This window comes from Prosthecobacter sp., assembly GCF_044378005.1.
In the GTDB taxonomy this organism is placed as follows: Bacteria; Verrucomicrobiota; Verrucomicrobiia; order Verrucomicrobiales; family Verrucomicrobiaceae; genus Prosthecobacter.
Genome location: NZ_JBILYB010000030.1, coordinates 1 through 50,730, shown reverse-complemented (window position 1 = coordinate 50,730; position 50,730 = coordinate 1). Strand labels below are relative to the sequence as shown.

The following is a 50,730-nucleotide window of genomic DNA, read 5'->3' as shown; positions in this document are numbered from 1 at the left end:
CTTCGGCGGCGAGCCGATCGATGTTCGGCGTGGCGATGTCCGTGCCTCCCATGCAGCCAAGATCGCCATAGCCAAAGTCATCAGCGAGGATGAAGACGATGTTCGGCGGTGCCGAAAATGACGAATTTAGAATGCCGAATGACGAAAGGAGGAGGACGAGGATATGCTTCATGGGAAGTGGAACGCGGGCGGCAGGCACGTCTATTCGCGGATTACTTCAAGAACCGTCCCGTCGGACTTTCGCTGATGCGCATGATGTCCTCTGGCGTGCCTGTGGCGACGATGTGACCGCCTTCGCTGCCGCCGCCGGGGCCGAGGTCGATGACCCAGTCGGCACAGCGGATGACGTCGAGATGATGCTCGATGACGATGAGCGTATTTCCTGCATCGCGTAGGCGGAACAGCACGCCGAGCAAGGTCTGGATGTCGGCGAAGTGCAGGCCGGTCGTCGGCTCATCCAGGACGTAAAGCGTGCGGCCCGTGGCACGACGCGCGAGTTCAGCAGAGAGCTTGATGCGCTGGGCTTCACCACCGCTGAGCGTGTTCCCCGCCTGCCCTAGTCGGATGTAGCCGAGCCCGCATTCCTCCAGTGTGATGATCTTCGTAGCGATGGCGCTGGCTTTGCCAAAGAAGCGCGCAGCCTCGCTGACGGTCATCTCCAGCACTTCGGCGATGTTGCGGCCTTTAAAGGTGATCTCCAGCGTCTCGGCGTTGTAGCGTTTGCCGTGGCATTGATCGCAAGTCACATAGACATCAGCCAGGAAGTGCATGTCGATTTTGATCTGCCCATCGCCTTGGCATTTTTCGCAGCGTCCGCCGGGTGTGTTGAAGCTGAAACGGCCTGAGTCGTAGCCGCGCACACGCGCCAGTGGAAGCTGGGCAAACAACTCGCGGATGGCCGTAAAAGCTCCGGTGTAAGTTGCCGGATTGCTGCGCGGACTGCGGCCGATGGGCGACTGATCAATGACGACGACCTTGTCAAAGAGGTCGAGCCCCGTGATGCGCTCGTGTTTACCTGGCTCGTCCTTCGCATTGTAAAAATGCCGCTGCAAAGCCCGCATGAGCACTTTGTTCACCAAGGTGGACTTTCCACTGCCTGAAGGCCCAGTGACGCAGGTGAAGCAGCCGACTGGGAAGCTGGCAGTGACGGAGCGGAGATTGTGCTCGGTGGCTTTGTGGATGGTCAGAGAGTTCTCCGCCGAACCAAAGAGGCTGCTTTGAGGAGAAACACGCCCCGACGGCGACTTGATCTTCATCGCATCGCTCAAGTAGGCTCCAGTGACGCTTTCCTTCTGCGCCATGACTTCGGCAGGTGTGCCTTGAGCCGTGATCTTGCCGCCGTGCACGCCGGCGGCAGGGCCGAGTTCGATCACATGATCAGCAGCTCGCATCATGGCTTCGTCATGCTCGACGACGAGGACGGTATTCCCGAGATCGCGCAGCCGAAGCAGTGTGCGGATGAGTCGCTCGGTGTCGGAGGGATGCAGACCGATGCTCGGCTCATCCAGCACATAAAGCACGCCGGACAAACCAGCCCCGATCTGCGTGGCCAGGCGGATGCGCTGCATCTCTCCGCCGGAAAGCGTGCCGCTCTCACGATTCAGCCCGAGATAGCCGAGCCCGACTTGCTCTAGGAACTCCAGCCGCTTCACGATCTCCTTTTGCAGCTCATCGACATAGGCTCGCTGATGCTCGGTGACTTCGAGGGCCTGCATCCAGGATAAAGCATCACGGATGGGCAGGGAGCAGTAGTCGTGAATGGAGAGGCTATTCCCCTCACCCCAACCCTCTCCCCGGAAGACAATCTGGGAAGTCTCGATTTGCACTGCCGGGGAGAGGTGGACAGAAGCGCCCGGCTCCCTCTCCCCGACGGTGACTCTCGAATGCTGAGAAGAATCAGTTTCGGGGAGAGGGCTGGGGTGAGGGGAACTCCCTGCGCTCCCGCCTTTCGCCAACCGAGAACCCAACTTCACCGCCAACGACTCCTTCCGCAGCCTTTTCCCTTCACACGCCGGGCACGGGAGCGGATTCATGAAACGGGTGAGCTGAGTGCGCAGGGAGTCACTCTCGGCGTTTTCGTGCAGACGACGCGCCTCGTTGAGAAGACCTTCATAAGGTTTGGCGAGGCTGCGTTTGTTCCCACTCGTGGCCCAGCCGGTGGCGATGGCTTCTTTGCCACTGCCGTGAAAGAGCGCGTCTTTGAAAGGCTGCGGCAGAGATTTGAACGGTGCCTCCATGGAGACACCAAAGTGCTTCGCCAGCGCTTCGATGCTGCGTTGTTGGATTAGCTTCAGCTTCGGATTCCGTGCCCACCAGCTCTTTACGGCACCGTCTTTGAGAGAAAGCTCGGCATCTGGCACGATCAATCCGGGATCAGGTGCCATGAGCGAGCCGACGCCCTCGCAGGTCGGGCAGGCACCGACGTGCGTGTTGAAGGAGAAATGCTGCGGGGTGAGCTTCTCCATGAGATAACCGGTGCGTGGGTTCGCATACGACGTGGTGAAGGTCATCACCTCTTCTGAACCATCACTACCGACGAGAAACTGCACCTCGCGCTCATTCCACTTCAGCGCGGCTTCGATGCTCTCCATCAGACGCTGGCGGACGCCATCGCGGATGACGAGCCGGTCCACCACGACCTCGATGCGATGCTCCATGCCGCGTTCCGCTTTTAAAGTCTCATCGAGTTCCACGATCTCGCCATCCAGTCGAATGCGGACGTAGCCCTGGCGGCGCAGTTTTTCAAAGGTGGCCTTCAGCGTGTCCGCCTCCTGAGGCTGAAGCGGCGCGAGCACCATGCAGCGCGTGCCTTCCGTTAGTTCCAGCACACGCGCACCGATCTCGGCGGGCGTGTTTTTGATCAGGACCTCTCCCGTCTCGGGATCGTGCGGCTGACCGGCCACGGCATAGAGCACGCGGAGGTAATCGTAGATCTCCGTGACGGTCGCGATGGTGCTTCGCGGGTTCGGCGTGCTGTGGACCTGCTCGATGGCGACAGCAGGTGAGAGCCCCTCGATGAAGTCCACATCCGGCTTCTCAAGCTGATCGAGAAACTGCCGCGCATAGGCCGAAAGGCTCTGCACATAGCGGCGCTGGCCTTCGGCGTAAAGGGTATCAAAAGCGAGCGATGACTTGCCACTGCCGCTGACTCCCGTGAGCACGATGAGACGATGACGAGGGATGTCCACGTCCACGTTTTTGAGATTGTGCTGCCGCGCGCCACGCACGCGGATGAAGTCTTGAGGCATGATGCGATGAAGGAGTCTCCACGCAATGTCTGCAATGAGATTCGCCTTGTCAGCGTTCGCCTAGCTCTCACACTCACACCATGCCTCCCACACGTCGCCACTTCATCGCCGGGCTCAGCACCGCGCTCGCCGCCACTTGGACTGAAACCCTGCGCGCTGCGCCTGATCCGAAGAAGGATGTGGTCATCGGCCACGGCACACATCGCTACAAGGTGAACAAGGAGTGGGTGCCTGCCGGGCAGGGCCGTTTTCATCCGATCCTGAACTGCCACGAGATGGTGCAGGTGAAAGATGGCCGCCTTTTCATGGTCGGCGATCATTGGGACAATCAGATGCTCGTCTTCAAGCCCGACGGCACGATCCTCGACTCCTGGGGTAGTGCTTGGCCCGGCGGGCATGGCCTGACTTTGAGTCAGGAAAATGGTGAGGAGTTCCTCTTCCTCACGGACAGCGGACTTTGGAAAAGCGGTGGCGGTGGCTATCGCCAAACAGGCCGCGTGACGAAGATGGACCTCACGGGCAAAGAGATCTTCAGCCTGAGTCATCCGATGATGGTCGGGGCTTACGAGCCCGACATGTTTTACAATCCCACCGAAGTCGCCATCGCGCCGAATGGTGACATCTATGTGGTCGATGGTTACGGATCACAATTCGTGCTGCGCTACGACTCACGCGGCAAATTCATCAGCCGCTTCGGCGGCAAGGACGGTGTGCCACTGGAAGAGCGACTGAACAACGCCCACGGTATCGCCATCGACACACGTCAGGGCGCTGACAAGGCGACGGTGATTGTGACCTCGCGCGCCGATAATTGCTTCCGCCGCTTCACGCTGGATGGCAAGTATCTCGAAACCATCGAAGTGCCTGGAGCAATGGTTTGCCGCCCGGTCATCTCGGGTCAGGAACTCTATGCCGGCGTGTGCTGGAGCAAGACGCCGGAAATCAACAAGCTGCCGCAGAACCCAAGCGGCTTCACCGTGGTGCTGAGCGCTGAAAACAAAGTCATCAGCGCCCCCGGTGGCACGGAGCCGGTCTATGAAGAGGGTAAACTGAAGCCGCTGATGCAGGCCGAACGCGTCTTCGATCACGGTCACGATGTCTGCGTGCTGGAGAATGGCGACCTCATCGTGTGCCAGTGGAACGCATTTCAGACCTACCCGATCAAGCTGGAGCGCGTATGATGGTGCAATCTCATGTCTGAAACATCTCCCCAAGTCGTCATCGTCGGAGCAGGTCCTGCAGGCTGCACGCTTGCAGGCTTGCTGGCAAAGCGCGGCATCTCCTGCCTCGTTTTCGACGATGATAAAAGGCCCGGCCTGCTTGTGGGCGAGTCGCTCATCCCCGGCGTGGTGCCCGTGTTTCGCCAGCTCGGTATCGAGGATCGTGTGGCCGCGATGGCGACTCGCAAACCCGGGGCGTCCTTCTTTGTCACCGATGGCGGCCCGCGCCTCCACTTCAGCTTCAAGAATGTCGAAGGCCATCTTCCGACTTACGCCTTCAACACGCCACGACCAGAGTTTGATAACCTGCTGCGCACTCGCGCCGAGGAGCTGGGGGCCAAGTTTGTCCATGCGCGTGCTGAGCTGGAGCCGGGCACGGAGAATGGCGAGCCAACGATTCGGCTGAGCGCACGCAGTCGTGAGGTCGCCGGGCTAAATGAGAGCACTAAACCGCTGCTCGTCGATTGCAGCGGACGTTCCCGTGCCTTTGCCCGAGCGATGAATTTGCCCTCCGAAAAAGGTGAGCGAGATGACATCGCCTACTTCGCACACTTTGAGGACTTCGATCATGATGAAGTCGAGCCCGGCCAGGTCATCATCTCCGTACTGCGCGCGGGTTGGAGTTGGCGCATTCCACTGCCGGGTAGGCTTTCCGTCGGCATCGTCGTTTCCAAAGAGCACGCCAAGACACTCGGCAGCACCGCCGAGGAACGACTCGAAAATGCCATCCGTCAGGAGCCGCTGCTCGCAGAGAAGGCCAGCCGTGCCCGGCGCATCACGCCCGTGATGACTTACTCGAACTACCAACTCCTCGCCGATCGCGGTCACGGCCCCGGCTGGGTGTTGTGTGGAGATGCGTTCGGCTTCGTCGATCCCATGCTCTCGCCTGGTTTGTTCATGTCGCTTGTCGGCGCGCAGCAGCTCGACTCGTGCGTGTTTGCTTACGGCGCGGACATTTTAAACCAGCCCGAGAAGCTCGCGAAGGCGCTGAACAAATACTCCGCGCGCATCATCGACTGGCACCGTTCCTGGCAGGAGCTCGTGAGCTACTTCTACGATGGTCGCATCTTCCGCATCCATCTCGCCGGCAAGAACCTCGCCATGAAGCCTTCGCCCTTCAATCTCGCCAGCCGCATGGAGCGCCACTCCACGCGCCACATCGCCAGCATGGCCTCCGGCGGCTGGACGCGCTCCGCTTACAGCCGGGGACTCATGCGGATGCTCTCGCGCTACCTCGTTTGGGATGTACCTCCGGCGGCGAACTTCGCCGTGCGGACGACCAGGCAGGATGAGCCGCGAGCCGAGGCCGCGTGACTTTTCGCTGCCCTGGTTACAAAATAGCTCCCAAATTCGCGTTCACCCTGTCAGCTTGATCTAGCAACACTCCACCCGCCTTATGAACTCCGAAACCACTCCATCCCCCTCCGCTGAAACCTCGCTCTGGAAAGGCCACACCTCCCAGTGGGTCCACTTCTGGTATTACTTCTTCTGCATCGTGATCGCCCTCGGGATTGGCTTTGGTTCCACCGTTGCGGCTCTGCCGACAGCCGGCTTATCCTACATCGCCCTCATTGTGCCCGTGCTGATGTGGCTCATCCGCTGGTGGGTCACCAAATGCACCTCGTATGAGCTGACCACTCAGCGTCTGAAGATCGGCACCGGCATCCTGAACCGGAAGCTCGATGAGCTGGAGCTTTTCCGCGTGAAGGACTATGCGATGGATCAGCCGCTCTTCCTTCGTCTCGTGGGCCTCGGAAATTTGACCCTCGTCACCAGCGATGCCAGCACGCCCACCGTGGCCCTCCGCGCCATCGCCAATGTCGAAGACGTGCGCGAAAAACTCCGCACCGCCGTCCAAGCCGAGCGCGACCGCAAACGCGTCCGCGAGATGGATGTGGACAGCCATGATGAAGGCGTCACGCTGGCCTGAGGTTCAAAACAAAACTCCCTGAGTCCAAGCGGACTCAGGGAGTCTGAATTCATTCAATGGGTAGTGGGGGAGCTTCACTCTGGATTGCCGCCACCACCAGTCACCGGGCCAGGAAGGACGATGATGCTTCCGCGATTTACAGGCACGGGATTCTGATTTCCGCCGATGCCGGTCTGACCTTCGCTGTCGATGGGGCGTACATGGTTTGCACTGGTGCGGCGCGAGGTCATGTTGTTGGCACCACCACTGCTGCTTTCACCTTCTGCCGTCTGACGCAGGAGATCGAGGGGCACGAGGCCTGTGGCCTGGCCGACGCTCGGGCCGCTGCCATTCACGGGGCCGCCCATGGAGATGTCGCCTGGACTGCGGTCGCAACTGCGGGAACCATGAGAGCCCTCGGATTCATACTGGGTGACGTGGCCCTGGCCATCGTTCTCGGTCACAACCACCGTGCCGTCAGCAGCAACACTCTTGGACTGGCTGCTGCCATCGTCGTTGGTTGTGATTGTTTCCGATCCGGTGAACTGGCCATTCTCGTCATAGGTGTCCGTGGTGCGGCTTGTACCATTGCTGTCGGAGTGTGTCCATTGGTCGGTGCGACCCGTGACATTGCCACGAGAGTCCAGATACTCCGTGGTTGTGTGTATTCCGTCCTCCGTATCGGACGAGGCATAAGTCGTGCCGCCATTACTCCAGATATGAGTGCTGCTCGTATGTGGCCCACTGGTCGCGAGACGCAGGCCAAAGGAAGACAAGGTGCCCGGCTCCGTGCGGGTGCCACGGCGCCCCTTGCTGAACGAACCACGAATGTCCGTCAAGCTACTCCCGCGCCCGGAAACATGGTCGGGCGCTTTGGGTTCTCTCATGCCAGTGCCATTGTCAGCAAAGGGATCGGAAGGCCCTGCCGGTCTTCCGCTTCCCTGGCCGGAGAGACCTTCGGGCATCAGGTTCTGGAAACCGGAGCTGCGGAGCGAGTCGAGAGCTTTGAGGCCCTCGACGATCTCGCGGCCTTGGCGCAGGGATTCAAGGTTGGGCAAGTGCAGGCCAGGGACGACTTTGCGGATCTCGATCTGCGGTTTGGCTGGCAGGTTCCTGTTGGCGGGGATTTTGCCAGGGATCGCGGCAGGGCTGACCTGACGCGAGTCGCTCATGCCTCCACTACGCGTCTGGATGAATGAAGGCAGGGCAGGGCGGATGACTGGTATCTTCGGTAAATAGCTCGATGGAGCCGCACGGGCACTGGGCTTGATCATCGGCATCTTGGTCGACTGGCGGAAGGCCTGACTAGGCAAGACGGAGGCTTTGTTGGCGGGCAGCTTTGGACTGGCAGCGATGACAGACTGTGCGCCAAGTGCCAGTGCGAGGAGGAGGGTAAGTTTCGTTTTCATGGGGATGACATGCGTTGAGTTTTGTTGGGTGCGGAAAGCTCCGCGTCATCCCCTGTCTGGCGGGCTTTTGTCAGGCGTTACAGATGCGGCGAATTATTTTCGCCAGACGATCCAGCGCTTGATTTGCCGACGGTGAGCATCCGTTCATCTCTTTGCGGCAGAGGTTCTGCACACCGCCATCATGGCCTATTCCAAAGCCAAAATCCCCACTGACCTTTTCGGCCAATGGGGATTTGCTCGACTCACTGAGGAATGGCTGGAGTTCTTTTAGTCACGAGGGGTGCCACCGACCAGGGGGCCTTCGCCTCCATGCGGACCGGGATTGCTGATGGTGTCGAAGAGATCCTTTTTGAGGCGTCTGGCGCTGCCGCCGCTGCTGCCGGGGTTGCCCTCAGGGTTGCCGTTGGGGTTGCCGGGGTTGACTTCAACGCCTCCAATGCCCCTGGTCATGTAGTTGCTGCCACCACCACCGGTGTTTTGCCCCTCGGCAAACTGGCGCAGGAGATCGATCGGGACGAGGCCGCTGGCCGCCTTGGCGCTGGGAGCGGGTGGGCCACCAATCACGTGGTCATCAGGATGAGGACCACGGCTTCTAGGGCGGGGGGTATAATATTCGGTGGAGTGGGAGGTGACCCGACCGCTGCCATCACGAGTCTCGACAATTGCCTTTCCGCCAGGATAAACGGTTTCCGACCTTGACCAGATGACAGCCCCCGACCTGTCGCGGCGAGTCACGGTGAGGTTATCGACCCGTCCGTCGTCTCCGTGCGTGGTCGTCGTGGTGCCTGAGCCGTCGGCGTGTTCGGTGACCTCCACGCTGGTGGTGCTGCTGCCATCGCGAGTGGTGGCTGTCGTGGTGGCAGTGACGTCGCCATTTTCTTCGGTGGTGGATTGGACTGGCGTGTGGGTTCCGTCGCGACCAGAGGCCGTCGATGTTTCACTCTCGAGGACGGAGTCGCCCGTGGGGCTCAGGCCGGTCGAACCATCGGCGGGGCGGGTTTTTGCCATGTCACCACGAATGTCACGCGGCCTGCGGTTGGTGGAACGATCCAGCGGATTATGTACCTCCGTATTGCCGTCAGGGCCGGGGTCACCGCCAAATGGGGCGAAGATGTTGCCACCGTCATTGGGTCCGCTGTTGCCGGGCTGATGAAACACATCACCAAACTCCCGCAGGCTGCTGATGGAGCCGCGCAGGGATTCGATGGATTGCAGGCCATTGGCGATTTCGCGGCCTTGGCGAATGCCTTCAGCATTGGGCAAGCTCAGGCCAGGGGTCACCTTGCGGATCTCGATCTGCGGCTTGGCAGGCAGGTTTCTGGAGACAGGGCTTTTGCCTGGTATCGCAGCGGGTGCGGAAGGCGCATGAGGTGCGGCAGAGCCGCCACGCCTGGAGGTGCTCCCGCCATTGCTGCGAGGCTGGACGTATTGAGGCACCACTGGGCGAATGGCTGGCATCTTCGGCAGATAGCTCGATGGAGCCAGACGGGCGCTGGGCTTGATCATCGGCACCGCCGAGCGGTTGGCCGGGACAAAAACATTCGACCGCTGCATGGGGATGTTCGGCACCTTGGCCGCAGGACGGATAGCCTGGCTGGGCAGGGCGCTGGGTTTGATGACCGGCAGATTTGGGCTGGCGGCGGTGGCGGATTCAGCGCTGAGAGCCAGCGCGAGGAGCAGGGTGAGTTTCGTTTTCATAGGGATGACTTGGTTTGTGTTTGTTGGGTGCGGAAAGCTCCGCGTCATCCCCTGTCTGGCAGTGCGCCAGACGACGTTACACGACTCGTGAAAAAAGTTTTCCTCACGCGGAAAAGGCCGCCCGCAGCGCATCCAGCTCGCCCTGGATCGCCTCCTCCGTCGGATTCACCAGCGTGTCAGCCACCGTCTCCCGCAGCACTTCGGCGAAGCGTTTGCGCAGGCGATGAAGCGTTACGCGCAGCGCCTCGGGCGTTTGCCGGAGCTGTTGAGCGGCTTCCTCGTGACTGATCGTCGGTTCACCAGAGATCGGAGCCAGCAGCGGCCGCAACACTGTGAAGGCAGCCTCTTTTCCCGCCGCTGACTGCTCCTTTGCCAGTCGCTGCATGGCGGACTCCAGCAGGACCAGGGCACAGCTCTTTTCAAAGTAGCGCTCGGGGGTGTCATCGTCACTGCCCGCCGCCTCGAAGCCATCCTCCTCAGCCATGAGCTCCAGCGAGAAAAGCTCCTGACCACCACCGCGCTTCTCGGCCTGACCTTTGCGCCACTCGCCACGTTGCCAGCGCTGAAGAGCGCCGAGCAGAAAGCTGCGCATCCGGCCACTGTCCTCTGCGGCCTTCGTGAAAAGATCCTCCTCCAGCAATGAAACAAAGAAGCCCTGCGTGGCATCCTGCGCCTCGGCGACAGCCAGCCCACGCCGCCTCAGAAAGCCATAGATCGGACGCCAGTAGAGCGAGCACAGCTCCTCCAGCGCCGCACGCCTGCGGCTGGGATCTGCCGCACTGCGGGCACCGGCGACGAGACTCCAGCGCGTGACGGGGAAGGGGGCACCGCTTTGAGAGGTCATGACAGGAAAGAATAATCGCGAGCTGATGATGAACAATCTCCGTCTTATCCGCCAGACTTCCTTTCTTGTCAGGCAAGGGGCAAATGGCTAGGCTTTTCAGCGAACTCCATTTTCATTCTTATGACGGAACTCCTCCTCGGCCTCCTCGTCCCCGTGATCGTCTTTGGTGGCATGATCTTTATGGCGGTCCGTCGAGGGCTGCAAATGCGTGAACTCTGTGATCACGGTATCGAAACAACAGGCCGGATTTTCAGCAAGCGCAGCGTGAGCGGCGGACACCGTCACGGCCGCACGGAAAAGCTGGCCTACGAATACACGGACAACACCGGAAAAACACACAGCCACACCTCTGTCGTGCCGCTGGCGATTTACCAAGCCCATGAGCAGGGAGGAACGATCCCCGTGGTTTATTCCGCCAGAAAACCCTCCATCAGCGCCCCCAAATACCTTGTGGACCAGTGCTTGCAGGCGCTGGGCAAAAAGTGAGACGCAACAGCTCGTGAAAAGTTTTTTGTAACGTCCTTTCCGCCACTGCCAGACAGAGGATGCGCCCGATGCGCTCGCCATTCATCTTAACCCATCGACATCCATGAAACTGCACCACCTCATTACCCTAGTCGGCATCTTAGCCACCACTGCCACCGCTCAAAAAGTCAGTCCGACTCAGGACGCCCCAAACACCAAGGACTACCCCGGCATGCCACGCTATGAAGGCAGCTCCATCGTGCTGCAATCCTCCCAAAAGTATGGCGAGCTAGGACTGCAAATCGGCGGACTCAGCTCGCCAGGTTCCACGGACCCGAAGGAAGTGCGCAAGGTCGAAGGGCGCACACACCGCACCTCCTACCTCTATTTGAACCTGGGTGCCGGCAAACGCAGCACGCTGGAGATCGCCCGTAATTATGAGCAGGCTTTCAAGGAAGTCGGCTTTACTTCCATCTGGTCCGGCGGCCAGTCCGAGATCCGCAACGGCCCGCCCAAGCAATATTACGGCATCCCTGAACTCGATCACCAGATGCTCACCACCGGCGTGAAGGATCGCCGCTATTTCTGCATGGAAAAGGGCGGCCTCTACGCCGCAATCTTCATCGCCGCTCGCTCCTGGGAGCATGTCATGATCGCGAAATCGGAGGTCAACCCATGGAAGCAGGATGTCACCATCCCGCAGGAGTCCGTGCTCATCCAGGTGGACTACGTGGACACCCGCCCCATGGAGGAAAAGATGGTCCATCTCTCCGCCGCCGAGATGCAGAAATCCATCTCCAGCAGCGGCAAGGTCGCCATCTACGGAATCCTCTTCGATTTCAATAAGGCCGACATCAAACCCGAGTCCGCATCGACTCTCACCGAGATGGCGTCTTTGCTCAAAGTCGAGCCCAACCTGAAGGTGCTCGTCGTCGGTCACACCGACAATGTCGGCACCTTCGAATTCAACGAAGACCTCTCCAAACGCCGCGCCAAGGCCGTTGTCACCGAGCTCGCCAGCAAGTATGGCATTGATGCCGCACGCCTGACTCCGCTCGGTGCCGCCTTCATGGCACCCGTGACGACCAACAACACCGAAGAAGGCCGCGCACTGAACCGTCGCGTCGAACTGGTCGCCAGATAATGACGAATGGCGAATTCCCGAATGACGAAGGAAGGCCGAAATCTGAAGCCCGAATTTCCAAGCCAACTTTCGTCATTCCCGCCTTCGTTATTCTTTCGTCATTCGGATTTACTCATTCGTCATTCCTGCCATGCCCGCGCCCCTCATCTCCGGTCTCGACCCCGCCGCCCTGCTCGGACTGGGCACGGACGAGACTTCTTCAGCGGCATGGGAACCGCCAACGCCAGAGGAAGTCGCCCGACTCTTCCCGCAGTGGCAGATGAAAGGCATGCTCGGACGTGGTGGCATGGGCGCGGTGTATCATCTGCATCAGCCCGACCTCGACCGCGAGGTGGCGATCAAGCTCCTGCCCATCGAGGCCAGCCGCGATGAACGCCAGGTCGAGCGCTTCCGTCGCGAGGCACGCACGCTGGCGAAGCTACGGCATCCCGGCATCGTGGCCCTGAATGAGTCCGGCATCACCCCGGCTGGTCATTTTTACTTCGTCATGGAGCATGTCGATGGCTGCCCGCTGAGCGATCTCATCGCCGCAGGCAAACTCGATGTGCCGCGCGCCATCGAAGTCGTGCGCCAGGTCTGCGATGCACTCGCCTACGCGCATGAGCAGGGCGTCATCCATCGCGACATCAAGCCCTCGAATATCCTCATCGACTCCGCAGGACAGGTGAAGGTGGCCGACTTCGGACTCGCGCGTCTGGACCGCCCTTCCGACAGCGATGCGATGACGCTCTCCCACACCGGAGCCTTCATGGGCACACCCGCCTACACCGCGCCCGAGCAGGCCCGTGATGCCGCACATGTCGATCATCGCGCCGACCTCTACAGCCTCGGTGTCCTGCTTTATGAAATGCTCACCGGCGAGCTACCACGCGGTGTCTTCCAGCCTCCGTCTCGCAAAGCAGGAAGCGATGCCCGGCTCGACGACGTCGTGCAGCGCGCGCTTCAAGAACGCCCCGAAGACCGTTACCAAGCCGCCGCAGACATCAAGCGCGATGTCACCAGCGTGCGCAGTCCGGCGGCGAATACTTCGTCACCATCACGGAGACGCTTCCCATGGGCTGCCGTATTGACCATCGTTCTGATCATCGGTGCGGTCCTCGTCTTCGGATCATGGCTGACCATCCGATCCATTTTTGAATCGCTCGACTCAGGAAAGCAAAAGACACCCGTCCGCGTGGTCGAAGATCCTCCAGCCACCAAAGATTCGCGCCCACCTGCGCCTCCCGACAAAGTCATCACCTCATCGCCAGTGCAGACTCGGCCAGCCGCCAAGCCTGACAAACCCATCATCACTCCGAGCGTCCCATCGCCACCCGCTCCAAGCCCGTCGAAAGTTCGCGTCTGGTCCATCGGTCCTCTTTCCCCCGCCCTGCATCCGCCGCCAACACTCGCCTCTGCCGAGTGGCAGGACACCGTGCTCCTCACTCACGGCGGCGCAGCTTTGCTCAAAGATGGCAATGTGGTCATGTGGCATGAGTCGAGTCCTGGCAAGGAGCATCGTCTGAGCTTCCCCGAGCCAATCATCCGTCTGGCAGCCACCTCCAATCAAGCAGTCGCAGCATCCCAAACAGGCACGACCTATCTTCTGCCGAACGAGGCATCTGGTTCGCCGCGCCAGCTCACCACCGATGAAGCGCAGCGATTCCCCTCCGGCAGCCAAGCCAAGCCCATCCCGCTTACTGAACTCCCCAGTTCATCAAGCCTAACTGAGCCAGCTCAGGTGATCGCCATCGAAGGCATGTCACTTGCCCACGATCCGAATGGCAAAGCCGTGCTCTGGGGACCCCAAGTCACCGACTCCCCCCAGCGCTTCCGCCTGCCCGAAGGCACCACACAAGTGCGACTCGGGCCGACGGGTTTGATGGCGGCGTGGTGAAGTCTCAGATCCCCCAGCCCTCGCGATACGCGGCGCGTTTCCAGAGCTTTTCGCCTTCGGGGTTGTCGATGAGCTTGCCGGTCTTCGGGGCGCAGCGGACCACCGTGTTGGTGCGGTAGGCGATGTTGCCGAGGTGGCACATCATGGTGCTCTTCTGGCCTTCGTCGATGGGGCTGTTGAGCGTGCCGTTACCACGGATGGCTTCGAGGAAGTTGCCGATGTGGGCGGGGTCGCCGCCGCCAGCACCTTTGGCTTTGCTGATCTCGGCACCCTTCGGATCATAGATGGTCCAGGAGTCGCGGGCGATGGCCATAGTGCCGTTGTCGCCGTAGAACATGACCTCGCCGAGCGGCTTCTCAGCAGCTCGGGGGTGGCAGGAGCTTTGTAGCCATTCGCAGCCGGCGTGACCGAAATCATACACGGCGGTGCCGGTGTCGGGCGTCTCCTGCTCGTCTTTGTAAAAGTAGCGTCCGCCGTTGTAGGTGACCTTGAGCGGATACTCTCCTTTCAGACCCCAGCGCATGATGTCGAGCGTGTGGATGCCGTTGTTGCCGAGTTCGCCGTTGCCCCAATGCCAGAGCCAATGCCAGTCGTAGTGAGCAAACTTCTTCATGTCGTGTTTCGGATCATCGGTCACAGGGCCCTGCCACATGTTCCAGTCGAGATCGGCGGAAGGCGGCAGAGCAAGTTGGCCGACGGCTTTGCGCGTGTTGTAATAGGTGCCGCGGGCAAAGCGCGCCTCGCCGATGACTCCGCCATGGAGCGCGGCAATGGCTTCCTTCATCCAGGTGCGGCGTTGATTGCCCATCTGCACGAGCTTGCCGGATTTCTTCATGGCGGCGACGAGCGCCTCGGCCTCGCCAGGGTTTTGGCTGCCGGGCTTTTCGACATAGACGTTCTTGCCGGCTTGCAGCGCCAGGATGGCCATGGGCGTGTGCCAGAAATTCGGCGTGGCGATGAAGACGGCATCGACGGTTTTGTCTTCGAGGATCTTGCGGAAGTCCTTCACGCCCTGGCAGGACGTGGCCTGTTTGTCGGCCACCACCTTCAGCCCTTTGTCGAGACGACCGGAGTCCGTCTCCGCGAGGTAGGCGATCTCCACATCCGGCAAAGCGAGCAGCGCCTGCACATGCCCCATGCCACGACCGAGCGCGACGACGGCGACTTTGAGCTTATTCCCCGCCTTGTCCGCAGCGCGGAGTTTTGGTAGGGCGGAAAGCGCGGCCCCGAGGCCGATGGCGGAAGTGTTGGAGAGAAGGGTGCGACGATTCATGGCAGGCTGAAGAATCGAGGCTGTGGGGCGGCATCTATCGCTGCGAATGTCGCCAGCTTCGGTGCTTTCAGGCTTTGCATGGGCGGTGGTTGGATCATGATGGCGGTCTTATCCAAGTGAACGAAGAAGAGCGTCAGGCCCATTACCATCTCATCCGTCAGTCCATGCGGATGCTGTTTTGCCGTCATGTGCTGGTGAATCTGGGTAGTCAGCATGAGTGGCATCGCGTGCGGCTGAAGGTGACGGTGATGCAGCGGCTGGTTCCGCATCTGTTCTTCGCCGTCTTTATCCTATTCTTCACGGCGAACAAGGCTCTGGAGCACAGGGTGGCGATTGTGATCGGAGTGGCGTTGCTCATGGAGCTGGTGCTGAGATTCTATTTTCGGGGCACCGAACGTGATGTCGTGATGGAGCTAGATGGCTCTGCTGGAGTTCTGCGTGCGCCTCTGGCCGGTTTGGAGATCGAAACGGCTCATGTCACAAGATTTGCCCTGCGGGTGGTGCGGCACTTTCTTCGAGGTCAAAACGAGCTGACCCAGCACCCTGCGGATTACCTTTTTGTATATGTCAGCATGGCAGACGGGAGTTTCATACCGCTGGCGGCGGAGTCGCTCCAGCAGTCCCCCATTTCCGGTTTCCAGACTGCGGCTCGCCGTTTTGCGGAGGCCGTGGAATTGCCATTGATGGAGCCGGAGGAACACCACCAGCCGACACCCATCCATCCTTCCACTTGAATCAACCCCTGGCACCGAGCCGAATGATCACCGCAGCCACGGTGGCTCCGACCAGGTTCGCCACGAGATCCCAGCCGGTGTTTTCATAGCCGCCGACATTCGTGTTCGGGATGGTGAGCACGGCGATGAACTCGATGACTTCATTCAGCGCTCCAAAGCCAATGCCTGCGGCGGCACACAACACCATGAGGCCGAAGGTGGGCTTCAGCTCGACGGCGAAATCACGCATGACAGAGCGCAGCGAATGCCAGCAGAGCCAGGTGGTGACTCCGAAACCGTAGGCGTGGACGATCTGATCGTATTTGAGCTTCTGCGGAATGATCCACCAACTGTAGAGCACGGCTTGATCGCCATTGTAGGGCCAGCCTTCCGGCAAACGCACGAGACCGCCGGCCATGTGGGCGAGTCCCCAGATCGTCAGGAGCCAAAGCAGTCCCGTCGTCAGCCCCACACGTCGGTGCACCACGGTCATGACCGCGATGAGGATGAGCATCACGGTGATGTAGAAGATGAACTCCTTGTTTCCCTGCACCGCCGATCCCACCACGGCGGCGAGCATGTAGGCGGCGGTAAATAGAAAGATCGGCAGCAGCCGGGGCTTGGGTTCGTGTGACATGGCGGAGACTTCACCACGCCGCGACTGACATGTCCAGCCTGCAAGCTCACACCGCCGGACGTTGAGCCAGCAGGCGCGCGATCTTCTTCAATTCACGCTCCTCCACCCCACGACGCCGCATCTGACGTGGATTCCAGTGCAGCACCAGGGCACGGCCGTAATCTTTGAGCGGTGCGAAGGGGATGATGAGGATGCGCTTCTCATCCAAACCGCGCACGCCAAGTGTCGGCAGCACGCCTGCACAGGCACCGAGTTCCACAAGTTGCCGAACCTGGAGCATCGAGCCGCACTCGAAACGCGGGTGGAAGTCCACCCCGGCGTCGCGCATGGCCTCACGCACCGCCGTGTCTGTCTGCCCGCCATCACGCCCGGCGGCGAAGGGAAGTGTCTGCCACAAAGCGGGCTTCGCTGCCTCACGGTCAGTCGTGCTGCGCTTCAGCAGCGCACGCGGGATGCACAGGTGGAAGCCCATCTTCATGATCAGCGCCGAGTGGCTGCCCGTCGGCACGGCATTCTGGCGGATGATGGCCAGATCCACACGCCCATCGCGCACGGCATCTCCCAGACTGCGGCTGCGATGCGCCTCGGTTTGCAGCGTGGCACCACCGAGATGCTCGCTGATGGCTGGCAACGCGGGAGTCACCAGCCACTCCAGCACGCTCGCACCCGCGCCGATGACGAAGGACTTTGCCTGCCCGACCTGCTCTTTGCGGAAGTCTTCGAGATCCTGAAGCTGCTCGCGGATCAGTACCGCCAGTCGCTCGCCTGCGGCGGAAAGGGACAACGTCTTGCCCTTCCGCCGCGTCAGCTCAGTGCCGAAGAACTCCTCCAGTTCGCGGATCTGGCGGCTGATCTGGCTTTGCCGGTTCGTGTCCCCCGGTGCTGCCTTCGCGATGCTTTTGGCATCCGCCATCTGCATGAAGCCACGCAGCCGGTCGAGTGAGAGGCCGCCTTTGGAGAAGAGATGATCAAACATGACTGTGGAGTCAGTGATCCTGCAATCTGCGAGATTTTGCAAAGCCGGACTTCGCCGAAGATGGTTGCGTCATGAAACCCCAACCCTACGACCTGATCGGCGACATCCACGGCCACCACGCCAAGATCCTTCACCTCCTCCAACACCTCGGTTACACGCCGCAAGGCAGTACGTTCCGCCACCCTGCCGGGAGAAAGGTCATCTTCCTCGGAGACTACATCGACCGCGGCCCCGCCATCCGCGAGACATTGCACACCGTGCGCGGCATGGTAGATGCCGGTGACGCCCTCGCCATCATGGGGAACCATGAGTACAATGCCGTCAGTTTCGCCGCCCCAGATGGCAATGGCGGCTGGCTGCGCCCCAGACACGGAAAGAACATCAAGCAGCACCAAGCTACCCTGGGGCAATTCGAGAACCATCTGGAGGAATGGAGCGAGTGGCTGGCCTGGATGAAACGTCTGCCCATGTTTCTCGATCTCGGTGGTCTGCGCGCCGTCCATGCCTCGTGGGATGCCGCTGCGGTTCGTCTCATCGGCGGGCGAAGCATCATGGATGACGGCTTCCTCCATTCCAGCGCCACGCACGAAACGCCCGAATTCCATGCAGTCGAAGCCGTGCTGAAAGGCCCCGAGATCGACATGCCTCCCGACCACCTTTTCCACGACAAAGAAGGCATCGCCCGCCACAAAGTGCGCGTGAGATGGTGGGACATCCCCGAGACCGCACAGGTCAGCCACCTCGCCATGCCGGAGCCCTTTGACATGCCTGGAGATGCAGCACCGGAAGACCTCCGCCGCGTGCCGAACTACGCCCCCGATGAGTCGCCTGTCTTCATCGGCCACTACTGGCTGCCACCCGAGCGCGAGCGTGCGCCCCTGGCTCCCAACATCGCCTGCCTCGACTACAGTGGTGCCTTTGGTAACAACCCACTCACCGCCTACCGCTGGGACGGTGAACGAATACTTAGCGCGGAGAAATTTGTCAGTGCCTGAGTTCATCATCCTCTGCCCCAAACAGGCCTCGTCAGTCTGTTCACTTCCCAAATCGGAGACGATCGGCGAATTTAATGGGCAGCCCGGCGTCTTCGATGGCGCGCTGGGCGGCCCCGATGTCATAGGGTATGCGGCGCCACCAGACATCTGCATGATCGGGGCGGTAAAGCAGGTAGCAGGCGCACTCGTCGCCATCACGCGGTTGGCCCACGGAGCCGACGTTGATGAGCTGCTTCCGGTTCATGTCGATGGACTCCAGACTCGTGATGCCACGGCCCACATCCTCGCCCGCTACCCAAAAGGCCGGGCGATGGGTGTGACCGATGAAGCACAGGGGCCTGGTCTGATAAGCAAAATGCAGATCGGCATGTGCAGCGGTGAGCACATAGCCCCATTCCTCAGGATGGGGAAGCATGGCATGGACGGCTTGGAAATCCGGCCCTTCCAGAGTCATTGGCAGTTCGGCGAGCCAGCTTCGTTGCTCGAAGCTCAGCGCGCGTTCAGTCCAATCCCACATGAGGCTCATGAGGCCGCTGCCACGCTCCTCTGCGGTGCCTCCATCTGCCACCATCGCATCATGATTGCCCTTCAGAGTGGGGATGCCGCGCTCTCGCAAAAGCTCCACGCACTCGGCGGGCTGTCCGCCATAGCCCACGACATCTCCGAGGCAGATAATCTCTGAAACGCCCTGCTCTGCGATGTCTGCCAGCACGGATTGAAGCGCGGGCAGGTTCCCGTGAATGTCACTGAGAAAAGCAATGGGCGGCGGCATGAAGATACCGTCGCCCATTTTGGCTTTGATGGCGAGTCGAACCTACTTCGCTGGCACGACCTGCACGGCATCGAGATGAACGTTCCCCTTCGCGCCTTCAGTGCGGAAGATGACGGCGGCCTCTTCACCGGCGTTGAACTTGAAGGTGCCAAGCGACTGCGCACCGTTCTTGCCACTAGCGGGCTTGGATTGATCGACCGTGACGATTTTCTCACCGTCAGCGCTAAGGATGGTGATGGGGGCGGCTTTAGCACGATTTTCATGCGGCTGCCAGTAGGCGCGGACTTCGTAGCTGCCGCTTTCTTTGACGGCGAAGCTGAAGCGTGCGCTGGCACCTTTGGCGCTGGCGTAGCTGTAGTGGCTGCCGACGTAAGGTTTGAGCCCTTCGCCCTTGCTCCAGGTACCGGTGAGTTCAGCGTCTTCGTCGTCGATGACGATGCCGTCCATTTTCTTTGGGTCGATGCTGTCAGAACTGAGGGCGGTGTCGGGGAGCTTCTTGGCGTTCGCTGGCATGTAGAGCGCGGCTTCGAGGCTGTCGCGACGCATCGCTCCGGGCTGGTTCATGAGATCCTTGAGGATGTCGAGGTACTGCTCATACACGCCGCGTGGGCTGGTGTGGTGGCGCACGCAGATCCAGGCGGCTTTGCCCACGACCTCGCCCATCATGCCGCAGGTGCGCATGACGCGTGTGGAGCCGAGAGAATTGCGATCCACGCTGATGGTTCGGCCTGCCATGAAAAGGTTGCCGATGTCTTTGGAATAGAAGCAGCGATAGGGCACGGGATAGCCGTTCTTGCGGTCCGTGTGCTTGCCGAACTCGGCACGGCTGATGAAAGGATTGTCGGGGAACTTCACGGCATACTGCTCCTTCGGGTAATGCAGGTCCTGGTCCCAGGTCGTCGGCACGCAGCCATCGGGATGGATGATGCCTTTGACCATGTCTTCGCCATTGAGAATCATGTCGCCCACGATGCGGCGGCTTTCGCGCGGGCCGCCGATGTAGGCGAGCCACTGCATGTAATAGGGTGCGTATTTGTCACCGCCCTTGGTTTTCAAAGTGGAGACGGCACCATAGACGGCGCGGAAGTTATGGTCGCGGATGAGTTCGAGATCGTTCAACGGGTGCTTGTCGAAGCCGCTCTCCCAGAACCACTCGCCGTGGAGATACTCCCCCATGTTCGGCACTGGCGTGTAGCCAAGGTCGAAGCCGGTGAGGTTGGCTTTGTTTTTCACGCCCACTGGCTCCAGCGCACGCGGCTCGGGGAAGTCACCCATCTCCATCTGGAGCGCCCAGGGCGTGGTGGGCCAACTTACGGCTTTGTCCTGCTTTTTGAGCACCCACATGTTGCTCATGCCCATGCGGCCTTTTTCTTCCATCATGAACTGTGCACCAGCGAGTGCGCCGACACTGCCATGACCGGTGCAATCCACGAAGAGCTTGCCGACGAAGCGCGTCTCTTTACCCGTCTTGGCATCGAGTCCGATCACGCTGCGGATGTTCTTGTCATCCTTCGTCATCTCCACGCCATAGACGTGCGTGTTCAGGAAGAGGTCGATGCTCTTCTCTGCTTTGACGGTGTCTTCCTTGAGCTTGTCATTGTACTCCGCCGGATCAGCGGCCGGGCTGTTACTCGCACGATCCGCGAACTCCTCCACGATCTCACCGAGGTGCGGATACAGGCCGCGACGCGTGCCGCCCATGGCCCACACTTGGATCTCGCTGCTGCCGTTGCCGCCGAGCACGGGGCGGTTCTGAATGAACGCCACTTTCAAAGCCTGACGAGCACCCGAGAGCGCTGCGCCCATGCCAGAGTAGCCGCCACCGACGACCACAAGATCATACTCCTGCGACTCAGGAGCTTTCTCCGGCAGGCCCAGCAGCTTGCGGCGAAGTTGATTCGTGGCGGCGAGATCAGCAGGAGGCGTGAAGCCCTCATCACTGCTGAACAAAATCGCATCCACTCGGCCATCGAAACCCGTCAAGTCATGCAGAGCGATCTTGGCTTTGCCATCCACCTTCGCGGAGCCCGCCTTCTCCCAAACCCAGTCTTTTCCCTCGGTGCCGAGCACCTTCTCCAGCTTCGTTCCATTCACGCTGACCTGGAATTTCCCCGGAGCCTCAGCCGTGACGCCAAAGGGAGCTACCCAGTTTTTCGTGCGAACCCAGACGCTGTAGCTGCCTGCGGGTGCACTGACTTCGGTCTCCGCATCTTTGACGACTTTCCCCATGCCGTGCGCCATGAGGTAGGGGGAGCCCATGATGTCGATGAACTGAGTATCCATCACCCAGCCACCGGGCGTGGTGAAGGATTCGGCTTCGATCCATACCTGCTCAGCTTGAGCGGCGGTGGACAGGGCGATTGCAGCGAAACAAAGGCGGAGTTTTTTCATGGCAGGTCGGGTTGGTTTTTAGAGGCGATCCTAAACGCAGATCAGGCGGGATAACAATCACAAGCAGACGGTTACAGTAACTTCGCTTTCATCCAAAGAACGGCGCAAGGACATTGCGGGCAACCTTCAGCGCCTTCATGCGGCCTTCGAGGGTTTTACCGAAGGTGTCGTCCTCGACCTCGATGCAGAGAGGACCGTCGTAGCCGATGCGCATGAGTTCGCCCATGAACTTCGCCCAGTCGATGTCGCCATAGCCGGGGATGCGGGGCTGGTGCCACTTCAGCGGGAAGTCGAATCGGCCGACTTCGTTCAGTGCGGCGTGGTCGATCTTTACGTCCTTGGCGTGGACGTGGAAGAGCTTGGATTTGAACTCCGCCAGCGGGCTCAACGGGTCCATGCCTTGCAGGATGAAGTGACTCGGGTCGTAGTTCAGACCGAAGTTCGCTGAGCTGATATCACTAAAGGCACGCCGCCAGATGGCGGGTGTGGTCATGAGATTTTTGCCGCCCGGCCATTCATCGCGGGTGAAGGACATAGGGCAGTTCTCGATGCCAATCTTCACGCCATGATCCTCGGCGAAGGCGATGATGGGCTTCCAAATTTTCAGAAAGCGCGGCCAGTTGTCATCGACGGTCTTTGTCCAGTCACGCCCAACGAAGCCATTCACGTTTTTCAAACCAAGCTTCGGGGCTGCGGCGATGACCTTTTTGAAATGCGCTACGGCGACACGCGAGGTCTCCGCATCTGGATCGAGCATGTTCGGGTAGTAGCCGAGGGCACTGATTTCCACGCCCTGATCCTGACAGCGCGCGAGGATGTCCTGCGCCATCGTCTTCGTCATCGAGGAGACATCGATATGCGTGACACCTGCATACTTGCGTTCTGCTTTGCCGACCGGCCAGCACATGACCTCAATCGTAGTGAAGTTTTCGTGGCGGGCGAAAGAGAGTACATTCTCAAACGAGAGCTCCGGGAGGATGGCAGTGACGAATCCGAGTTTCATGGTGGGAGAATGAGAGCGCAGTTCTCATGATGACGCACGCTCATTCTCGCTCACCGAAAAGGGCGTCACATATCAGGCGGCAGGAGGTAAGCCGTGCCTGCTCGCTGAAGTGTCTTGGCAACGCTCGTTGCAGGTGTGGTGGGCAGCTCACTGAGCAGGAAGAATCCGGTGCCAGTGCCAAGGGCCGAGTCGAGCACACCTTCAAAGCTCACACTGCGGGAGACCACGGGCACACGATCCTTCAAAGTGAAGCTGCCTTTGAAAAAGCCAGTCTTGGCATTCAAGGTGGTTATCTTCATCGCGGTTGGATTCACTATGGTGCTCGTCGAGAAGGTGACTGTATGAGTATTCGTGACACGGCAGAATTGGGTGAGCTTCAAGAACTGCGCCGCCGACTCGACATCACCTCCTGCGAATTGCACCTTGGCGTTGGTCTCCCCGCCGTTGACGTTGTCCAATCCCAGCACGGGGAATCCTTTGTCAGGGGGTGTGTAGGCATTGCCTGCGACGGCGAGATCAGTCTCGATGCCATTTGGATATTGCAGGACCAACTGAGGCTTCTTGAGCCAGTGCACAGCCCCGACGAGACTCTTCGACGGGAAGTTGATCATCGGCTCACCCAAGACGGAGCCTTTGCCTGCATAGAGACTCTGGAAGATTGGGAAGCGGGCGCTGGGCCATAGGTATGAACTGCCCGTGATGATCGTGGTGCCATCAGCCACCTTGCCTGACCAAGTGACAACACCTGCATTCGTGCTGCTGACGATCAAATAACCTGGACCTGCGGGTGCGATGTCACCTGTGCCAGGAGCCAACGGTGCGCCCAAAGTAGCCGTGTAACTGCCCTCATAAGGCGCAGGTGAGCCGCCAGTGGGCCAGGCGTGGCGATAGCCTGAGAGATCGACCGTTTCGCCGCCCATCACCAGCTCGCTGATAGTGCCTTGGATTCCAGCGTCCAGCCTGATGCGATCATTGAGATAGAGCACCAGATTGATTGACAAAGGCGTATCACCGTTACGCGGAATTTGGATCTGGGCCGTCGCATCCCCTGTGAGCGGGATCTCCCAGGCTCCTTTGAAGGTCTGGCTTGAATTGCCAAGCTTCAGCGTGCCACTCAGAGCACCGAGCGTTGTGGAGGTGAAGGACAGATGACCACCAAGGTTTTGATTGATGGACTCACCCGGATCAATCAGCGCAGTGAATGTGCCGCCTGCGGCGATGGGGAAGGGATTGATCTTAATGTCGAACTCAATGCTGACAGCCGTGGTAACGGCCGCGTTGATGGCTTTGATGACCACACGCTTGGTACCAGCCTCCGTGGGGCGTCCGGTGATGGTGCCGGTGGCCTGAACAATGCTCAGACCCTTCGGCAGATTCGTGGCGGTGTATGTCACCGGTGCATTCAGCGTCGGGATAACGAGACTGTAAGTGCCACCGACGATGCCTTCAGGAATCGGATTGGGTACCATCAACTGCGGTGCGATAACACCTGCCTGAGTGATGCTGTGAGCGATGCCAGCGATGACGACCGTTCCCGAGCGCTGTGTTTTAGATGCATTCGGCAGCACGTTGATAGTGACGCTGCCGTCGCCATAACCGCTCAGAGGCGAGACGGCAACCCAGGTCAGACTTTCCACCGCGCTCCAGCCGCCATCGGTGGTGATGGTGACGGGATAGCTGGTGCTGGCGGAAGCGATGATCTTGGTGGTTGGATCAATGATGGCTCCGGTGGAGTTGATGGTCACGGTGGCTGTGTCCGTGCCGCCAAAGCCATCCTTCATGGTGTAGATGAAGCTCGTGCCCGTGACCGGGAAGGTGGTCGCGGCAGTGAAGACGAGGTTGTTACCTGCCTTGGTCACTTTGCCGGCTGAGGCAGGTGGTGCGGTGAAGCTGACGAGGCTGCGCGGGTCTCCATCGGGATCGGTGTCATTGTCGAGCACATCCAAGGTCAGCACACCACCGGGGCGGGCATCATAACTGTCGGGCTCGGCGGTTGGGCCGTTGTTGAGTGTGGTGAAGGTAAGATTGCCACCGTTGGCATCGCCATTGTCGCTGTGGGCATGGACACGGAAGTTGTACTTCGTGTGGGCTTGCAGGCCGGTGATCACGGCCCAAACCTGAGTCTCGGTGTTGCCATCTACAAAGTGCTGCTCCGCAGGGAATCCATTGCCGTAGGCTGTCGTAAGTCCGTAGTCGAAACCGACAAAGGCTTCGACACCTTTGGGGTTCACTTTGCCCTTCAGCCTGGCACCGGAACTGGTGATGTCTGTCGCAGCCAAAGTAGTCACGAGCGGAGCGACTGCCACCGGAGTCTTGAAGCTCATCACGGCTCCCAAAGTGGTGCCGACGCTGTTTTGAGCGCTGATGCGGTAGAAGTAGGTTTTGTTTGGCTGGAGGCCAAAGATGGCTCCGGAGACGGGTGTGGCTGCGGAGTTGCTCAGCAGGTTCGGATTGCCGTCGATGGTGTTGTTCAGCGTGGTGGAGGTCAGACCCCAGAGGAACTGGACGGTCGTTTGCAGTCCGAAGGCATTCACTTGACCCGCGACGTCTGCTCGAGTCGCAGCGATGAAGGTGGCCGCCTGTGTAACGGCTGTCGGTGCGGAGTTCACCGTGAGGCTGACTTCAGCGCTGGTGACGGTCTCACCCACAGAGTCCGTGACGACGACTCTGAAGAGTGCGCCATTGTCGGTCAGTTGGAGGTTGTTGAAGGTGAGTGTGGCCGTAGTGGCACCGGTGTACTTGGTGCCGTTCGCCACATCGCTTTGTGCACGCTGCCAGCGGTAGGCGAGCGGTGGCAGTCCGCCGATAGCCTGCACCGTGAACTGCGCGGTGGCACCGACATTGCCCGTGGCATTCACGGGAGCCTGTGTGATCTCCACAGGCGGCACGAGCTGGGTGGTCAAACCGCGCAGGAAGGGTCGCTCAAGGTCTTCGCGGATGTCCCAGACGGCGGCAAAATCCCAGCTTGTGAAGGTCGCCTGCTGCTTCATCTGCGCTGTGGTGCGTCCGGTGCCGCCATCGGAGGTCGTTTTGCCAGTAACGTCAGTATCCCAGAAGCTCGACTGCACATAAACCGAGTCCATCGCATCACCGACGAGTCCGCCGACGTTGGCTGTATCGTCCGCGCTGATGGGACCAGCGGCATAAGTACGCTGGATGATGCCTTGGCCGAGATTCGTGCCTGCCACACCGCCGATGCTGTAATGGTTGTCGGCATAAAGCAGACCCTTGGCAAAGCTGTCACGGATCATGCCCATGTTCAGACCTGCAAGACCACCCGCAGCTCCCTGCTGGCTGATGCCATTATCGAGTGCTGCCACAGGAGCGATCGAAGCGCATTCGATGATCTGCCCGGAGTGATTGTTGCCGATGAGGCCACCCACATTGCCCACGCCTGTAACAGGAGTCTGGGATGAGCAGCGCAGCAGCGTGCTGTTGTCATTCATACCGACAAAAGCCCCAACATCACTGCGGCCACGAATGCCACCGCCGACCAACGCCACGCGACGAATGACACCACGGCCAGCGAGGATGCGCACGAGACCCACCGTGTTCATCTCCGGACGATTGATCATGAGGTTGTCGATGCTGTTGTCGTAGCCATCGATGGACCCGGTGAAGGGGAACGGTGTTTCCAAAGTTCCGCCGATGGGATCAAAGCCCAGCCCGTTCGGTCTGAAGGCAGTCGAGTAAGCATCAATGTTATGCAGCAGCAGGTAGTTGCCATTAAGCGGCATATCCGCCGAGTAACCGATGGCCTGCAACTGCGAGACGGAGACGATGGGCGTTGCGTAGCCGAGTGCCTGAAGGCTGAAGTCCTCTGCCCAAAACTCTCCCGGACCATTGCGATCCACACTGAAGGCCGTGAGCTGCTTCGCATCTCCAGGCAGCGTGATCTGCGTTTCAAAGTAGGAGGAGCTCGGTGAGATGTCGCTGTTCTCCAAAGCAAAGACTTGCAGCCGCTGCGGCACATCCGTGGCATCGACGTAATCGAGATACACCGCCACAGAGCGTCCGGCTGGGAAGTTGCCGCTGCGCAGCGTCATGCTGACTTTGAAAGCCATGCCGCCGGGGTTGGTCACGCTCACAGGCTGCCAGAGCAACTTAACGGGCACGACAGAGACATGCATGTTCGCCTCGCCAGCGGTAGCAAACATCGTGGCGCGTGTCGCGGCGGTGGCGATGTTCCATCCAGCTCCATCTGCCGTATCAAAGCTGGGATTGGTCAGCAGTTCACCCGTCGGGACTGGCTCACGACCACTCTGATTCACGTTGAAGGTTTGCGTGAGGCCGCCCTGGGTCGTGACCGTGATCGTGCCGCTTCTCGACATGGCACCTGGGTTGGCATTCGCAGCCAGTGCATAACGGATGAGACCGTCTCCAGCCCCAGATTCACCTTGGGCGATGCCGATCCATGGTGCTGAGGTGCTGACACTCCACGCACGATTGGCCGCGACGGTGATCTCATGCCCGGTGGAGATTCCGGAGTTATGATCTCGACTGCCGGGCGAGATACTGAGGGCATCCACAGGTGGCTGGAAGGCGATCACGCCGAGGTCACTGGAAAAGGCCCACTGGCCCTGATAAACCGTGCCATCCAGGCCCAGCGTCATCATGTCGTCATCCAGCGCGGTGCGTCCGCCACTGCCGGTGAAGTCCACAACGATGCCGCGTGCTCTGGATCTATCCGTGCCCATGAAAACCGTGCCATTCGGGAAAGTGATGTTGCGGTTGGCCCAGGCGGAGTTGTCTTCGGGGGTGATCCATGTCTTCGTGATATAGTCATACTTTTGGCCCGTGGTCGTCCAGACTTCGCCGATGTCATCCAGCACCGGTTTATAAGCCATGGCACCAGTAAAATTAGTCCACGTTCCCTCAATGCTGAGCATGGAGAGTCCACCGCGAGTGCCGAACCAGACGTTGCCGTAGCGGTCCACACGCACGCCGTTATCGACTATCTGATCCGCCAGCCCCGTGCCGGGACCCGTCGTGGGATAGGCCGTCCAGACGGCGTTGTCCGCACTGAGCTTGTAGGCTCCATCCGCGCAGTAGAAATACTTGTTGTCCTGTTTGTCGATGAAGAGGCCGTAGGGGTAGTCGATGATACCTGCATTCGGCAGGTTCATCCACTGACCAGTGTTCGCATTGTAGGCGAAGGGTGGTGTGTCATGCGTGACGAAATAGACGATGTTTGCCGAGTCCACGCCGATGGCCACGATGCCGAAATTGATCGGGAAGGTCGTCATGCCTTCACCCGCTGTGCCGTTCCAGGTTTCCCAAGTTCCATTGGCTTTGCGGCGCGACAGGGTGGTTCGGTCGTAGGCGCCAAACCAGACATTGCCGCTCTTGTCCGCCGCCACCGCACGGCAGCGGTTGGAAGGCACCGTATTGCTGGAGGTCATGTAGTCGTAGGATTGCAGACCAGTTTTATCCCCGTTCGCATCCAATGTGAGGTAGTGCACGCCCGTGCCGTTGCCGGTGATCTCTGGGTTGTAGCCAGAGGTGAACCAGAGCTTGTTGCCGATGAGCTCCACGGAGGTCACGGAGTAGCTCTGGATGTTCAGATCCTTCATGTCCACGCGCCACCATCCGCTGCCGCGGCGGAAGCGAGCGATGCCATTCCCCCAGCGGGTCGCATTTCCATAAAGCAGGCCGAACCACACATCCCCATTTGCCGCGATGCTGAGGTCAGCGGCGGCCAGTCCTGCGACGCCGACATTTGCCGCCGTGTATTTTTCCCACACATCCGCCGTGGTAAGGCAGTAGATACCGTCGCCGCCGTAGCCATTGACGATGAACCAGAGGTTCCCGCTGGCATCCTGCTCGATGCGGTTCGCAGGAGTATCATTCTGAGGCACGTTCGAAACGCCGCTGTAGAGCGTGGAGACATGCGCTGCATTCAGCAGGCTGCTGCCGCGATGTGGTCCGCGATTCGTCAGCACCCACCAGTTTCCAGCGCTGTCCTTCATCGCGTCCTGGATGTGGTCATTGTTGTAAATAACACCTGTCCGCTGCTGGGTGATCGCAAAGGCACTATCCACCACATAGGCCCCGAGAGGACCGACGAGGATGGTATTGCCACCCGCCGCAAAACGGATTCGCCAGATGTGATTGTCGGCGAGGTTGCGAACGCCTGTTTCCGTGGTGTTGAAGGTCACCCAGGAGTTGTCCGCCTTCTGCACCAGCACGCCATGTGCATAGGTGGCATACCAAGTGTTTCCATCCGAGTCATCGACGACATAGGTCACGTCCTTGCCAGCCAGCTCAGGCTTCACCAGCATGTTCACATCTTCGCCGAGATTGTTGTCGGCAGACTGTCCGGCGATGTGCAGCAGGTTTCCCGCCGCAGGCCAGCGCCAGGCGCCCTTTTCATTGTTCGATTCCGAGGTGATCCAAAGATCTCCCGACTGGCCTCGGGAGAGATTGGTGGGGCTTTGGGGCACGCCATTCGTGCGAATGGAATACCAAGTTCCAGCCGTCCCGCCAAAGGCAGGAAGACTCAGCATGAAGCCTGCGGCCAGTGCGAGCACGGACGTAAGGCGACGTGGGGATGGGGTGGGGTGTGTGTGTGGTTTCATAAAAAAGGACGTGGACATGCCAGGACGCGGTGCCTGCGGATTACTGGCGGGCTGGTTGGGCGGAATTCACGGTTCCAAGGTTAGTTACGCTCCCACATACAGTCGCCCGCCAGTGCCTTCCGTGCTTAGATTGCCCTTCATCGGGCCCGCATTGACTCGTTGTGAGGTTGCGTCATGGATTCCATGATGCTGTCATCCGTGATTCTACGCATCATGGCATACTCATTCACAGTTCTCGTCCTCGGCGGCGGCGTTTTTGGTCTCACTTCGGCCCTTGAGTTGCGTGCTCGTGGTTGGCAGGTCACGCTTCTGGATGCGGGTTCCATCCCTCATCCCGACGCAGCATCCACGGATATCAACAAGGTGATCCGCATGGACTACGCCAGCGACGATCAATACACCGCGATGGGTGAACTCTCGATCCAGCGCTGGCATGAATGGAATGCCCGTTGGGGTGAGAAACTCTATCATGAGGATGGCTTTCTGATCATGACGCGTGGCGAAATGCTTCCCGGTTCCTTTGAACACGATAGCCATGCTTTTCTCTCCGCTCGCGGGCACCGACTCGTGCGCATGAACAGCGCTCTTTTGCAGCAAAACCATCCGCAGTGGAAGGCGGAGTCCTTTCCCAATGGCTACCTCAACTCATGCGGCGGCTGGGGCGAGAGTGGACGTGTGGTGGCACGCTTGAAACAGGACGCGCTGAATGCTGGTGTGGTGATCCATGAGAATGTGCCCTTCGGTCAGTGGATCGAAGAAGGCCGCAGCATCTGCGGCATGAAAGACGCATACGGCCATGAATGGCGAGCCGACGTGACCATATCCGCGCTCGGAGCATGGACCACGGAGTATCTGCCATGGTTGAGTGACCGGCTTTGGGCCACGGCGCAGCCAGTGTTTCACTTCCTTCCATCCAACCCTGGAGACTGGCGTGCGCCGACCTTCCCCGTGTGGGCTGCCGATATCGGCACCACGGGCTGGTATGGTTTTCCGTCAAATGCCGAAGGCATCGTGAAAGTGGCGAATCATGGCCCTGGCCGCCGCGTCCGTGCCAGCGAGCCGCGGGTGATGCCTGATGGCGAAGAACAGCGGTTCCGTACCTTCCTGAGAGAAACTTTCCCCTCACTCGCTGATGCATCTTTAGCGTCCACACGCATCTGCTTGTACGGCGACAGCTTCGATGGCCACTTCCTCATCGACCATGATCCCGATCATCCCGGGCTCGTTGTAGCAGGCGGTGATTCAGGCCATGCTTTCAAATTCACCCCAGTGCTTGGCGAACTGATCGCGGATGCTGTGGAGAGAAAATCAAATGTCTGGCTCAAGCGTTTCGCCTGGCGCGAATACGCAAATCTAGCCAAAGAAAAAGCTCGGGCGGGAGATTAACCCTGCCCGAGCTTCATTTGCTGAATCAGGATTTAATTTGGCTGGGAACTTTGTGGGGTGAACTGAACCTGATGGGAACGGTTGTCTAGCATGCTGAAGCCATAGCCACGCCCGTAGATCTTGAGAAACACACCTTTGAAGTTCGATGTCGGACTGGACTGGCCAGCCCTGTAAGAGCCGTTGAACTGGAAGGTGCTGCCACTGAAGGTGAAGCTTAAGTCGTTCGGATTCCCAGAGCCTGAGGGCATGCTGGTGCTGTTGTTGGCGTTTAGCGTGAAAATCTGGGTGAACCCAGCTGCCAAACCATGTCCAAGGAGTTCAAATCGGGCATTGTTGGACGATTGGGGGAAGTAGCTGCCCACGACGGTCTCATTCGAGGATGATTTCTCTTCACCGACCACCTGCAATCCATGCAGTGGGAATCCATCTGGGTAGGCCCCACTAGGACTAATCTGAGAGTTTTTCCACCAGTCCATGCAGCCACCCACATACTTGCTGCTTTGAGTTTGCGTCTGTGGAGCCGAATTATTCATGCTATAGACTGATATCTGATGCCAGCCCTGCACAGACCCCGTGTTCCCGTAGAGCATAAAGAACAAAGGTATCTTGTTGTAGGCATCGTAATACATCTGATAACTGCTGCCTCCAAGGATGCTGCTGCCGGTAACGGTTGTTCCATCAGACAAGGTGCCCACGCAGTTCACCGTTCCGTTGCTCAATACGGTAAGAGTGCCAAAGCCAGTACCCTGAGGATAGATCGAAGGCTCGCTACGAGCACTCTCGCATGGGTCGAGAATGAATTTATAAGTGCCGGCATACAGTGTGGCGGGAGGGAAACTACAGCCATTGGTCGTGTTCTTCTTTGCGGTCACACTGACGGAATCATTCCCCCAGGGTTTCCTGACCGCATTGATGGCAATTTCGCAGGACTTATCGGCGCTGCCTGTCTGAATGGTGTGATAATAACAATCAGACACATAGAGTTTACCAGCCGCGAACACTATTCCGACGGGCTCACGGAATGGTGATTCGTCCAAAGTGGGGATACAACAATCATAGTAGCCCGGCTGCGCGGTTCTTGGATCATACATGTTATCCAAATTATCCTGACATGGGTCGGTGATCGTGGTGACGATGCCAAAGGTGTTGATGCGCCGGACTGTGCCGTTGCTCGTATCAGTGACGAATACATTGCCGCGGGTGTCCGTGGTCACATCCGAGGGATGCAGGAACCGCGAATCCGCTTTTTTGCCATCGGCATCTCCACCGACACCCAGTGCGCCAGCGAATGTAGTAACTGTCCGGCGGCTGATGGACACTTCACGGATGCAATGATTGCCGCTGTCAGCCACTAGCAGTGACTCGTTCTGTAGAATGGCGATCCCCATGGGTGTGTTGAATTCCGCAGCGGTGCCCGTGCCGTTTTTTGCACCTGCAACACCAGCCTTGCCAGCAACAGTGGAAACGCTGCCCCCAGACAGCTTACGGATGTTGTGAGCGGTCATGTCTGTGATGAAAAGAGAGCCGTCTGCCCCCAATGCGATGCCTGCGGGTGATTGGAATCTAGCGCTATCTGCCGGGCCATCAGTGCTGCCTGCATTGGTGGCGGAGCCTGCGATGGTCGTGACCTTACCTTCCGAGGTGATCTGTCGGATCGTGTGATTGCCAGTGTCTGCCACGAAGAGGAATCCTCGCGCATCCACCGCGATTCCTCGTGGGGAATTGAATCCCACTTCAGAACCACAACCATTTCCACTCCCCGGCACGCCAGGGACACCAGCAAAGACCACCACGTCACCGGCAGGAGATACGCGGCGTATCACATGATTATCAGTGTCAGCCACATAGAGATTGCCCTGCTTGTCTCTGGCCAAACCCGTTGGGCAATTGAAGGTGGCATCTGCCCCCTTGCCGTCACTGCTGCCCGCCACATTTGGCTGGCCGACGAAATCCATGAAGGTCCAGGGCGTATTGATGCGATCAGTCACATAGCCAGTGAGCGTGTTGTTGTAAGAGTCGATCTCGAACACGACTGTCACCGAACTCATGTTCTTTCGTGCCACAATGACCGTCGTTGTCATTTTGGAGTACATATCGTCGCAATATTTCAGCGAGCCAGAGAAGGGATGCTTGTCTGCGCCGAGTGTCAGAGAACCGGTGAAGATACCTGTGGCCGCGATCTCGAGGTCAAAGTAACCGCCGAATCCGCCGTTTAGCCCGCCGTCGCGCTGAATCAACCCTTTGAACTCACCGACCACACCGCAGGGTAATCCATAGATGTAGAGAGTCTTTGTTGCTGAGGTGCTTCCAAATGAATTACTGGCCGTGATCGTCACTTCACGCTGACTGTTTCCTGTGCCGGTCGGAATCCCAGAAATGAGTCCTGTGACTGGGTCGATAGAAATCCCAGCAGGCAGTCCCGTGGCGGTGAAGCGTGTTGGCGTCAGAGCAGGTGCCGTGTCGTAGGGCACTTGGAAAGAGTAGGCACAAGTCACGCGCGCAGGAGGAAGTCCGAACTCCAAAAATGCGGGAGCTTCGGAGAAAACTGTCAGGTTATACCTGCCACCAGCAAGCTCGCCACCAGGTGACGTCACAAGACAGTTGTAACTGCCCATGTCTGACTCCTCGAGGTTATTGATGGTCAGCGTTTTACCATCAGCAGATATGACGACCTTCGGGCTTGTCCCCAGGGGTCCGCCTTCCTTCCTCCAGTCAAATGTTAGTCCCGCACCAGCCGCAACAACAGTCATCGTGGCACGCGCTCCAACCGGGAGATACAGATTTCGAAGAGTTGTGTCCACCACCGCAAGAGATGCTGAGTCCGATGTGTCACTGCCGCCAACATTCGTGGCAACCACGTCATAACTGCCAGCATCCGAAAGTTCTGCTTTAAAACGATAGGAAGCTCGTGTCGCGCCTTTGATGCTGCGACCAGCTTTGCGCCATTGGAGGGTCGGCACCGGAACGCCACCAGGCACAACGGAGAAACTTGCTACTGCCCCGAGTGCGACGATCTGCGATTTCGGATCAGTGACCACAACTTCCGTGGCTTCCAATCCCGTTCCACTGAGTGCCACATCAAGTGCGCTTTCATCAGCGTCACTGCTGCTGACGCGAACAGATGCCTGTTTGCCGCCAGTGCTGGTAGGGGTGAAGGAGATGGTAAGAACAAAGGATTCCCCTGGAGCCAAGGAGCTTGGTGGTGCTGCCGCGATCTTGAAAAGACTGGCATTGGCCCCTGAAATGAGCGCTTTCAAATTGGTCAGCGAGGCAGAACCCAGATTACGAATGACCAACTGACGCTGTGCAGACGTCTGGGTGATCACACCGCCAAAATCCAAGGAAGACTCATCGACGAGTTCAGCGGCCATCTCCTCAGTGGTGGCCCCACTGGGACTTTTCACAGCAATATCAGATCCCGAAACAGTGAAGAGGCGGAACACATAGATGCAGCCTTGATCGATCGAAGGTGAGCCATTAAAGCCGTCTGGGTCAGCTTGGAAGGCTCCAACCACAGCCGTGGTTAGATCTACAGCAACGGAGCTGCCAAACCAGTCGCCAGAGCGACCACCTGTGGCGGTCAGCTTTGCATCCTGTGTGAAAGTTCCACTGACATCACTGAACAGATAGGCGCTGCCTTCATTCGGGTTGATGACATCGTCACCCGGAGCGCCGATGATGGCCACTTTACCATACTGGCTGATAGCGGCCCCAAAGCGATCCCCCTCTGCAATGTCCGAGGAAAGGATTTGCTGAGTTTGTGTCCATGTCGTTGCTGGTTTACGGAAAACGAATGCCGCACCAGATCCAGGAGCGGAGATGGTTGTGCGTCCGGGCGCGCCAATGATGGCAGCGTCAGCGCCAAGACTCGCCGCGTCACCAAAGAAATCACCTGCCACACCATCAGTGAGTGTGAGCGTTTGGTCCTGAGTCCATGTGGTTCCACTTCCACTGAAGACATAAGCCCCACCCTTTGTCGTGTCCCTCTGCGGTGCGCAGACAAATGCCGTTCCACCTCGGATCGAAACTGAACCGCCAAAGCCATCACCAGCAATGCCATCGGATGCTGTTAAAATAGCTTTCTGAGTCCACGTGGAGCCAGCTCGCGCAAAGACGTAGGCGCTTCCTTTGCCACTGTTGCCATTCGGCGCTCCAATCAACAGTTGGGTGCCATCTACCGAAAGACTTTCTCCGAACCACGAACCTGCAGCAGGAATTCGTGCCACCGTCTTGGCTGTCTGTGCCCACATGCCTGTCACGACACCAAAGGAATACACCGCTCCAGCATCATCTTTGCCCGGGAGGTCGGCCAGTCTGGCACCAGCTAGAGCATACCCATCACCCAAGGCGACGACACCCCCCAATCGATCCCCCGCCTTGCCATCCTTGGCCTTGAGTTTAGCGACCAGCGTCCACGTCGTTCCCGAACGCTCGAAGAGATAGGCAGCACCAGCATCTGTGCCGAGAAGACTGTCATCCCCAGGAGCACCTACGACAGCTCGGTCACCCAAAACATCCACAGAATGCCCCAGAGAGTCGCCTGGACGTCCGCACTCAAGCTCCCCGATGCCTAGTTTGGCTTCAAATGAAGTGAAGAGGGGGTCAATCGTAATCGGATAAACAGCGCCCGCATCAGCAACGAGGATTGAAGCTCCTTGAGCTGATGCCTTCATCAAAGCGGGCAGTTTCTTTCCGTTAGCATCCCAGACCAATAGCTTGTCGTAAGCCATCACATTGCCGCCCATTTCAGACACCAGCTGGACACCTCCTTGATAAGATTTTGACTTCAGACCAGCCAGACTTATACCCACCTCCAATTCACTGGAACCTTGTTCAAAGGGTTTATGGAGAACCGTAAATCCATGCTCAATTCCACTTGGGGAATTGTCAAACCACTCGATTAATCCGCCGCGGGCATACTCGACCCGGCTACCGCTGGCCGTGGGCTTGATAGCACCATCAAGAGACTGGCGATCCTCACCCCTTCGGCAGTATGTTGCGTGAACATTGACACCCCACTTTCCCTGGAGTCCTGAGCTCAATTCAGCTCCGTAATCAGAAAAACGAGCCACGATCTGCTGGCTTGGGTTTGCAGCAAAAAAGCGAACACCTTTATTCCCCGGAAGATCAAGTTCGGCGGAATCCGGCGATTGGATTTGGTAACGCACACTTTGGAACGCCTGCCACAGTGTCTTTTGCTCCACAGAATCCCTCTTGCCGCCTTCACTTCGAAGGCTGGATGAAGTTGACAGCGCATCCGCCAGAACCCTTTCAGGAAAGGGGGCAGACTTCATCGAATCAGCCCGCATGGAACTAGATATGTTGTCACCCTGCTGCTCACCAACGAATGCCCCTCGCCACGAAAGCCCCCCTGCAACGAGAATTAACAGAATCAGCAAAGCTTTTCTCCACACTCCTGATGTCTTAGGCTTTGATACAGCAGACTTATTTTTGAGCGTTTTCATAGTTGTGTCTTGGTTGATGACGGCACCTGAACCAACGACACAAACCTTACATTTGGCTATCCTCAGCATAGCCTTTTATGCGCATTTATTGCGCGCCACAATGGATCCAGAAGCTCCAAAAGTTGGTTCACACGGAGGCTTGATCATTACTTGGCGGCTCTAAGCTGTCCGCTCATGCAAGAAAAGCCGGGGTATTGCACCAAGGCGAAGGCTAAACCTTCACCCAAGTCTTGGAATTGCTGCTCTGGAGGATGGCCTCACAGAGCTTTACTTCGTGGTGACCGTCTTCAGCAGTCGCGAAGATTGCAGGGGTCTTTTTGCCGCTGGCAATGTGCTCATAGACCGCCCGGTAGTGCATCTTATGTCCATCACTAAAGCCTTCGGGGTGACCAGGGGGATAGTCGGTGAAGTTGGCAACGTCTTCGAGGAAGCCGGGGGTGCCGCGTTGGAGGATCTGATTCGGTTCATCGCGACGACCTAGCAAGATCTCGTTTGGCTGCTGGAGATCCCAGCGGACGCTGCCTTTGGTTCCATAAATACCGAGCCCAAGGCTGCATTTCCAGCCAGCGGCGACTTGGGAAATGCTGGCATTCGCGTGAACGCCGTCAGTGTAGCCGTGCTTGGCTTTGCCGAACTTCAAAAGCACACTGCCAAAATCCTCAGTATCGACTTTGTAGGGCACCATGGTTTTCGGATCGACCTTGGCGAATGTCTGCACCTCCCCTTTCGGACGCAGGCGCTCTTTGTGGAAGGTCTCGATGTGAGCAAAGACACTCGTGGCTTTGGCGCCGAGGATGAAGCTCACAGCGTCGATCCAATGCGTGCCGATATCGCCCACCGCGCGCAGTTTGCCCCCCTCGCTGGCGAGCACGCGCCAGTTGTAGTCGGTCTGATGCAGCAGCCAGTCCTGGAAGAAATGGCCCTGCACATGGATGATCTTGCCGAGGTCGCCTCGCTCCACCATGGCGCGCATTTGCAGCACAGCAGGGAAGAAGCGACACATGTAATTGACCGCAAAAACGGGGCCTTTTTTGCCGCCCTTCTTCACCGCCTCGACGACTTTTGCCGTATCTGCGGTGGTCATGCCTAGCGGCTTTTCACAGATGACATGCTTGCCCATCTCGAGCGCCTGGAGGCACTGCTCCACATGCACTTTATTCGGGGATGTGATGTGGACGACATCGACGTTCGGGCTGGCATACATCGCCTCATGATCGTAGTCCCCATAAACTTCATTGATGCCCCAGAGGTCGGCCATTTTCTTCGCACTCTTCGACGAGCCACAGATGGCCGTGACCTGAATGCCGAGTCGCTTCAGCGCCTCGATATGGACAGGACCGATGAAACCGGTGCCGATGATGCCTGCGCGGAGATGATGAAGTGAGGTCATGAGGACGGGTTCCATGAACCATGAATGAGCACTTTTAAACCCCAATGTTTTACAGTTCGCCCTCGTCCCACTTGGTCACATCCTCAAATCATGATGCGTTGATATGACTGTTGACCGAGCCGCCTCTGGCGCTAGTTTCGACCATGCCTTCCCGCCCCAATTGCCGCACTGAACTCGAAGCCGCCATGCGCCAGCGCATCCTCGTCATCGACGGGGCCATGGGCACGACGATTCGCGGCTACGGGCTGAAGGAAGCCGATGCTCGCGGCACGCGTTTTGCCAAGAACGAGAAGGATTTGCTCAACAACGGCGACATCCTGAGCATCACGAAGCCGGACATTATCGAGGACATTCATCGGCGCTTCCTGGAAGCGGGGGCGGACATCATTGAGACGAATACTTTCGGCGCGACAAGCGTGGCGCAGAGCGATCTGTTCATGGAAGACCCGCGTGATCACGGCGGCCGCAAAGATCCTGAGTTTTACCAGAGCGTGATCGAGAACCCATTCGTCAACGAGGTCGCTTGGGACATCAATTTCATGTCGGCGCAGCAGTGCCGCAAATGGGCGGACCGCGTGGCGAATGACACAGGCGTGAAACGCTACGTCGCTGGTGCCATCGGGCCGATGACGGTCTCGCTGAACTTTCAGATCGACGCGGATGATCCGGGCTTCCGTCCGATCACGTTTGATCAGGTCAAGCAGGCTTACATGCATCAAATCCGCGCCTTGATCGCGGGTGGCTGTGACACCCTGCTCGTGGAGACGATCTTCGATTCGCTCAATGCGAAGGCGGCTTTGTTCGCGATCCAGGAAGTGTTTGAGAAGGACCAGATCGAGCTGCCGGTGCAAATCTCCGCCGCGATGGTGAAAGGCCGAACGCTGGTGTCGGCCCAGGACGTGGAGGCCTATCTTAATGCGATGAGGCACGTGAAGCCGTTGAGCATCGGCATGAACTGCTCGGCAGGCCCAGATGAGATGCGGCCTTACATTGAGGAACTGGCAACGAAGGCGGGCTGTTTTGTGTCGGCCTATCCGAACGCAGGTCTGCCGAATGCACTCGCACCGACGGGCTTTGATTTGCTACCGCCGGACATGGCCGCTTATGCCACGGATTTCGCCAAAAGCGGCTTCGTGAACATCATGGGTGGCTGCTGCGGCAATACGCCGGAGCACATCGCCGCCATCGCGCAGGCCGTGAAAGGCATCGAGCCACGCAAGGTGCCGACACCGGAGCCCATCATGCGTTTGTCAGGCACTCTGGCCTACAATCACACGAAAGAGGCGAACTACCTCATGATCGGCGAACGCACGAACGTCGCTGGTTCGCCGAAGTTCGCGAAGCTGATCAAGGAAGGCAAATTCGAGGAGGCTGTGGCCATCGCGCGCCAGCAGGTCGAGAACGGCGCGAACGTCATCGACATCTGCATGGACGAAGGCCTTATCGACGGCGTGCCGACGATGACGAAGTTCCTCAACCTGCTGCAAACCGAGCCGGAAGTCGCCAAAGTGCCGTTCATGGTCGATTCCTCGAAGTGGGAGATCATCGAGGCGGGCCTCAAAATGTTGCAAGGCAAGGGCATCGCGAATTCCATCTCGCTTAAGGAAGGCGAAGAAGCCTTCAAGGAACGTGCGCGTGCCATCAAGCGCTACGGCGCGGCCACGGTCGTCATGGCCTTCGATGAGAACGGCCAAGCGGCGACTTACGACGAGAAAATCCGCATCTGCGAGCGCGCGTATCGCATCCTCGTCGATGAAGTGGGCTTCCCGCCCGAAGACATCATTTTTGATCCGAACATCCTCACCGTCGCGACTGGGATGGAGGAGCACAACAACTACGCGCTCGACTTCATCAACGCCACGCGCTGGATCAAACATCACCTGCCCGGCGCGAAAGTCAGCGGTGGTGTGAGCAACATCAGCTTCAGCTTCCGCGGCAACAATCTCGTGCGCGAAGCCATGCACAGCGCCTTCCTGTATCACGCGATCCAGGCGGGCATGGACATGGGCATCGTGAATGCAGGGATGCTCGAAGTGTATGAGGAGATCCCGAAGGAGCTGCTCCACAAGGTCGAGGACGTGCTGCTGAATCGCCGTCCCGATGCCACCGAGATCCTCGTCGATTACGCCGAGCAGTTCAAAGGCCAGGGCGGCGGCAAGAAGATCGAAGCCGACCTCCAGTGGCGGGATGCGCCTGTCGAGAAGCGCCTCGAACACGCGCTGCTCAAAGGCATCACCGATTTCATCGCCGTCGATACGCAGGAGGCGCTCGACAAGCTAGGCAAGCCGCTCCTCGTCATCGAAGGCCCGCTCATGGACGGCATGGGCGTCGTCGGCGATCTCTTCGGCGCTGGCAAAATGTTCCTGCCACAGGTCGTGAAAAGCGCCCGCGTGATGAAGCAAAGCGTCGCGTATTTGCAGCCTTTCATGGAGGAGGAGAAGCTTGCCAATCCTGCACAACGCAGCGCGGGTAAGATCATCATGGCCACCGTGAAAGGTGACGTGCATGACATCGGCAAAAACATCGTGGGTGTCGTGTTGGCCTGCAATGGATTCGAAGTCACCGACCTCGGCGTCATGGTGCCGTGCGACAAGATTCTCGCCGCAGCTATCGAGAAAGGCGCGGATGTCATCGGCCTCAGCGGACTGATCACACCGTCGCTCGATGAGATGGCTCACGTCGCGTCTGAAATGGAACGCCGTGGCATGAAGATTCCGCTTTTGATCGGTGGAGCCACCACCAGCCCGGCGCATACGGCCATCAAGATCGCGCCGCATTACTCGGGACCGATCGTGCATGTGCTCGATGCCTCCCGCAGCGTGCCTGTGACGACGTCACTCATTAGTGATGAAAACCGCGATGCTTACATCGCCGAAAACGAAGTGCGCCATGTGCGACTCCGCGAAGAATACGGCAAGAAGAAGGAGCGCCAGCTTCTCAGCATCGCCGAATCACGCGAGAAGGCTTTCAAATGTGACTGGAGCACGCAGGAAATCGCGAAACCGAGCTTCATCGGCACGAAGACTTACGAAGGCACCGACATGGTCGCCACACTGCGCGAATACATCGACTGGTCGCCCTTCTTCCATTCCTGGGAGCTGCGTGGTCGCTGGATCACTGCGGAAGGCCGTTTCTCGTCTTCCCACGAAGATGCCGAGATGAAAGTGAAGGCTGAAGAAGAAGCCGTGAAGCTCTTCAAAAGTGCCAACGATCTTCTTGATCGCATCATCGCCGAGAAGCGCTTCAACCCGCGTGGTGTGTTCGGCTTCTTCCCGGCGAACAGCATCGGCGATGACATCGAAGTCTATGCCGACGACACGCGCGGCAGTGTGAAGACCGTCTTCCACACGCTGCGTCAGCAGGTGATCAAGAAGGACACGCCGAACTACGCCCTCAGCGACTACATCGCACCGAAAGACAGTAGTCGTGCCGACTACATCGGCGGATTCGCCGTCGGCATTCACGGCGCAGATGACTTCGCACACGAGTTCGAGAAGGCGCACGATCCGTTCAGCGCCATCATCGTCAAAGCCCTCGCCGACCGCCTAGCCGAAGCCTTCGCTGAATACCTGCACAAGCAGGCCCGTGTCGCGTGGGGTTACGAGAAGCCCGAGGACTTCACGAATGAAGACCTCGTCAAAGAACGCTATCGCGGCATCCGCCCTGCACCTGGCTATCCGTCACAGCCCGACCACACCGAGAAACCCATCCTCTTCGATCTGCTCGATGCTTCTGCCAAAACCGGAGTCGATCTCACCGAAAGCATGGCCATGCATCCCGGCAGCGCCGTCAGCGGCCTCTACTTCAGTCATCCCGACGTGCATTACTTCGGCATCAGCGTCCTTGCGAAGGATCAGGTCGAGGACTACGCGCAGCGCAAAGGCCAGACGCTTGAAGAAGCCGAGAAATGGCTCGGGCCTTGGCTCGGCTATTGATCAGCCTTCGATCTTTTCTTCGGCGAGCCGAACCTTCAGCCCCAAACCTTGAGGTGCGGGGTTTTGAAGCGCTTGCATCAGATGTTCGTGCTTGAACCCCTGGGGGCCGGTTTTCTTTTCGTCCAACTTGAGCGGCTGGAAGTGAAGGATGAACTCGCCCGTTGTACGATCCACTGTCTCCACCTCTACCCAGGCCTTCCATTGGGCAAATAGGGCATCCACTTTCCGAGAGTTCTGCTCCTTGGCGTAGTCCGGGATGAAAAGCTTCATCGTTGGCTGATACGGCACGCCATGAAGCGGCGCAGCATCCGTCACGGCCTGGGCGATCTGATGAATGCTCACGACCTTGGGATCAAAGGTCACATTGGCGTAGTTTTCGATGAACTGTCCCGCGCTGACATCGCTCACACTTTTGAGCTGACTGATCGAGTAGTTCACCGAATACACGCAGCTCGGGCATTCCACGCCGCCGACGTAAAAGGTCAGGGTCGTGGGCTTTGGCTTTTCCCCTGCGATCAAGCAGGTGGCCGAGAGAAGGAACGAAGTGGTGAGTAGGAGGTGGGTTCGCATGAGACAATGAAATCAGACAAGCCCCTCGATCGGTTCACCGCGCGAGAGCACGTTCAGGAGACTCGGGGGCAGGCCATCCGTGACACGCGCTTCGCCGACATCGACCAGCGTATGCATGATGGTGGAAACGAGGTCGGGGATGGTGATCGGTCGTGAAGATGGCTCGCCGCCGTTGCGGGCGGACTGGCCGATGACCTGTCCCATTTTCAGGCCGCCGCCGTAGATCATGAGTGGAGCGAGGCCACCCCAGTGATCGCGCCCGCCTTTGGCATTCAGTTTCGGGCTGCGACCCATCTCGCCGCAGCAGACGAGCATGATTTTCTCGCTGAGACCGCGAGCTTCGATGTCCTCGATCAAAGCCGACACTGCATGATCAAAAGGGCGGCCGACATAGTCCATGCCGGTGCGGCAGGGGGCATTGTTGTTATCGGCGTGCATGTCCCACACGAAGCTGGTCGTCACGGTGACAAAGCCGCAGCCTCGCTCGCAGAGACGACGCGCCATAAGCAAAAGCTTGCCGAGTGTGGCGGCATTGTCGGCGTAGTGTTCGCGGTTGTTCCACTGCGTGCTGATGCGGTCTTTCGGCAGTAGCTTGGAGGTGTCGTAGCGGGCGATGAGGCGCGGGTCTTCCTTCGTGAGATCAAAGGCATCCGACACGCCTCGGCGGAGCACGTCGAAGGCCAGCGATTGAAACTCGGACATGCCGTCGATGACTTCATTGCTGTCCATCTGGCGTTTCCATTGATCAAGCGAGCTGAGCAGCGTGCGGCGGTCATCGAGTCGTGCTTGCGGCAAACTCAGCGTCATGTCCGCCTGAGCGCCGCTGCCTGCTCCTGGCACGAAGGGCTGGTAAGTCGCACCAAGCTCGCCGCTGGAGGTGAAGTCGCCGAACTTCTTGATCACCGGTCCCGCTGCCGATGAAATCGCCTGGGGAAACAGCGCCACGTTCGTCGGTATCGCACTGCTTTTGCGCAAAGGCCCAGCGATGCGTGAGTAGAGGGACCCGAGATTCGCCTGGAGTGTGTCTTTGCCGACGATGGTCTTGATGTCGTGTACCGAGTCGCCAGTCACAAAGCTGCGCACGATGCTGAACTTGTCCGCGAGCCCGGCCAGTCGCTCCATCGTGCTGCCGAAGGTGATGCCGGGCAGCTTGGTTTTGATTTCGCCCGTCACGCTGCGGATCTCTGACGGCGCATCCATCTTTGGGTCAAACGTCTCGAACTGCGATGGCCCACCATGCATGAAGAGGAAGATAACCGAGTTGTCCTTCAGTAGCCGCTTTAGGGAAGCCCCGAGCGCCTTCAGCGCCATCATCTCACTCAGTCCGAGCCCACCGAGTCCCAACCCGCCAATGCGCAGGAAATCACGCCGCTGGAGGCGTGATGAACCTTGGCTGTGGTCGGAGAAGGTGAGCATCGCTCCACCATTACGTGGCGGGAGAGGCGGATTCTTCCGTGCGGCGTTTGATCATCTGCAGTGCTTTCGCACCAACGCCATGGAAAATGTGTTAGGTCGCCTTGGTGGTGAGGTCGTGGGCGCTCATGGCGGCAGACTTACGGCCTTGATTGCTTGTCTCAAGCACTCGCTTCCGTCAGCGCGCCTTCTCCAAATCCAACACACTCTTTGCCGTAATGTCTAGTCGCTGGCGGCGTTTCAGGCCGCAATGCACCGTCTTCTCATCCTCCTCTTTGCCCTGGGCTCTTCGCTCTTTGCAGCTCAGCCCAACGTCATCGTCATCCTCGCCGACGATCTCGGTTGGAGTGACACGACGCTATACGGCAACACAGCGTATTACCAGACGCCGAATGTCGAACGGCTGGCGAAGCGCGGGATGACCTTCACGCGGGCGTATTCGGCGAGTCCGCTGTGCTCGCCGACGCGCTCGGCGTTGCTCACGGGGCAAAGTCCGGCACGCACGGGGATCACGGTGCCGAACTGCCACATGCCGCAGGTCGTTTTGCAGGCAACAACGGGCAAGAAGGCAGCGGCGGATCAAAAGGCCATCCAGCCTGATCCGGTGACGCGATTGAAGACGGAGTATCGCACGCTGGCGGAGACGCTGAAGGATGTTGGCTATGCCACGGCGCACTTTGGGAAGTGGCATCTCGGGCCGGAGCCGTATTCGCCGCTGCAGCAGGGGTTTGATTTCGATCTGCCGCACCATCCGGGGCCGGGGCCTGCGGGCAGTTTTGTCGCGCCGTGGAAGTTTGCGAACTTCAAAGAGAAGTCGCCTGGCGAGCACATCGAGGACCGCATGGCAGCGGAGGCGGTGGCGTGGATGGAGCAAACGAAGGACAAGCCCTTCTACATGAACTACTGGATGTTCAGCGTGCATGCGCCCTTTGATGCGAAGAAGACAAACATCGAGAAGCATCGCGCCCGCATTGATCCGCAGGATGCGCAACGCAGCCCGACTTACTCGGCGATGATCCAGAGCATGGACGATGCTATCGGCACTCTGCTCGATGCGCTGGATCGCCTCAAGCTCGCCGACAACACCATCATCATCTTCACCGCCGACAACGGTGGGAACATGTACAACGAGGTGGACGGCACCACGCCTACCAGCAACCGCCCGCTGCGTGGCGGCAAGGCGACGATGTTTGAGGGTGGAACGCGTGTGCCCGGTGTCATCGTCTGGCCCGGAATCGCGGCTGCGGGCAGTCGCAGTGATGCGATCATCCAGAGCGAGGATTATTATCCGACGCTGCTCGAAGGTCTCGCTTTGAAACCTGCCGAAGGTCAGCATTTCGACGGTTCCAGCATTCTCCCAGCTCTGAAAGGCGACTCGCTTGCCGGAAAAGCCACCTTCCAATTTTTCCCGCACAATCCCGGCGTGCCGGACTGGCTGCCGCCCGCTGTTTCGGTGCATCGCGATGACTGGAAGCTCATCCGCATCTTCCACGGTGGCGAGAACGGCGCTCATCGTCATCTGCTCTTCAATCTACGCGATGACCTCGGCGAAAAGAACAACCTCGCGGCGCAGGAGCCTGCGCTTGTGGCTGAACTCGATGTGATGATCAAAAAGTTCCTCACCGACACGAAGGCTGTCGTGCCAGTGCCGAATCCGGCGTTTGATCCATCAAAGTATCGTCCTGAACTCGAAGGCAAGCAGCAGCCGAAGGGCAAAGCGAAAGCGCCTGCTAAAGGCAAAGATGATGCCATCCCGGCGCTGCAAGGTTGGAAGGCCCGCGATTGCCAAGCATCGGTCAAAGACGGCATCCTGCGCCTCAAGAGCATCGGCACCGAGTGTTTCCTCGGCTTCTCCGCCAGCAAACACAGTGGTCCGACGACGGCGAAATTTCGCATCAAGGCCCAAGCTGGCAGCAGCCACTTTGACTGGCTGCCTGGAGGTGTTGGCGGCAAACCGAAGCGAAGCGACTTCACGCTGAAAGGTGGAGATTGGGAGGAAATCACGGTCGAACTGACAGCCGAAGGCCCGCTGGGCATCGTGCGCCTTTATTTACCAATGCAGGCGCAAAATGTGGAGATCGACTGGATCGAGCTGACATCCCAAAATGGCAGTAAACCGACACGAACGGGTTTTTGAATTGAACTCTCAGGCTTTAAAGAGAGCAGGAGAGATCACCACATCCTCGCCATTTCCAAATTCCGCTTGAAGCCCTCGCGCACGAGCGAGAGGTCCGAATCCATCGCCAGCCAGGAGAAGCCGAGGGCTTTGAGGTTCTCTTTGTCATCCGCATGACGGACGAGGATACCGCAGCCCTTGCCTTGATCCTTCGCGGCCTTGGCGATGGCATTCACGCAATTATCATATGGCAGCGGTGAGTTCCGCGCCTTCAAATCGTAGCTCAAATCTGCCGGGCCGATGAAGAGCGCGTCAATGCCCTCCACGGCCGCGATTTGATCCGAGTTCGCCACGCCTTCCGCGGTCTCGATCTGCGCCAGGATGATCGGCTTCGGCATCTCATCGCCCGGAAGCCTCATGCCGTATCCATAAGCCCGGACCGTGCGTGAGACGCCACGATGACCCTTCGGCGGATAGGTGGCAGCTTTCACGCAGTGCTCCGCCTGCGCCACGGTATCCACGTGCGGCACCATGATGCCATCCGCGCCCCAATCGAGCACGCGACCGATCAAATCCGCATGCGGAGCGCTCACCCTCACGATGCCGAGAGTCTGGCTGCCGCGCAGCGCCCGAAGTTGATTCGGCAGTGCGGCTTCCGATTCGCAGCCATGCTCCAAGTCGATGAGCACCCAGTCAAAGCCGCATTCCGCCGCGAGTTCCGTGACCGCAGGTGATCCGATGGAGAGAAAGGTGCCGATGTGAGTTTTCATGGTGAGAGAATGTCGAGGCCGCTGCCCTCTCGCAAGCTGCGCAAGGCTAGGGCGAGACGGGATTGTGTCATTTCACGCAAACTGGCTCCCGAGGAGCCGCTGCCGATGAGAAAGAAGCCATCATCACGATCAAAGTAACCCGCGCCGACACGGATCACGGCCTTCACGATCATGTTGCGCAGCAAGTGCAGCCAGAGGCGGCGCAGGTGCTGCTCGGGTAGGACGCGGACGCTTTGATAGCCCTCGAAAGCCCGCTGCAAAAAGGCCGCGTCATGAAAACAGGCCAGCAGCGAGAGGTCATCCATCGAATCACCGGCAATGCTGTCATCGAAGTCAATGAAGGCGGCGATTTGATCGCGGGTGCCGAGGATGTTCCAGAGGGCGAGATCTTTGTGGACGAGACAGCCGGGAGCCAGATCGAGCAAGGCGCGGTGCTTTTCGATCTCGTTGAGGATTTCACCGGTGTTTGTGAGAAAGCCGCGTTGCTTCAGTAAGTGCAGATGCTCGTCGAGCCGCAGGTGGAAGTAGTCGCCGTATGAGGAGCGGCAGCCTCGTAGGCCTGGTGTGTTCGGCGGATGAGACTCCGATAACACGTTCGATTCCTTCGCCGAACCGCCCGGCTTCTCGGTACCCGCAAACAGCCGGGCGGGCTGTTGCCACACCCGGCCTACGTCGTCGTGCTCCAGCGCGCCAAAGCCATCGAACGTGATCAATTGCCACTTAGCTACCGCCACGCCGATCTCAAATGCAATGCTGGGCACCACCAGCGTGCCTTGCTTGATCCAATGATTCAAGTCCGGCGCTGCAATCCGCTCCAACGCCTGCCAGGCGAACGAGACTCGGCTCCGTGTGGCATCGCTGCCAAACACGCGCGGCGTCCGCACTCCAGTTTCACGCACGCGATCCAATAGCACAGATTCGATGGCGAGATGCCCATCCTTCTCCGGCCCATTCTCCACACGCACAAACATCTCCAGGCCATCCACATCAGCATTCCAAGTGAGGTGATTGCCTTGGCCTGCGCCGGGGCTGAGCTCGACGGCTTTGGCATCAAAATGACGCCTCAGTTCCTCTCGAAGCTGCAACTCGATTTCCGCATCAGCAACGCCACGCGTCTGCGTGCCATGAAACGCCGCCGGACGATCACATTTCCAGTAGTAGATGTCGCGGCGGCTCATGCGTCAGGCGGACGACGTTTCCACCATGACGCCAGCAGGCCGCCGATGATGTTTTGCAGCACGCCGCTGAAAACACCGGCTGCAGCAGCCAGTGGCATCGCTGCAAAGTGCTCGCGGGCGAGGGAGGCGGCCATGCCGCCGTTTTGCATGCCGACCTCGATGCTGACCGTGCGGGCGACGGACTCAGGATAACGCAGCACTTTTGATATGGCATAGCCAACGCCAAAGCCGAGCACATGCAGCGCAAAGGCTGCGAGCGCCAGCTTGCCAAAATTCGTCGAGATGGCGTCTGCGCTGGCCGCCACGATACCACCACTCACGAGCGTGAAGGCCAGCACGGCCACCGTGGGTCCGCAGGCTCCGATTTGATCCGCGGTGCGCGGCAATTTCCATCGGATGAGCACGCCGAGCACCACGGGCGCGATGGTGAGCTGAAAAGCGGACACACAGAGCCCCCACGCGTCCACTGGCACATATTTGCCCGCCAGTAGGCTCGTCCACATCGGTGTGAAGAAGAACGCCAGCATCGTCGAGGCCATCGTGAGCACCACGGACAGCGCCACGTTCGCTTTCGCGAGGTAGCTGATCATGTTCGATGCCATGCCGCCGGGGCAGCTCGCCACCAGAATGATCCCCACGGCGAGGCCCGGCTCCAGCTTCAGCGCTGTCGCCACCATCCAGCCTGACAGCGGCATGATCGTGTATTGCGCGATGAATCCCAGCGCGACACTCCCCGGCATGCGGCCGATGGCTTTGAAGTCGTCCAGACTCAAAGTGAGTCCCATGCCGAGCATCGACGCCGCCAGCGACCAAAAGATCCACGGCTTGTCGAACCACAGCATCGTCTGCGGCTTGAAGAACGCGATGATGGCCAGCGTGACGAGCCACACCGGGTAGAGATTGTTGAACCAGTCGAGGAAGCGCTTCATGAGGTTAGTTGGAGGTATCACGCACGCCGTTGAAGTCCGGACCACCCGCGCCGACGTAGCCGTTGCTGCTGCCTTTTTCGTCCGGCGTGACCCAAAAGGCATACAGGGAACCCTTTGTGAGATGGAAGCGGAATTTCACATTCTTACCGGATTGATCGGACAGATCGGACGCAACCGCCCACTCGATTTTGAGCTTCGTTTGATCTCTCGAAGCCACCTTCGAGCTTCGGATGACCTTCCCAGCCTCATCGAGCACTTCCACGCGCACTTCGCCGTCCACGTTCACGAAGAGATGCTTGCCTTTGAACTTCACCGGACGCGTCGTCAGCTCGCCGGGGCCTTCCATGGAGGCAAAGCCATCGCGTCGCAGCGTGGCGAGGCCGATGCTCGCTCCACCGTAGATGTCTCCACGCCCGCCCCCGGCATCGCCGGAGTAGGCGCAGTAAGGAAAGACCAGTTGGTCGTCCAGCACGACAAAGACACCCGTCGTCGTGTGCAGGTAAGCCCGGTCCCAGGCGCCTTCCCGACGCTCTCCACGGATGAAGCCACGTCGGTCTGGCCGATCCCAATGGAAGCCGTCGCGGCTAAAGCCGAGTTCCAGGTCCGTGAGCTTGGGAAAGCCTCCTTTGGAGCAGATGCCATTGTTTGGTCCGCGATGAATCTGATGCATGCCGATCATGAGGCTTTCATAAGCCACCGCCGCCAGGCTGTAGAGCTGTGGTGGATCGCCCTGCTGCGCATTGCCTGCATAGCTCCCCGCTGGCTCCGGTTTGTCCTTGGCATCCGCATTGGTCCAATACACCGCCTTGTCCCAGTCGGCTCCTTCCAAGAAGGTGTCGCTTTCCACATAGTAGCGGCTGCGCCCGCGCGGCCCATCCTGTTTGATGCTCTGCACCCATTTCTTTCGGAACGGATTGTAGAAGATCGAGCCATAATCTCCCGCAGGCGTCGTGCAGGGCACCGGCTTCGACCACGTCACGCCATCGGACACCTGCAGGCTGTGCGTCAGCCCCGGCAGTTGCTGGTCTTTCGGCACATGACTCCAGCAGGTCAGGTATTTGATCCGCTCCTTCGGATCGCTCGCATGGCTGTCATACCACAGCGCATTGTCCGTGCCCGCTGTGGTCCTCGCGCCGCTGCTCCAAGCCGCACCTTCGGGAAGTAGAAGGTTGCCTCCATGCAGGCCCAGTTCCGGCCGTTTCCACGTCTTCAAATCCGGACTTGTCGCCAGCGCCAGCGGTCCGCGCCAGCCCGCCGTGTAGAACATCTTGAATAGCTTCTCCTTCGGCTCATAAAACACCCCTCCCTGACCGAGATAGACGACGTTGTTGAGCTTCTTCTCAAGCTCCGTTTCGGCTTTGAAGACCGGATTGCCCTCAAACTTCTTCGCCTGATGGAATGTGCGTTTGAGCGTGGTTTTCTCGATGAGGAAATCATCCACAAAGAGCTGCCTGCCGAGGTCGATGGGGATCACCTTCGGCTTCTTCTTCAAATACGGCACTTCCATGACCGCGTCGCTCGGTTCGCGGTAGCGCGGCGGCCATTGATCGGGCAGTTCGATGCCGTTGTAGAGCTTTTCGGGCTTCGGTCCGGTGGCCTTGTTCGCAAGCATGAGCAGCTTCGCGTCCTTCGACACGATTTTACCCGCGAGCACATCCTCCTCGCGAAACTTCGTCATGAGGATCTCCGCGTCGGTGTGCCGGTTCCAATCATAGAGAATGTGGATAAGCCCGTCCGGCGCTTCGAAGCCATCGGGATACGACACCGCGTTGCGTTCATCGAGAATGAGGCCGCCCTTCCACGTCTTGCCTTCGTCCTCAGATAGCCACGCGCTCATGTGCGTGCGCTTGGGCAAGCGCTTCGCAGGCGAACCATTCTTCACCAGCAAAATGCGACCCGATTTAAGCCGACGCAGGAAGAAGCGCGCATTCACATTCTGCACCGTCGCGGCCTGTTTCGGCTCGCTCCACGTTTTGCCGCCGTCATTCGAGAAACTCTCGTGCGGCTGCCCCTTCGTGCGTGCGAGCATCCACAGCTTACCATCCTTCAGCTCGACCATCATGTGCTCGTCGAACTCCCAATCCGGGAACTGCAAGCTGCCGCGCTCCTTCCACGTCGCGCCTTCGTCGGTCGATTCAAACACGCGACACGTCTTTTGGTGCCAATCGGACACCGGCAGCAGCCACGAGCCGTCCTTGAGCACCGTCGGCTTGTTCAGCGTGCAACCTTCCGCAAACATCACCGGCGTGCTCCACACCGGCTCCGCCGCATCGGGATCATCGCAGCGCATGAACCAATTCGTGATGCGCTTCTGCGGATCACCGAGCTGCTGATCGAAAAAGAGCCACAAACGCCCCTTCGGATCCGTCCAAAGATTCCCCACCAGCGCCCCGCTGACCTTCTGCGCCGCCTCCATCCGCGCCCCGA

Annotated in this window: 30 protein-coding genes; 11 read left to right on the top strand and 19 right to left on the bottom strand. The window is 59.0% G+C overall.

The annotated features are described in order from the left end of the window. Positions 1 to 212: 212 nt before the first annotated feature. Positions 213 to 3,248, bottom strand: a complete 3,036-nt coding sequence (uvrA, locus tag AC6FTP_RS08685) for an excinuclease ABC subunit UvrA (protein ID WP_497206519.1) — start codon at positions 3,246 to 3,248, stop codon at positions 213 to 215. Positions 3,249 to 3,328: 80 nt separating this feature from the next. Here uvrA and AC6FTP_RS08680 point away from each other — a divergent pair, with 80 nt between their 5' ends. The 3 genes from AC6FTP_RS08680 to AC6FTP_RS08670 all read left to right on the top strand — a co-directional run bounded on the left by AC6FTP_RS08680 (position 3,329) and on the right by AC6FTP_RS08670 (position 6,398). Next, complete coding sequence (locus AC6FTP_RS08680) at positions 3,329 to 4,429, top strand: NHL repeat-containing protein (RefSeq protein WP_497206518.1); 1,101 nt, start codon at positions 3,329 to 3,331, stop codon at positions 4,427 to 4,429. 12 nt (positions 4,430 to 4,441) lie between these two features. Next, the gene (locus AC6FTP_RS08675; protein ID WP_497206517.1) at positions 4,442 to 5,782 is read left to right on the top strand and encodes an NAD(P)/FAD-dependent oxidoreductase; all 1,341 of its coding nucleotides are present in this window, start codon (positions 4,442 to 4,444) and stop codon (positions 5,780 to 5,782) included. Positions 5,783 to 5,864: 82 nt separating this feature from the next. Next, the gene (locus tag AC6FTP_RS08670; RefSeq protein WP_497206516.1) at positions 5,865 to 6,398 is read left to right on the top strand and encodes a PH domain-containing protein; all 534 of its coding nucleotides are present in this window, start codon (positions 5,865 to 5,867) and stop codon (positions 6,396 to 6,398) included. 74 nt (positions 6,399 to 6,472) lie between these two features. Here AC6FTP_RS08670 and AC6FTP_RS08665 read toward each other — a convergent pair whose 3' ends face one another. The 3 genes from AC6FTP_RS08665 to AC6FTP_RS08655 all read right to left on the bottom strand — a co-directional run bounded on the left by AC6FTP_RS08665 (position 6,473) and on the right by AC6FTP_RS08655 (position 10,328). Further along, positions 6,473 to 7,786, bottom strand: coding sequence for a hypothetical protein (locus AC6FTP_RS08665; protein WP_497206515.1), 1,314 nt, complete (start codon positions 7,784 to 7,786; stop codon positions 6,473 to 6,475). Positions 7,787 to 8,053: 267 nt separating this feature from the next. Continuing rightward, positions 8,054 to 9,484 carry a hypothetical protein gene (locus AC6FTP_RS08660; protein WP_497206514.1) on the bottom strand — a complete coding sequence of 477 codons (1,431 nt, stop codon included), beginning with the start codon at positions 9,482 to 9,484 and terminating at the stop codon, positions 8,054 to 8,056. Positions 9,485 to 9,587: 103 nt separating this feature from the next. Further along, positions 9,588 to 10,328 carry an RNA polymerase sigma factor gene (locus tag AC6FTP_RS08655; protein ID WP_497206513.1) on the bottom strand — a complete coding sequence of 247 codons (741 nt, stop codon included), beginning with the start codon at positions 10,326 to 10,328 and terminating at the stop codon, positions 9,588 to 9,590. 120 nt (positions 10,329 to 10,448) lie between these two features. Between AC6FTP_RS08655 and AC6FTP_RS08650 the strand changes: the two genes are divergently transcribed. The 3 genes from AC6FTP_RS08650 to AC6FTP_RS08640 all read left to right on the top strand — a co-directional run bounded on the left by AC6FTP_RS08650 (position 10,449) and on the right by AC6FTP_RS08640 (position 13,813). Continuing rightward, a complete protein-coding gene (locus AC6FTP_RS08650) occupies positions 10,449 to 10,814 on the top strand; it encodes a DUF3592 domain-containing protein (protein ID WP_497206512.1) in 366 nt (121 codons plus the stop codon). Between the two features lie 103 nt (positions 10,815 to 10,917). Further along, positions 10,918 to 11,937 (top strand): OmpA family protein, encoded by a 1,020-nt coding sequence (locus AC6FTP_RS08645; RefSeq protein ID WP_497206511.1) that lies wholly within the window; start codon positions 10,918 to 10,920, stop codon positions 11,935 to 11,937. A 130-nt stretch (positions 11,938 to 12,067) separates the two neighbouring features. Beyond that, positions 12,068 to 13,813, top strand: a complete 1,746-nt coding sequence (locus AC6FTP_RS08640) for a serine/threonine-protein kinase (RefSeq protein WP_497206510.1) — start codon at positions 12,068 to 12,070, stop codon at positions 13,811 to 13,813. Positions 13,814 to 13,817: 4 nt separating this feature from the next. Here AC6FTP_RS08640 and AC6FTP_RS08635 read toward each other — a convergent pair whose 3' ends face one another. Next, on the bottom strand, positions 13,818 to 15,086 hold the full coding sequence (locus AC6FTP_RS08635) for a Gfo/Idh/MocA family protein (RefSeq protein WP_497206509.1): 1,269 nt from the start codon (positions 15,084 to 15,086) through the stop codon (positions 13,818 to 13,820). A 116-nt stretch (positions 15,087 to 15,202) separates the two neighbouring features. Between AC6FTP_RS08635 and AC6FTP_RS08630 the strand changes: the two genes are divergently transcribed. Continuing rightward, positions 15,203 to 15,820: a hypothetical protein gene (locus AC6FTP_RS08630; RefSeq protein ID WP_497206508.1), complete on the top strand. Its 618-nt coding sequence runs from the start codon at positions 15,203 to 15,205 to the stop codon at positions 15,818 to 15,820. A gap of 1 nt (position 15,821) precedes the next feature. On the opposite strand, the gene AC6FTP_RS08625 is transcribed toward AC6FTP_RS08630, so the two are convergent. Continuing rightward, positions 15,822 to 16,436 carry a DUF2238 domain-containing protein gene (locus tag AC6FTP_RS08625; protein ID WP_497206507.1) on the bottom strand — a complete coding sequence of 205 codons (615 nt, stop codon included), beginning with the start codon at positions 16,434 to 16,436 and terminating at the stop codon, positions 15,822 to 15,824. Positions 16,437 to 16,482: 46 nt separating this feature from the next. Then, positions 16,483 to 17,412: a LysR family transcriptional regulator gene (locus AC6FTP_RS08620; protein ID WP_497206506.1), complete on the bottom strand. Its 930-nt coding sequence runs from the start codon at positions 17,410 to 17,412 to the stop codon at positions 16,483 to 16,485. A gap of 71 nt (positions 17,413 to 17,483) precedes the next feature. Between AC6FTP_RS08620 and AC6FTP_RS08615 the strand changes: the two genes are divergently transcribed. After that, positions 17,484 to 18,407 carry a metallophosphoesterase gene (locus tag AC6FTP_RS08615; protein ID WP_497206505.1) on the top strand — a complete coding sequence of 308 codons (924 nt, stop codon included), beginning with the start codon at positions 17,484 to 17,486 and terminating at the stop codon, positions 18,405 to 18,407. Between the two features lie 40 nt (positions 18,408 to 18,447). On the opposite strand, the gene AC6FTP_RS08610 is transcribed toward AC6FTP_RS08615, so the two are convergent. The 4 genes from AC6FTP_RS08610 to AC6FTP_RS08595 all read right to left on the bottom strand — a co-directional run bounded on the left by AC6FTP_RS08610 (position 18,448) and on the right by AC6FTP_RS08595 (position 29,103). Further along, positions 18,448 to 19,197, bottom strand: a complete 750-nt coding sequence (locus AC6FTP_RS08610; protein WP_497206504.1) for a metallophosphoesterase family protein — start codon at positions 19,195 to 19,197, stop codon at positions 18,448 to 18,450. Positions 19,198 to 19,221: 24 nt separating this feature from the next. Further along, positions 19,222 to 21,570 carry an FAD-dependent oxidoreductase gene (locus tag AC6FTP_RS08605; RefSeq protein ID WP_497206503.1) on the bottom strand — a complete coding sequence of 783 codons (2,349 nt, stop codon included), beginning with the start codon at positions 21,568 to 21,570 and terminating at the stop codon, positions 19,222 to 19,224. 88 nt (positions 21,571 to 21,658) lie between these two features. Beyond that, positions 21,659 to 22,573: a sugar phosphate isomerase/epimerase family protein gene (locus tag AC6FTP_RS08600; protein ID WP_497206502.1), complete on the bottom strand. Its 915-nt coding sequence runs from the start codon at positions 22,571 to 22,573 to the stop codon at positions 21,659 to 21,661. Between the two features lie 65 nt (positions 22,574 to 22,638). After that, complete coding sequence (locus tag AC6FTP_RS08595; RefSeq protein WP_497206501.1) at positions 22,639 to 29,103, bottom strand: Ig-like domain-containing protein; 6,465 nt, start codon at positions 29,101 to 29,103, stop codon at positions 22,639 to 22,641. A 261-nt stretch (positions 29,104 to 29,364) separates the two neighbouring features. Between AC6FTP_RS08595 and AC6FTP_RS08590 the strand changes: the two genes are divergently transcribed. Then, positions 29,365 to 30,537, top strand: coding sequence for an NAD(P)/FAD-dependent oxidoreductase (locus AC6FTP_RS08590; RefSeq protein WP_497206500.1), 1,173 nt, complete (start codon positions 29,365 to 29,367; stop codon positions 30,535 to 30,537). A gap of 32 nt (positions 30,538 to 30,569) precedes the next feature. Here AC6FTP_RS08590 and AC6FTP_RS08585 read toward each other — a convergent pair whose 3' ends face one another. Both AC6FTP_RS08585 and AC6FTP_RS08580 read right to left on the bottom strand, forming a co-directional pair. Continuing rightward, positions 30,570 to 36,002: a choice-of-anchor D domain-containing protein gene (locus tag AC6FTP_RS08585; protein ID WP_497206499.1), complete on the bottom strand. Its 5,433-nt coding sequence runs from the start codon at positions 36,000 to 36,002 to the stop codon at positions 30,570 to 30,572. Positions 36,003 to 36,213: 211 nt separating this feature from the next. After that, on the bottom strand, positions 36,214 to 37,407 hold the full coding sequence (locus AC6FTP_RS08580; protein ID WP_497206498.1) for a Gfo/Idh/MocA family protein: 1,194 nt from the start codon (positions 37,405 to 37,407) through the stop codon (positions 36,214 to 36,216). Between the two features lie 128 nt (positions 37,408 to 37,535). Between AC6FTP_RS08580 and metH the strand changes: the two genes are divergently transcribed. Continuing rightward, complete coding sequence (metH, locus tag AC6FTP_RS08575; RefSeq protein WP_497206497.1) at positions 37,536 to 41,327, top strand: methionine synthase; 3,792 nt, start codon at positions 37,536 to 37,538, stop codon at positions 41,325 to 41,327. Here metH and AC6FTP_RS08570 read toward each other — a convergent pair whose 3' ends face one another. Beyond that, complete coding sequence (locus AC6FTP_RS08570) at positions 41,328 to 41,897, bottom strand: heavy-metal-associated domain-containing protein (RefSeq protein WP_497206496.1); 570 nt, start codon at positions 41,895 to 41,897, stop codon at positions 41,328 to 41,330. A gap of 12 nt (positions 41,898 to 41,909) precedes the next feature. Beyond that, complete coding sequence (locus tag AC6FTP_RS08565) at positions 41,910 to 43,313, bottom strand: DUF1501 domain-containing protein (RefSeq protein WP_497206495.1); 1,404 nt, start codon at positions 43,311 to 43,313, stop codon at positions 41,910 to 41,912. Positions 43,314 to 43,560: 247 nt separating this feature from the next. Between AC6FTP_RS08565 and AC6FTP_RS08560 the strand changes: the two genes are divergently transcribed. Next, positions 43,561 to 45,447, top strand: coding sequence for a sulfatase (locus AC6FTP_RS08560; protein ID WP_497206494.1), 1,887 nt, complete (start codon positions 43,561 to 43,563; stop codon positions 45,445 to 45,447). Between the two features lie 35 nt (positions 45,448 to 45,482). Here AC6FTP_RS08560 and AC6FTP_RS08555 read toward each other — a convergent pair whose 3' ends face one another. The 4 genes from AC6FTP_RS08555 to AC6FTP_RS08540 form a co-directional block, all read right to left on the bottom strand. Further along, entirely contained in the window at positions 45,483 to 46,196 is a 714-nt protein-coding gene (locus AC6FTP_RS08555) for an HpcH/HpaI aldolase family protein (RefSeq protein ID WP_497206493.1), read from the bottom strand. Then, the gene (locus AC6FTP_RS08550) at positions 46,193 to 47,374 is read right to left on the bottom strand and encodes a phosphotransferase (protein WP_497206492.1); all 1,182 of its coding nucleotides are present in this window, start codon (positions 47,372 to 47,374) and stop codon (positions 46,193 to 46,195) included. Before AC6FTP_RS08550 ends, AC6FTP_RS08555 begins: the two co-directional genes overlap by 4 nt. Then, on the bottom strand, positions 47,371 to 48,303 hold the full coding sequence (locus AC6FTP_RS08545; protein ID WP_497206491.1) for a bile acid:sodium symporter family protein: 933 nt from the start codon (positions 48,301 to 48,303) through the stop codon (positions 47,371 to 47,373). Before AC6FTP_RS08545 ends, AC6FTP_RS08550 begins: the two co-directional genes overlap by 4 nt. A 4-nt stretch (positions 48,304 to 48,307) precedes the next feature. Continuing rightward, the coding region (locus tag AC6FTP_RS08540) for a sialidase family protein (RefSeq protein WP_497206490.1) at positions 48,308 to 50,730 on the bottom strand (2,423 nt) is incomplete at its 5' end.

Coding starts and splice junctions, on each gene's coding strand:
- uvrA (WP_497206519.1), bottom strand. CDS start 3,248: ATGCCTCAAGACTTCATCCGCGTGCGTGGCGCGCGGCAGCACAATCTC.
- AC6FTP_RS08680 (WP_497206518.1), top strand. CDS start 3,329: ATGCCTCCCACACGTCGCCACTTCATCGCCGGGCTCAGCACCGCGCTC.
- AC6FTP_RS08675 (WP_497206517.1), top strand. CDS start 4,442: ATGTCTGAAACATCTCCCCAAGTCGTCATCGTCGGAGCAGGTCCTGCA.
- AC6FTP_RS08670 (WP_497206516.1), top strand. CDS start 5,865: ATGAACTCCGAAACCACTCCATCCCCCTCCGCTGAAACCTCGCTCTGG.
- AC6FTP_RS08665 (WP_497206515.1), bottom strand. CDS start 7,786: ATGAAAACGAAACTTACCCTCCTCCTCGCACTGGCACTTGGCGCACAG.
- AC6FTP_RS08660 (WP_497206514.1), bottom strand. CDS start 9,484: ATGAAAACGAAACTCACCCTGCTCCTCGCGCTGGCTCTCAGCGCTGAA.
- AC6FTP_RS08655 (WP_497206513.1), bottom strand. CDS start 10,328: ATGACCTCTCAAAGCGGTGCCCCCTTCCCCGTCACGCGCTGGAGTCTC.
- AC6FTP_RS08650 (WP_497206512.1), top strand. CDS start 10,449: ATGACGGAACTCCTCCTCGGCCTCCTCGTCCCCGTGATCGTCTTTGGT.
- AC6FTP_RS08645 (WP_497206511.1), top strand. CDS start 10,918: ATGAAACTGCACCACCTCATTACCCTAGTCGGCATCTTAGCCACCACT.
- AC6FTP_RS08640 (WP_497206510.1), top strand. CDS start 12,068: ATGCCCGCGCCCCTCATCTCCGGTCTCGACCCCGCCGCCCTGCTCGGA.
- AC6FTP_RS08635 (WP_497206509.1), bottom strand. CDS start 15,086: ATGAATCGTCGCACCCTTCTCTCCAACACTTCCGCCATCGGCCTCGGG.
- AC6FTP_RS08625 (WP_497206507.1), bottom strand. CDS start 16,436: ATGTCACACGAACCCAAGCCCCGGCTGCTGCCGATCTTTCTATTTACC.
- AC6FTP_RS08620 (WP_497206506.1), bottom strand. CDS start 17,412: ATGTTTGATCATCTCTTCTCCAAAGGCGGCCTCTCACTCGACCGGCTG.
- AC6FTP_RS08615 (WP_497206505.1), top strand. CDS start 17,484: ATGAAACCCCAACCCTACGACCTGATCGGCGACATCCACGGCCACCAC.
- AC6FTP_RS08610 (WP_497206504.1), bottom strand. CDS start 19,197: ATGGGCGACGGTATCTTCATGCCGCCGCCCATTGCTTTTCTCAGTGAC.
- AC6FTP_RS08605 (WP_497206503.1), bottom strand. CDS start 21,570: ATGAAAAAACTCCGCCTTTGTTTCGCTGCAATCGCCCTGTCCACCGCC.
- AC6FTP_RS08600 (WP_497206502.1), bottom strand. CDS start 22,573: ATGAAACTCGGATTCGTCACTGCCATCCTCCCGGAGCTCTCGTTTGAG.
- AC6FTP_RS08590 (WP_497206500.1), top strand. CDS start 29,365: ATGGCATACTCATTCACAGTTCTCGTCCTCGGCGGCGGCGTTTTTGGT.
- AC6FTP_RS08585 (WP_497206499.1), bottom strand. CDS start 36,002: ATGAAAACGCTCAAAAATAAGTCTGCTGTATCAAAGCCTAAGACATCA.
- AC6FTP_RS08580 (WP_497206498.1), bottom strand. CDS start 37,407: ATGGAACCCGTCCTCATGACCTCACTTCATCATCTCCGCGCAGGCATC.
- metH (WP_497206497.1), top strand. CDS start 37,536: ATGCCTTCCCGCCCCAATTGCCGCACTGAACTCGAAGCCGCCATGCGC.
- AC6FTP_RS08570 (WP_497206496.1), bottom strand. CDS start 41,897: ATGCGAACCCACCTCCTACTCACCACTTCGTTCCTTCTCTCGGCCACC.
- AC6FTP_RS08565 (WP_497206495.1), bottom strand. CDS start 43,313: ATGCTCACCTTCTCCGACCACAGCCAAGGTTCATCACGCCTCCAGCGG.
- AC6FTP_RS08560 (WP_497206494.1), top strand. CDS start 43,561: ATGCACCGTCTTCTCATCCTCCTCTTTGCCCTGGGCTCTTCGCTCTTT.
- AC6FTP_RS08555 (WP_497206493.1), bottom strand. CDS start 46,196: ATGAAAACTCACATCGGCACCTTTCTCTCCATCGGATCACCTGCGGTC.
- AC6FTP_RS08550 (WP_497206492.1), bottom strand. CDS start 47,374: ATGAGCCGCCGCGACATCTACTACTGGAAATGTGATCGTCCGGCGGCG.
- AC6FTP_RS08545 (WP_497206491.1), bottom strand. CDS start 48,303: ATGAAGCGCTTCCTCGACTGGTTCAACAATCTCTACCCGGTGTGGCTC.